This is a genomic window from Streptomyces sp. CA-179760 (assembly GCF_050937045.1).
In the GTDB taxonomy this organism is placed as follows: Bacteria; Actinomycetota; Actinomycetes; order Streptomycetales; family Streptomycetaceae; genus Streptomyces.
The window spans coordinates 4,555,193-4,612,863 of record NZ_JBNJLZ010000001.1 but is presented as its reverse complement, the minus strand read 5'-3'; the positions used below and the strand labels follow the sequence as shown (position 1 = coordinate 4,612,863).

Below are 57,671 nucleotides of genomic sequence, written 5' to 3'. Positions count from 1 at the left end.
CTCGGCGCCTTCCTTCACCAGGTGCTCCACCAGGTGGTGGCCGACCTTGCCGACGCCGGCGATGCCGATCCGCCTGGCGCGCAGTGTGGGGTCGCCCCACAGGTGCTGGGCGGAGGCGCGCATGCCCTGGTAGACGCCGTAGGCGGTGAGGACGGAGGAGTCCCCGGCGCCGCCGTTCTCGGGGGAGCGGCCGGTCGTCCAGCGGCACTCGCGGGCCACGACGTCCATGTCGGCGACATACGTACCGACGTCGCAGGCGGTGACGTAGCGGCCGCCGAGGGAGGCCACGAAGCGGCCGTAGGCGAGGAGCAGCTCCTCGCTCTTGATCCGCTCCGGATCGCCGATGATCACGGCCTTGCCGCCGCCGTGGTCGAGTCCGGCCATGGCGTTCTTGTACGACATCCCGCGCGCGAGGTTCAGCGCGTCGGCGACGGCCTCCGCCTCGCCGGCGTACGGGTAGAAGCGCGTACCGCCGAGCGCGGGGCCCAGGGCGGTGGAGTGGAGGGCGATGACGGCCTTGAGGCCGCTCGCGCGGTCCTGGCAGAGCACGACTTGCTCATGACCTCCCTGGTCCGAGTGGAACAGGGTGTGCAGTACATCAGCAGGCGCGCCGGCTACGTCGGTCACTGTGGTGACTCCTGAGTAAGTTGCGGCGGGTGGGGCTGGGCTCCCGTATGGGTGGCGGGAACCGCTGAGCATGAGATTAGGGCCTGGTGCGCCCGTCGGAGGCACCGCGCACAGGATCCCCTCCGTGCGGAGTACACCCGTGCGACGATTTCCATAGTCTTCCCGTGCGTTTGTGTGTGGGTTCCGCAGGTTTTCGCGACGGAGCGCGGGGGAGGGAGCAGGCGTGCCCAAGGTGTCCTCGGTGATCGTCCCCTACGCGACCTACCTGCGCGTGTACGAACCGCTGGCCGCCTTCCCCGAACCGGAGCGCGGCCACTGGGCCCGCTACGCGCGTCGTACGGACCGTCCCTCGTACCAGGACGAACTGCGTCGCGCCCTGGCCGACTTGGCGCCCACCCCGCCGGTCCCGGTGCCGGTGCACGAGAGCGAGGACGCCTTCGTGCTCGATGTCGAGGGTGTTGTCTGCGTCTGCCCCTGGCGCACCAGACTGCGTGGCTGGCAGGCCCTGGACGAGCTCTCCGAGGAGCTCCCGCCGCCCGTCCTGGACGCGGTCCTGCCGCCCTTCCTGCGGGACCAGGCCGCCCAGGACTACGAGCGCTGGCTGGCGATCAACCCGGACGCCCGGCCGTGGATCCGTACGGCGACCTGGCAGGTGCCGATCAACTGGTTCGTGCTGGTCTCCGACGAGGAGCGCGAGTACGACAAGGGCGACTCGGTCGACAGCCCGCCCGTGCTGCGCTATCGCACGCCGATGGTCCAGGCCCGGCGGCGCGTGGCGAGGGGCCTGCGGGCCCTGAAGGAGGCCATGGACGAGGGGCCGCTGATCGACGGCCTGGTGGACGTCGGACGCTGGCTGGAGGAGTTCCACCCGCGCTCGCTCGTGGAGCTGGACTACGGCGGTCTGGTGCACGCGGTGCCGGCCGGGACGCTGGAGGACGATCACTCGGCGGCGGACGTGGCCGAGGGGATCGCCGCGCTGCGCCGGGGCGACGGGACGGCCGCGGGGGCGGCGTACGCACGGCTGGTGGAGCGGTGGCGTTCCGTACGTGATCTGCGGTCGGCCAACTGACCTCTGACCTTGAGACCCTACGGACGGCTCGTGGTCGGTCACGAACTGACGTTTGACGAACCGCCCGATTTGAGGTTTTGTCCTCGCACCGAGTTCCTGAAGCGGACTGTGCGTTTCCTGAAACTTCGTCAACAAGGGACGTAGGGCCCGATCCGGGCGTACCTCCCAAGTTGGCCAAGCGTGACGGACTACACGTACGTGGCTCTTGCGCCCCTTGCCCCTCCTCATGCCAAAATAGGACAAGGAGTCCGGGGGGCTCCTTCCGTCCCGTAGTGCTGCACTATGGGCGGAATCTCAGCATTGCACGCTTTGGGGGGTCTCGTGACTCCTGATCGCCGCTGTGACTGATCGTCACAGCGGCGTGACTGTCCGCTATGGCATGGTCCATCGGCTTCCGTCGCTGATGAACACCTGGAGGGGCAATTCCATCGGTTTGGCCGACGCGGCTGGACAGATGGTGTAGTTGTAGTGCCGAGGACAAGCCGTTCGTCCTATAACCGACTCGACTCGCGTCCGCCATTTCGGGCAACGCGGGTCAAGGTGCAGAATTTAGAGGAAAGAACCGAGAAGGTTCGGTTCTCCCGAGGAGGCCGCTCATGACCGCTCGCACCCCTGATGCCGAGCCGCTGCTGACCCCGGCTGAGGTCGCCACCATGTTCCGCGTGGACCCGAAGACGGTCACGCGGTGGGCGAAGGCCGGCAAGCTCACGTCGATCCGCACGCTCGGCGGGCATCGGCGCTACCGCGAGGCTGAGGTCCGCGCACTGCTCGCGGGTATTCCGCAGCAGCGCAGCGAGGCCTGAACAATTGAATACCGGACAAACCGGCTGGTCCCCCACTGGCCGCGGCGTCCGGAACCCTAGCTCCAAGCGACGCGGGTCCTGCCCCAACAGGTCCCACGCCCAAGCCAGTCAGAGCTTCGCAGGCATGTAACAGGGTGCGTCGTAGATCGCGTTGGACTCCGCCGGGTCCAGCGCGATCTTTTTTGTGCGCCGACCACCGGCCCGCCCGAGCTGCGGTGAGTGGCCTTGTCGGAGTCTGGGGAGGGGTGTCGGATCTCCTGTGTGCGGCACCCCCGGGGTGGGGTGCAATTGCACATATTAAATTGACCTGTTGTAGGTGGGGTGTAAATACCGCACTTTCCAAAACTCATGCAGTGACACCCGTCACATACCGAGCGGCTTGTTAGCTCTGCCGCCGGTGCGGTAGAGGAGCCTCCGGCTCCAGCACCCCATGCTCGGACGGGTGTTGAGGCCGGCCCGGAGCGGACTCCATCACCAGCCGCAGCAGGCGGTGGCAGACCGGACAGTGGCGCGTGAGATGCCGGTACGACGACGCGGCCGACAGGTGCGCGCGGAGCAGGGCCCGCGTCTCGTGCCTAGCCGATGCCGCCATACGCCACCTCCAGAGGGCCGCACGGGGAACGGCCCTGGTTTCTGGGTAACCGAGCGAATGAGGGGCCGTCAAGACGGCGTGGGGGAGCTCTGGAGGCTCCTCGGAGGTCAGGACACACAAAGAAGCCCGGATCCGAAGATCCGGGCTTCTCCGCTGCGGACACGAGGAAGGGCCCGCGTCCCCTGCGGGATGCGGGCCCTGCTCACTTCAGTGCGGTCCTGACGGGATTCACTGCGTCTGATTGCGGCTGCGCCGCGGGCGCGGCCTCCACCTTGACAGGCTGGCGAGGGGGTGTGGCTGCCGGGCACGACGAAGGGCCCGCGTCCCCTGCGGGATGCGGGCCCTTCCTCACTGCGGTCCTGACGGGATTTGAACCCGCGGCCTCCACCTTGACAGGGTGGCGAGCACTCCAAACTGCTCCACAGGACCAGGTTTTCGCGGCGCTATTTGTGCGTTGCGCTGCGAGAAGAGACTGTACAGGAGGGGTGGGGCCGTGCGCGAACTCACCCAACGCGCACGGGCAATTACGGGACTTCCGCGTCGATCGCCTTGACGATCCGCTTGTCGGAGACGGGGTACGCCGTCCCCAGCGCGTGGGCGAAGTAGCTGACCCGGAGCTCCTCGATCATCCAGCGGATGTCCAGGACCGACGAGGGGACCGGCCGGCCTTGCGGCAGCTGCTCCAGCAGCCAGGTGTACTCGTCCCGCATCTCGTGGACCTTCTGCATCCGCGTCGTGTCCCGCTGGACGTTCGCCGGCATCTGCTGCAGCCGCCGGTCCGCCGCCACCAGATAGCGCATCAGGTCCGGCTGGCGCCGCAGCCCCGCCTCCGTCACGAAACCGGGCTTCACCAGGGCGTCCAGCTGCCCCCGCACGTCCTGGAGGTTCGGCAGCAGCGCGGGGCTGCGTACGCCCTTCAGACGACGCTCACAGGCCTGCCAGGCGGCCAGGACCTGCTGCACCTGGCCCACCGTACGGACCGTCGTGTCGACGATCTCCGCGCGGACCTTGTCGTACAGCTTCCGGTAGGACTCCTCGTCCCACGCCGGCCCGCCGAAGTCCCCGATCAGCTTGTCGGCCGCCGCCATCGCGCAGTCGTCGAACAGGGCCTGGATGGAGCCGTGCGGATTCGCCGACAGCGCCAGCTTCTGCGCGTTCGTCAGCTTCTCGGAGGCGAACTTCGCCGGGTTCACCGGGATGTTGCGCAGGATCAGGCGGCGCGTGCCCTTCCACATGGCCTGGGCCTGCTCCGCCTCCGTGTCGAAGAGGCGTACGGAGACCGTGTCGCCGTCGTCGACCAGCGCCGGGTACGCCTTCACCGGCTGGCCCGCCCGCCGCGTCTCGAAGACGCGGGTGAGCGAGCCGATCGTCCAGTCGGTGAGGCCCTCGCGCTCCAGGGACTCGCCGCCCTGGCGCTCGGCGGTGGCCGCCGCGGCCTGGGAGATGGCCTCGCGGGCCTTAGGCCGCAGCCGCAGCTTCAGCGCCTCCAGGTCCTTGTCCTCCGCGAGCTTGCGACGCCGCTCGTCGACGATCCGGAACGTGACCTTGAGGTGGTCGGGGACCTTGGACCAGTCGAAGTCGTCCGCCTCGAACGGGACGCCGACCTTGCGCCGCAGTTCGCGGGTCATCGTCGTCGTGAGGGGCTCTTGGAGCGGGACAGCGCTGTCCAGGAAGGCCTTCGCGTAGTTCGGCGCGGGGACGTAGTGGCGGCGGATCGGCTTGGGCAGGGACCGGATGAGCTCCACGACGACCTCTTCCCGCAGGCCCGGGATCTGCCAGTCGAAGCCCTCGTCAGTGACCTGGTTGAGGACCTGGAGCGGGATGTGGACGGTCACGCCGTCGGCGTCCGCGCCCGGCTCGAACTGGTACGTCACACGGAACTTGAGGTTCCCCTGGCGCCAGGAGTCCGGGTAGTCGGCCTTGCTGACCTCGCCCGCCTTCTCGTTGATGAGCATCTCGCGCTCGAAGTCGAGGAAGTCGGGCTGCTCGTGCCGCTTGCGCTTCCACCAGGAGTCGAAGTGGGCGCCGGAGACGACGTGTTCGGGGATCTTCTGGTCGTAGAAGTCGAACAGCGTCTCGTCGTCGACCAGGATGTCCCGGCGCCGGGCCCGGTGCTCCAGCTCCTCCACCTCGGTGAGGAGCCGGCGGTTGTCCGAGAAGAACTTGTGGTGCGTGCGCCAGTCGCCTTCGACGAGCGCGTTCCGGATGAACAGCTCGCGGCTGACCTCCGGGTCGATCCGGCCGTAGTTGACCTTCCGCTGCGCCACGATCGGCACGCCGTACAGCGTGACCTTCTCGTACGCCATCACCGCGGCCTGGTCCTTCTCCCAGTGCGGCTCGCTGTACGTGCGCTTGAGGAGGTGGGCGGCGAGGGGCTCGACCCACTCGGGCTCGATCTTCGCGTTGACGCGGGCCCAGAGGCGGGACGTCTCGACGAGTTCGGCGGACATGACGAAGCGCGGGGGCTTCTTGAAGAGGGCCGAGCCGGGGAAGACGGCGAACTTGGCGTTGCGGGCGCCCAGGTACTCGTTCTTCCCCGTGCTTCTCCCGCCCTCGCCGCCGGCCTCCTTCACGTCCTTCATGCCGACGTGGGAGAGCAGGCCCGCGAGGAGGGAGACGTGGATGCGGTCGTCCGGGGCGTCGTCCTCGTTGAGGTGGATGCCCATCTGCTTCGCGACCGTGCGCAACTGGCTGTAGATGTCCTGCCATTCGCGGATGCGAAGGAAGTTGAGGTACTCCTGCTTGCACATCCGGCGGAAGGAGGACGAACCCCGCTCCTTCTGCTGCTCGCGGACGTAGCGCCAGAGGTTGAGGTAGGCCAGGAAGTCGCTGGTCTCGTCCTTGAAACGGGCGTGCTGCTGGTCGGCCTGCGCCTGTTTGTCGGCGGGGCGCTCGCGCGGATCCTGGATGGACAGCGCGGCGGCTATGACCATGACCTCGCGGACACAGCCGTTCCGGTCGGCTTCCAGCACCATGCGGGCCAGCCGCGGGTCGACCGGCAGCTGGGCGAGCTTGCGGCCGGTCTGCGTGAGCCGCTTGCGGAGGTCCTTCTGGGCCGGGTCGAAGGCGCCGAGCTCCTGGAGGAGCTGCACGCCGTCACGGATGTTGCGGTGGTCCGGCGGGTCGATGAAGGGGAACTTCTCGATGTCGCCCAGGCCGGCCGCGGTCATCTGCAGGATGACGGAGGCGAGGTTCGTACGGAGGATCTCCGCGTCCGTGAACTCCGGGCGGGCCTCGAAGTCGTCCTCGCCGTAGAGGCGGATGCAGATGCCGTCGGACGTACGGCCGCAGCGGCCCTTGCGCTGGTTGGCGCTGGCCTGGGAGACCGGCTCGATGGGCAGGCGCTGGACCTTGGTGCGGTGGCTGTAGCGGGAGATCCGCGCGAAGCCCGGGTCGATGACGTACTTGATGCCCGGGACGGTGAGGGAGGTCTCGGCGACGTTGGTCGCCAGAACGATCCTGCGTCCGGTGTGCGGCTGGAAGACGCGGTGCTGCTCGGCGTGCGACAGCCGGGCGTAGAGGGGCAGGATCTCGGTGAATCTGTACTGCTTCTTTGTGAGCGCGTCGGCGGTGTCCCGGATCTCCCGCTCGCCGGAGAGGAAGACGAGGATGTCGCCCTTGCCCTCCTTCTGGAGCTCTTCCACGGCATCGGTGATCGCGGTGATCTGGTCGCGGTCGGCGTCGTCGGAGTCCTCTTCGAGGAGCGGCCGGTAGCGCACCTCCACCGGGTACGTACGGCCGCTGACCTCGACGATCGGGGCGTCGCCGAAGTGCCGGGAGAAACGCTCGGGGTCGATGGTGGCCGAGGTGATGACGACCTTGAGGTCGGGCCGCTTCGGCAGCAGCTGGGCGAGGTAGCCCAGCAGGAAGTCGATGTTGAGAGACCGCTCGTGGGCCTCGTCGATGATGATCGTGTCGTAGGCGCGCAGCTCGCGGTCCGTCTGGATCTCGGCGAGCAGGATGCCGTCCGTCATCAGCTTGACGAAGGTGGCCTCCGGGTCGACCTGGTCGGTGAAACGGACCTTCCAGCCGACGGCCTCGCCGAGCGGGGTGTCGAGCTCCTCCGCCACGCGCTCGGCGACGGTGCGGGCGGCGATACGACGGGGCTGTGTGTGCCCGATCATGCCGCGGACGCCTCGCCCGAGCTCCATGCAGATCTTCGGGATCTGCGTGGTCTTCCCGGAACCGGTCTCACCGGCGATGATCACGACCTGGTGGTCGCGGATGGCGTCGGCGATCGCGTCCTTCTTCTGGCTGACCGGCAGCTGCTCGGGGTACGTGACCCCGGGCACGCGGGCGCGCCGCGCGGCCATGCGCTCCTCGGCCCTGGCGACCTCCGCCTCGATCTCGGCGAGCACAGCGGCCTGGGCCTCCGGCTTACGGATCTTGCGCGCACCTTCGAGCCTGCGGCCGAGCCGGTGCGCGTCGCGCAGGGACAGCTCGGTCAGGCGGGGGGCGAGGGCGCCGAGGGCGGGGGCGGGGTGCGTAGACATACGGGATCCAGGATCTCATCCCCGGGAAATCCGTGGCGAACGGTTTTGTCCCCTGGCACGGAGTGAGGTTTGACCGTTTCTCGTTCGGGCGGCGATTGCATGGCGGTGAGGTGGTACGGCAGCCGCTCACGAGGAGGGCCTCCCGTCCCATGTCCGAAGCCACCGAAGTCCTGATCGTGGGTGCGGGTCCCACCGGTCTGATGCTCGCGGGAGACCTCGCCGCGGCGGGCGTCTCAGTCACCGTGCTCGAGTGCCGCACCGAGAGGTCGCGGCTGACCCGTGCCTTCGCGGTCCATGCCCGGACGCTCGAACTGCCGAGGTGGTGGCCGGCGCGGACGTCACCGGGGCCGAGCAGGACGCCGACGACTTGAGCGTGACCGTGCGCCGGCCCGACGGCACGGCTCACACTCGGCGTGCTGCTTAGATGCGGCTGGCGCTGATCCATTCGCCCGTGCTGAGTAACCGCCATGAACCTGCTCGCGCGCGGCGCCGCCGCCATCCCTCCGGTCGCCGACCGTCTGGCGGCCAAGGCGACGGGTATCGCCATCTTCCACCCGGCCTCCTCCGGCACCCACCCCCGCACCGGCATCGTCAGCCGGTGTTCCCCGAGGTGACGGGCTGGCTCGGGCCTCGGCAGGGCGTGGCATCGACATGAACCACGACACGACAGAGCCCCTCTCCACTGACGATGGAGAGGGGCTCATACCCTGAACGGGCTGCGGTGGCTGGGGCCGGGGTCGAACCGGCGACCTTCCGCTTTTCAGGCGGACGCTCGTACCAACTGAGCTACCCAGCCACGAGGTTTCACGTGAAACCTCAGCGGTCCTGACGGGATTTGAACCCGCGGCCTCCACCTTGACAGGGTGGCGAGCACTCCAAACTGCTCCACAGGACCAAGCGTGTCGTACGACAGTGTCGCACAGGGTGGTGCGTGCCCCCAACGGGATTCGAACCCGTGCTACCGCCTTGAAAGGGCGGCGTCCTAGGCCGCTAGACGATGAGGGCTATCGGCCCGCCTGCGCGCTTCTCAGCGCGTCGGGGACGTGAGAAGCATATGGGATGCCGGGACCTATCGCCAAAACGGTTTAGGGGGAGGCGGACGGAGTGCCCTCCGTGGGGGTGCTCGGGGAGCTCGGTGACGGGTCCGCGCCTGGCTGGTTCTCCTCCGGCAGGTGGCGGCTGACCTCGGCTGTCGTGAGGCCGAGGCCGCCCAGCTCGATCTCGTCCCAGGCCTGGAGGTGGCGGGTGTCCCGGTCGAAGTAGAGGATCGACGCCTCGATGGGGTCCGGGTGCTTGCCCTCGATGGCGCGCAGGCCGCTGCCGCCGGTGGAGCCCTCGATGCGGAGCCGGGTGCCGTACTTCAGGACCTCCGTCTCGTCGTGGTGCAGATGGCCGGCCAGTGCCAGGGGGACCTCGCCGTCGACCTCGCGGACCGCCGCCGGTTCGTGGGCGACGGCGACGTCCACCGGGGTGCCGGCCGCCCGCTGATCGCGCAGGGCCGTTGCCAGCCGGGCGCCCGCCAGCTCCTGTGACTGGGCGGCGCCGATCTGCTTGGAGCGGTCGGGGGTGTACTGCGGATCGCCGATGCCCGCGAAACGCAGGCCCTTGATCGTCGTCGCCCGGCCGTCGTCCAGGACGTGGACGTTCTTCAGGTCCTCCATATAGCGCTGGGTGAGCATCGAGTCGTGGTTGCCGCGGACCCAGACATAGGGGGCCCCGAGGTCCTCGATGGGGTCCAGGAAGCCGTTCTCGGCGGCCGTGCCGTGGTCCATCGTGTCGCCCGAGTCGACGATCACGTCCACCTTGTACTGCTCCACGAGCGAGGCGATGATCTTCCAGCTCGCCGGGTTGAGGTGGATGTCCGAGACGTGCAGGACCCGGAGCGTGGAGGGGTCGGGCGCGTAGGCCGGGAGCGTCGAGGTGGCGTCGTAGAGCTTGGTCACGTTGGTGACCAGGCGGGCCAATTCCTTCTGGTAGACGTCGAATTCGGTGACGATGCTGCGCGCGTTGCCGACCAGGGACGGGGCCGAGGTGAGCAGGCCGGAGAACTTGGGTTCCAGGACGGAGTCGGGGCGCCAGGTGGCGTAGGCCGTGCCGCCCGAGGCGGCGAGGAGGGTGAGGGCGAGGCCGCCGGCGGCCAGGGCGCGGCGGGGGCGGCGGTAGACCGCGAGGCCGAGGGCGGTGGCGCCGGCGACGACGGCGACGCTCGAGCGGACGGCCAGGTCCAGGGTGCCGCGGCCGACGTCCTCGGTGACCTCGTCCTGGAGGCCGGAGAGGCGTTCGGGGTGGTCGACCAGGGCCTGGGAGCGATCCGGGTCGAGCTGGTCGACGTTCACGTCCAGGCGGACCGGGGCGTGGTGGCTGTCCAGCGCCAGGGCGCCCAACGGTGAGATGTTGATCTTGGTGCCACCGGTGAAGGAGGGCCGCAGGGTCATGGTGGTGTTCATCGGGCCGACCGGGACCCGGACGTTGCCCACGACCAGCAGACCCAGCCATGCGCCGAAAAGGACGACGGCCACGAGTCCGGCCGCGCGGGCCCACGGGTGCGGCTGCCGTACGAGCTCGATCGTGGTGGGCGCCTGGCGGGAGCGATAGCGGCGGGCCAGGGCGCGCGGGGGCTTGCGGATCGGGTTCAGGACACTCAGGACTGCGGCGGGGACGCGGGCCATTGATCCCGTATGCCCAAGTCCCGGGCCGGATATGCGACGCCGGATGGCTCTCGTACGGCCGGGTCTTGGCTGACAATGGGCCTGTGCTGGAGATGACGCGCGAGGAGTTCGAGGAACTGGTCGCCGAGGCGCTCGACCGGATCCCGCCGGAGTTGACGCGACTGATGGACAACGTCGCGGTGTTCGTCGAGGACGAACCGCCGGCGGACGATCCCGAGCTGCTCGGGCTGTACGAGGGGACTCCGCTGACCGACCGGGGGAGTGGTACGCCGGTGTGCTGCCGGACCGGATCACGATCTACCGGAACCCGACGCTGCGGATGTGCGAGTCGCGGGAGGACGTCGTCGCGGAGACGGAGGTCACCGTGGTGCACGAGATCGCACACCACTTCGGCATCGACGACGAGCGCCTTCACGCCCTGGGCTACGGCTGAGCGTGATGTGAACGCGCGGCGCGTGTCCTCTTGTGGGCGGCGGGAGTTGGAGGTGTTGACTCCATCACCCTTCCCGGAGGTGGCCCCGTGCGCCCCTTGTACGTACCCGTCCGCCTGGCCGCCACGGTCGTGGCCGTCGCCGCTGCCGCCGGCTGCATGAGCGTCGGCGCCGACGGCGCGGGCGGGAGTGCCAAGCCGTCGCACTCCGCGGGGCAGCGCGGCGGGGAGGGGAGCGGCGGCGGGGCGGCCGTGTCGGGTGGCGGCGCCGGGGCCGGTGCGGCGGCGGCCGACGGCAAGCACGGGCGCGGCAAGGGGAAGAAGGGCCGGAAGGGCGAGCGCGGCAAGCCCGGGGAGTCGGCGTCTCCCGAGGCGTCGCCGTCCGCCGCGGTGAGCGCGCCCGCACCGGGAGGCGGCAGGCCGGGGAAGCCCGACCGGCCGACGCCGAAGCCGCCGGCGCCACCCACTCCCACCCGGACGGCCGAACCGGAGCCCACGCCGACACCGCCCGAGCCGACGGCATCGCCGGAGCCGACCCCGGAGCCGTCGTCGTCGGCGCACGAGCCGCCGGGGCCGCAACTGGAGCAGCGGGAGCCGGCTCCGGAGGCGGGGGCGCCGGCGTAGTAGCCCCCGCTGTGAGCCTCGTCGCGGCGGGAACATACTGTGGGGGTGGTCGGTTGACAGCCGACGGGAGGTTCTCCGGGCCACTGGCCTTCAGAGAGCGTCCCTGCTGTCTCCTACGGAGTCCGGTTTGCCTTGCGGGGCCCGGAGTGCGTATGGTGGCAGATCGTTTGATCCCATTCTTTGCCCGGCGCCACCGCAGAGTGCGCGTCGTGTGGCGCGTACTCTCCCTTGCCGTGGTGGACCGCATTGAGGCGGTCGTATTGCGAATCGCGAATCACGGAGTTGACGGGCGCGTGCCGATCGAGACTCCGGAAGGTTTCGCATTCGCATGTCCATCGCCAGTACTGATCACGTCGTCGTGCCCGAGAACGAGGCAGCCGACACCACCCCCGAAGTGACCTTCGCCGACCTCGGCCTGCCCGAGGGCGTCGTGCGCAAGCTCGCACAGAACGGCGTGACCACCCCCTTCCCCATCCAGGCCGCGACCATTCCGGACGCCCTGGCCGGCAAGGACATCCTCGGCCGTGGCCGCACCGGCTCCGGCAAGACCCTCTCCTTCGGTCTGCCGACCCTGGCGACGCTCGCCGGCGGCCGCACCGAGAAGCACAAGCCGCGCGCCGTCATCCTCACGCCGACGCGTGAGCTCGCCATGCAGGTCGCAGACGCGCTCCAGCCCTACGGCGACGTCATGGGGCTGAAGATGAAGGTCGTCTGCGGCGGTACGTCGATGGGCAACCAGATCTACGCCCTGGAGCGGGGCGTAGACATCCTGGTCGCCACCCCGGGCCGGCTGCGCGACATCATCAACCGCGGCGCCTGCTCGCTGGAGAACGTGCAGATCGCCGTTCTCGACGAGGCCGACCAGATGTCCGACCTGGGCTTCCTGCCCGAGGTCACCGAGCTGCTCGACCAGGTTCCGGCGGGCGGCCAGCGCATGCTCTTCTCGGCCACGATGGAGAACGAGATCTCCACGCTGGTCAAGCGCTACCTGACCGACCCGGTGACGCACGAGGTCGACAGCGCCCAGGGCAACGTCACGACCATGTCGCACCACATCCTCATCGTGAAGCCCAAGGACAAGGCGCCGGTCACCGCCGCGATCGCCGCCCGCAAGGGCCGCACGATCATCTTCGTCCGCACCCAGCTGGGCGCCGACCGTATCGCCGAGCAGCTCTGCGATTCCGGTGTGAAGGCCGACGCGCTGCACGGCGGTATGACGCAGGGCGCGCGTACCCGCGTGCTCGAGGACTTCAAGAAGGGCTACGTCAACGCGCTCGTCGCGACCGACGTCGCCGCCCGCGGCATCCACGTCGACGGCATCGACCTGGTGCTGAACGTGGACCCGGCCGGGGACCACAAGGACTACCTGCACCGGGCCGGCCGTACGGCGCGTGCCGGCCGCACGGGCACCGTCGTCTCCCTCTCGCTGCCGCACCAGCGGCGTCAGATCTTCCGGCTGATGGAGGACGCCGGCGTCGACGCCGGGCGCCACATCATCCAGGGCGGCGCGGCCTTCGACCCGGAGGTCGCCGAGATCACCGGCGCCCGGTCGATGACCGAGGTCCAGGCCGAGTCCGTGGGCAACTCCGCGCAGCAGGCCGAGCGTGAGGTCGCCCAGCTCACCAAGGAGCTGGAGCGGGCGCAGCGGCGTGCGACCGAGCTGCGTGAGGAGTCCGACCGGCTGCACGCGCGGGTCGCTCGTGAGCGGGGCGAGGAGCCCCCGGCCGTGGTGGCCGGCGAGACCGCGGACGCCCCGGCCGTCGCCGAGGTGTCGGTGCCGGAGCAGCCGACCGCGCAGGACATCGAGCGTACGGAGCGTACGGAGTCCTCCCCGTCGTACGAGAGCCGGGAGCGGCGCGACGAGCGCGGCGGGCGTGACCGCTACTCCGACCGGGACCGGTCCTTCGACCGTGACCGTGGTGGTGACCGCGGCGGGCGTTCCTTCGACCGTGACCGCGGTGGCGACCGTGGTGGCCGTTCGTTCGAGCGTCGTGACGACCGCGGTGGCTTCAACCGTGACCGCGACCGTGACCGTGGTGGTGACCGCGGTGGCCGTTCCTTCGACCGTGACCGCGGTGGCGACCGTGGTGGCCGTTCGTTCGAGCGTCGTGACGACCGCGGCGGCTTCAACCGTGACCGCGACCGTGACCGTGGTGGTGACCGCGGCGGGCGTTCCTTCGACCGTGACCGCGGTGGCGACCGTGGTGGCCGTTCGTTCGAGCGTCGTGACGACCGCGGCGGCTTCAACCGTGACCGCCGGGACGACCGTCCGGGCTTTCGCCGCGACGAGCGTGGCGGGCACCGCGGCAGCGACCGTCCCTTCAACCGGGACCGCCGTGACGACCGTCCGGGTTACCGCTCCGGCGGTCACGACCGCCCGAACGGCCGTCGTGACGACCACCGCGGCGGCGGCTCCTTCGGCCGCCGCGAGGACAAGCCGCGCTGGAAGCGCAACAGCTGACGCATAACCGCGTGGAGCGCCGTGGCCCCCGCCCCTGAGGGCGGACCACGGCGCTTCGCTTTCCGTCCCGTACGGTGGTGTGTGACCGTCACGAGCCGATACCCGATCGGAGACTCGCCGTCGTCCGGCTATGCTCGTGGGGGCAACATCACCTGGGCCCTTAGCTCAATTGGCAGAGCAGTGGACTTTTAATCCATTGGTTGTGGGTTCGAGTCCCACAGGGCCTACCGCAGCGCAGCGCCTGAGTCGGCTTCGGTCGGCTCGGGCGCTGCTTGGGTTTGCGACGCCGATCCCATGGCTACCGGGGAAGCATGGGTGAGCCGGGTCGGTTCACCCTCCGTCCGCTGTGACGGACGCTACACTCGCATTCCCTGGCTGGGGGGCTTCCAAGCCGGGGCCGAGTGCGGCTGGTGCGTGAACGACGGGGGCGCCGTGCACAACAGAGTCACTCCATTGGACATGGCCAGGCGGGTGTCCGGTCCGGAGAGGAGAACCCTCCCGAGCCGCAAGCCGGCAGCCGCCGTCGGGCCCGCGCCGTCCAAGCAGGTTCTGACCGACCTCCTGGAGCAGCACTACCCGGAGGTCGTCCAGTTACTGCGCTGGGTCGGTTGCGAGTCCCTGGACGATTTGATGAGCGAGTGGATCCAGCACCGTGGTGCGGCCTGGGTGCACGAGGTTCTCGACGCTGACAGAGATCCAGGATTTGTCTTCACCGCCTGGAAGGACGTCCTGAACGCCCGTGACCAGTCCATGCTGGTCCTTGAGTCGTTCGTCTTCGAGGGCAACCTGTGCCGGTTCGCGGCCTGCGCCGCGACGGGTATGCCTGCGTGGATGCGGTACGACAAGACGCTTCATGTGGTTCGGCAGCGACTGGCCCTCTCCCTGTGGGACCACGCCCTGTCCGTCAACTGGCGGCGCCCGGTGGTCTTCTGCCGGGCATTGCGCCTGGCCCGGACCTACCTGGAGCACGTGGTCGGGGACAGCGAGCTGACCGACGCCAGGAGCAAGCTCCAGTTCTCCGGCCGGCTGGGGCAGGCAGCGGTGATGCTGGCGCGGTTCGAACAGGTCGGAGTCGCTGAGCTGGAGGCGTCGGCGGAGCAGTTCCGGGTCTCGATCGCCGAGGGGAACCCTGCCGCTGACGCGGTCCCCTACCTTCTGGAGTGCTACCTGCGGCTGCACGACCACACGGGGAACCGGGAACATCTGGGCCAGGCCGTCCTTACCGACAAGGAGTTCCTCACCGAGTCGCGCAGCACCACGTGGCACCTGCTCATGGCCGAGATCTGGCTGCGGCTGGCTGACGGCACACGCAAGGACGGCAATTTCGACATCTACCTGACGCGGGCTGAGAATGCGCTCAGGCTCGCCAGGGAGCCGAGCGGTGGTGAGGCCGTACAGCACGCGCTGCTGGTGTGTGTGGCCGGCGCCGCCCGCAGGGCCCCGGTACTGGTCCCGCGGATACGACTCGGGCTGCGGCGGCTCAACAACCCCTTCGGACTCGGCGAGCATCTGCGCCGGTTCGCGGAGGCCGGCCATCCCGCGGTGGAGCTGCCGGCTGTGCTCGTCCACGACCTGCAGAGCCGCTTCTCGTCCTCCACGGAACCGCTGCATCGCCGCCTCCTGTCCGACTGCCTCAGGGCGTACGTCCAGCTCGAGGACCTCGGCGAGATGGAGCGGGACAAGGTGCTCCGCACGGCGCTCGGCCTGCAGGACGGCTCGATCGTCAAGGCGGGACCACTGACCGACGAGCTCAGCCGGATCCGCTACGCGGACGACCTGCTGGCCATGGCCGCGTTGCGGGACAACCGAGTGTTCTGGATCGAGGGGATCACCCGGCTGATCCGGGAAACGGGGACGAACACCACCTCCTGCGTTCCTCTCGTCAGGCTCGGCCGGGAGCTCGAGAAGGGCGGAGTGACCGTCAGCCAGGCCGAACGAGGCGCCATGCGGGGCCGGTTGGGCGACATCGCACAGGCCGACAAATGGATCCAGGCGGTCGCGGACGGCAACCCGGCCTATTTCTACGAGGAGGCCGCCGACCGGGCCATCAGCAGCCCCGACCTCGTACGCCGGAACCTCGGCGGCCGCAGCAACGTGGTGACCGTCGACGACTACCTCGGCTTCACCAACTCCACGCTCGTCTTCAAACCGACGACGCGGCTCTGCTTCGACCGGGACACCGAGAAGTCGGCCGCGGTGCAGCGAACGCTGAAACGCATGGAAGCCGAGGGCGAGTTCGGGATCATCGATCTGATCACCACCATCTCGGTCGCTGACCTGCCGCACGGTGAGGAGCAGTTCCCGGTCGGTACAGAGATCATTTCCGTACGCCGCTTCGAACACGGCACGGTACTCGCCGAGCGGCTGTCGCCCACCCAGCCGGAATCGTCCTGCGAACTGCTCAAACGCGCGGCGAAGTTCCTCGCCTACGTGCACGGATCCTGCGACACACCTCAGACCCCGGTCCCCGGCGTACGCAAGGAGGTGCGCAACGAGGTACGGATGTGGCTGCGGGCGATCCTGCCCGACGAGCCGCCCAGCGAGGTCAACGCGCTGTTCGAAGAGTGGTGGGCGCTGCTCGACGGCACCGGTCTGCCGCCACAGCCCCGACGGGATGCTCATGCCTTCAACTGGCTGGTGACCGACACCGACCGGATCATCGCGGTCGACCTGGAAGCGTCGCACTGGCGCCCCATGGGGTACGAACTCGCCCAGCTGACCGACGACGTGCCGGCTCTTCCGGTGGGCCGTTGGGACCTGCGCCGTGAGGTGGTCATGGCGTACCTGGAGGCGTTGTCGCACTGCCAGGGTGTCCTGGCCGTCGACGTGGAGAAGCTGTGGACTGCTTATCGGGGTTCCCTGCTGGTCCGCGCGGTGCGCTGTCTGAGTGACCGTACGGGGGGACAAGGCGTCCGCGAGCACGGCGAGGCACTTCTGGACGAGCTGTGCTCGCACCTCGCAGCCGATGACCCCCTGAGCAGCCCCGGGCTCGATTCCATGCGCGACGTCGCGATCAGGCTGCGTGACGCCTGGGCGGAGCGGCGCGGCACCCCGGGGGACGCTCCGCTGCGCCAGCTCAAGGACGGCCGAAGGCGCCGCATCAGCCGCACCTTGGCCTATCACCTTCGCCACGATTCCGGGATCGCGCGCGATGACCAGGGGTGGGTGTCGGTCGACACCCTGGTGGTGGCACTGGAACCCAAGCTCAGGGTCTCCGCCGACGAACTGATCAGCGTGGCGCGAGCGGTCACCGAGACCCGCTTCGAGGTCCGCGAAGGTTCCATCCGGGCTCGCTATGGCCACTCGCGACCGGCGGCCATCGAGTACAAGCTCCGACAGCCGGAGACCCCGCTCTACCACTGCACGCCCAGCGCCGCTCTCCGTAACGTCTTCGAGCGGGGCGAGGGACTACGGCCGATGACCCGGCAGTGGGTCCACCTGACGACGGACCGCGCCGCAGCCCTCAGTGCCGGGAAGCGGCACGGTCCCTGTGTGCTGCTGTGCGTGCCTGACCCTGCCGGCCTGCAGTGCCGGCATGCGGGAGGCAACACGTGGCTTGTCGCCCAGGTTCCGCCGGAGGCGCTCAGGGTGGTGCCGCTGCACCGGCTGTTCGCCACTCATGGGTGACGGCCTCGGGACCCGGGCCGGGGACAGTGCGCTGACTCTCCGGGCGGCTCAGCCCGTCGTCAGCATCCCCGTCCGCAGTCGGGCCACCGTCCGGGACAGCAGTCGGGAGACGTGCATCTGGGAGATGCCGAGGCGCGCGCCGATGTCGGCCTGGGTGAGTTCTTCCACGAAGCGGAGGTGGAGGATGAGGCGCTGGCGTTCGTCGAGTTCGGCGAGCAGGGGGCGAGGGCGTGGAAGTCCTCGACCAGTTCGAGGGCCGGATCCTCCTCGCCGATGAACTCCGAGAGTGTCGCGTCGCTTTCGTCCGCGTCGCCGCCGACCGTCGCGTCGAGGGACGAGGAGAGGTAGCCGTTCGCCGCGACCTGGGCCTCGACGACCTGCTCCTCGGTCATGTTCATCAGGGCGGCCAGTTCGGCGACCCGGGGAGCGCGGCCGAGGCGGGAGGCCAGTTCCTCGGTGGCCTTGGCGAGTTCCGTACGGGCCTCCTGGAGGCGGCGCGGCACGTGCACGGCCCAGGACGTGTCACGGAAGAACCGCTTGATCTCGCCGACGATGTAGGGCACCGCGAAGCTGGTGAACTGAACCTCGCGGGAGACCTCGAAGCGGTCGATCGCCTTGATCAGCCCGATGATGCCGACCTGGACGACGTCCTCCATCGCCTGGCCGCCGCCGCGGAACCGGCGGGCCGCGAACCGCACCAGGGACATGTTCATCTCGATGAGCGTGTTGCGCGCGTACTGGTATTCGGGAGTGCCCTCCTCCAGTACGGCGAGCCGCTCCAGGAACTGTCCGGTCAGTCCGCGCGCGTCCTGCGGGGCGAGCTTCTGGGGTTCGGCGATCCGGGGCAGCACCTCACTGGTCTCGGTACCGGCATCCGTCGTCGTGCCGATGCGCTTGGTCGCCGTCACGGGCCCTCCCTCTAGTCCCGGCCCGCTCCCGTCCCCCGACAGGCCACCTCCAGCGCCGCTACCCGCAGTCGCCCGGCTCATGCCCCGCATATGCCCCATCGAGACGTTGGCCACAGTCGGTGCAGGTCGGGGCGGTGCGGGGTACCCACAAGAGTCTGTGACCGTACGGGACGGGAGGGTGGGGCGGCATGGCGGGGAGGAGTTCAGGCAGTCCGGGTGCCGGGCGAGCGGGAGTCGCCGTCGTCGTCGGCGTCGTCGGAGGCATCGTGTATCCGGGCCGCCGCCGCGTCGCAGAACGCCTCGAGGCCCTGCAGCAGCGCGACGCGCTTGGCGGCCGGCATCTGGTCGAGGACCGCGCGCAGCGCCTGCTCCCTTCGTACGCGCAGATCGGCGAGGAACGTACGGCCCCGGCCGCTGAGGCGCAGGCGCACCTCGCGCCGGTCCACGGGGCTCACCACGCGCTCGACGAACCCGGTCGCCTGCAGCCGGTCGCACAGCCGGCTCGTCGAGGGCGGTGTGGAGGCCAGGGAGTCGGCGAGCGTGCGCAGGTTGATGCCCTCGTGGTGTTCGAGGATGAGCAGCACGCGCAATTGGGAGGCGGAGGCGGGTGCCGTCGAGGCCCGGCCCCAGAGGACTTCCAGCAACTCCGCGGCCGTGGAGGTCACACGTGCGACCTCTGCTGGCTCAGGGCGGGGTCGGAGGGAAGTCACAGTCACACTCTCGCAGGCACCGGGGTGGCCGTCAGCGTACTAGGCGCCCGGGGAGCCAGGGGTGACCCCGGTCGGGGCCGTTGTTCCCGCCCCGTGCCATGACTGTCCCGCCCGTGCTGTGAAGACCTGAGGACTGACCATCGTGACGACGATCGTGAACAGATTCGTGGCCGCCGAGCGCGCCCTGCGCACGGCGGCGCCCCATCAGCTGCTGGACGCGGTCCGTCGTGTACTGACCGATCAGTACGCGGCGGACTCCGTCGAGCTTTTCCTGGCCGACTACGGGCTGACGGTGCTTCAGCCGGTGTCCGTGCTGCCGCACACCCTCCAGCCGGTGTCCGTGCACAACAGCCCGGCGGGCCGGGCCTTCGGGGCTCAGGAGGCCTTCGTGGAGGCCCTCGCGGGTGACCGGGTGGACAAGGTCCGGGCGCATCTGCCCGTCACCGTGCGCGGCGACCGGCTCGGCGTACTGACCGTCGTCCTGCCGGGCGGCGAGCACGCCGACGGCTGCCTCGGCGAACTGGCGGAGATCGCCCAGGTGCTGGGGCACGAGGTCGTCGTCGCCGAGCGGGACACCGACCTGTACCTCCAGGCACGCCGCAGGGACCGCCTCACCCTGGCCGCCGAGATGCAGTGGCAGCTGCTGCCGGGCCGCTCCTGCGCCCGCCCCGAGTACGAACTCGGCGCCCAGCTGGAACCGGCGTACGCGATCTTCGGCGACAACTTCGACTGGTCCGCCACGGCCGACCGGCTCAGCCTCTACGTCACCAACGGCATGGGCGAGGGCATCGAGGCCTCGCTGCTGACGAACCTGGCGATCAACGCCCTGCGCAACGCGCGCCGGGCCGGTCTCCCTCTCGCCGACCAGGCCGCCCTGGCCGACCAGGCGGTGTACGCGCACTACCGGGGCCGCTGCTACCTGTCCGTGCTCATGCTCGACTTCGATCTGGCCACCGGGCGGGTCAGGGCGGTGGACGCCGGGTCCCCGCGACTGCTGCGGCTGCGCCGGGGTGTGGTGGAACGGGTCGACTTCGACGCGCAGTTGCCGCTGGGCATGTTCGAGGAGACCGACTATGTGGCCCAGGAGTTCGGGGCCGAGCCCGGCGACCGGCTCGTCTTCGTCAGTGACGGGGTGTACGGCGTCGCCTCGCCGGGCGGAGAGGCGTACGGCGACATCGCCCTGGCCCGGGCGATCCAGTCGACCCGGCTGCTCCCGGCCGCCGATGTGCCCCGGGCCGTCCTGCGCGAACTGAGCGGCCATCGCGGCAGGCCGGTCGCGGACGACGACGCCCTCGTGGTGTGTCTGGACTGGCGTGGTCGATGACGGGCGGGGAAGGCGCAGGCCAGGGGCGACGACGGGCAGTTGTTTGGTGAAGCCTACCGGCGGCACTAATGTTTGTCATACGGCAAGTAACGGCTGAGGTGCCGGAGCGCGGCCCTCGGGCCGGCCCGTGCAAGGGAGCGATGCAAGTGTCGGAATCGGAACGGAACGCGGAACAGGAGCCGGCCCATCACCAGGTGAGCGCCTTCCTCGAACGGCGCCGGGAGCAGGTCGCCCAACGATGGGCGGACGCCGCGCTGTTCCGCACGGTCTTCACCGTCTCACGGGACGAGGCCGTGGAGGCCGGCAGGTCCGTGGCCGCGGCGCTGGCGGCGGTGGCGGCCACCGGTCGGACGGAGGACATCCGGGCGCCCGGATTCGAGCCGGTGCGCGACCAGTTGGGCCGGATGGCGGCCTCCCGCGCCCGTACGGGGATGGACCCGGACGGCGTCGCCGACGAGGTCGCCGCTCTGCGCGAACCGGTGACCGAACTGCTGCGCGCCGAGTTCCCGGACCCGTACGCCCCCGAGGCCCAGGAGAGCGTGCTGGCCCTGACCGTGCTCATGGGCACGCTGCGCATGGTCGTGATGGAGACCCTGGTCAGCGCGGGCGAGGAACTGATCGCACGGCAGCGCGAGCAGCTCCTCGAAGCGGCCACCCCGGTGATCAAGCTCTGGGAGAGCACCGTCGCCGTGCCGCTGATCGGCACACTGGACAGCGCGCGCAGCCAGGTGGTCATGGAGAGCCTGCTGGACGCGATCGTCGCCGAGCGGGCCCGGTTCGCCATCCTCGACATCACCGGTGTCCCCACGGTCGACTCGCTGGTCGCCCAGCACCTGATGAAGACGGTGGCGGCGGCCCGGCTGATGGGCGCCGAGTGCATCGTCTCCGGGATCCGGCCCGCGATCGCGCAGACCATCGTCCACCTGGGCATCGACCTCGGCACGGTGCTCACCCGCTCGAGCCTGGAGGACGCGCTGGCCTACGCGCTCAGCCGGCAGGGCGTCGAGATCGCGCCGCTCCGGTCGGTGGGCCCGGCGGCCGACGCGGGCGTGCGGTGACCGGGTTCGGGCCGGGGGTGCCCGGACCCGCGGGGGGACACGCCTTCACGGTGCCGGTCCTCCAGCTGGGCGACACCCTGCTGGTCACCCTCCAGGGAGAGCTGCACGACGGGATGGCCGAGCAGCTCCAGCAGGACATCACGGCCCGGATCGCGCACACGCGCGTGACCGGGGTGGTCATCGACATCTCGGGCGTCGACATGGTCGACTCCTTCCTGGGGCGGGTCCTCGCCGAGATCGCCGCCGGAGCCGGACTGCTGGCCGCCCGTACGGTACTGGCCGGGATGCGCCCGGCGGTGGCGATCACCCTGGTCGAACTGGGGCTCACTCTGCCGGGGCTGCGTACGGCCCTGGACGTCGAACGCGCGATGGAGCTGCTCGCCGCCGGTGAGCCTCACAGTGAGGGGAGTCCCTGATGCAGGCCTCCCGCCATGCCGTGCCGACGAGCCTGCCGATCGGCTCGGACGCCGATCTGGCCTGGGTTCGGCAGCAGGTCCGGCAGGCGGCCGCCGAGCTGGGCTTCGGGCTGGTGCAGCAGACCAAGCTCGTCACGGCGGCCAGCGAACTGGCCCGCAACACCCTCGTCCACGGCGGGGGCGGGCATGTGGAGATCACACCGCTGGGCGTCGCGTCGTCGAGCGGACTGCGGCTGGCCTTCGTCGACACCGGGCCCGGCATCCGTGATCTGGAGCAGGCGATGACCGACGGCTACACCAGCGGGGGCGGGCTCGGTCTCGGCATGAGCGGGGCGAAGCGGCTGGTCCACGAGTTCGAGGTGGAGAGCAGGCCCGGTGAGGGGACCACCGTCACCGTCACTGCCTGGGCCACCGCCGTCCCGCCGTCCCGGCCGGGGGCCTGATGAGCAGGGTGTGGGACGTGCCGGTGGACGACTCGACCAGGGTGCGGGACGTCCGGGTGGCGGCCGAGGAGGCCAGCGCATGTGCCGGGCTTCCCGGCCCCCGTACCGCGACCGCCGCGCTCGTGGCGACGGAACTGGCGACCAACCTGCTGCGGCACGCGGACGGCGGGCGCGTCCTCATCAACCTCGTCGAGCCCGGCCGCGACGGCACCCCGGAGACGTCCGTGCAGATCGTCTCGCTCGACCACGGCCCGGGCATCCCGGACATCGCGGCGGCGATGCGCGACGGCTACACCACCGCGTCCTCCCTGGGCGCCGGCCTGGGCACGTGCCGGCGCATAGCGAACGACTTCGACCTGCACAGCGCCCCCGGGCGGGGCACCGTGGCCGTGGCCCGCGTCGGTCACGAGCGGGCCGCCAAGGGATCGCAGGGGTCGCGGCCCCTGCCGGGCCCGCGCGTGGGCGGCGTCAACGTCCCCCTCGGCCGGGCCGAGCACTCCGGCGACGCGTGGAGCCGGGTGTACGGCGGCGACCGCGTGACCCTGCTGCTCGCCGACGGGCTCGGCCACGGCCCCAAGGCAGCCGAGGCGTCCGGCGCCGCCGTGGCCGAACTGCGCGCGGTGGCCGATCTGCCGCCCGCCGAGATCCTGCGGCGCCTGGGCAGGACCCTGCGGCCCACCAGGGGTGCGGCCGTCTCCGTGGCCCAACTCGACCTCACATCGGGACAGTTGAGCTTCGCCGGGGTCGGCAATGTCGGCGGCCGGCTGCGCACCGACGGCATCTGGAAGCCGTTGCTGTCCCACCCCGGCATCGTGGGCGCGCAGGCTCCGGCGTCCGTGCCCGTGCAGCGCTTTCCCTGGCAGGAGGACAGCCTGCTCGTCCTGCACAGCGACGGGCTGCCCGGCCGCTGGACACCGCCCGACGACGGTGTGCTCCTCTCCTGCGACCCGGCGGTGGTGGCCGTGGCGGTGCTGCGGGACGCGGGGAGTGCGGCTCTGCCGGTGCGGGACGACACGTGTGTGGCCGTGCTGAGTGGTGGGCTCGGTTCAGGGGCCTGAACTCGCCTTCTGCCGCCCTCACTGGCCGTCGGTTCCACCCGCCCCGTCGGTTCCGCCCGTTCCGTCAGGGTGCGGCGCTACCCCGTCCCGTGCCGCCAGGAATCCCAGCAACCCCCGGCTCAGAGCCACCCGTTCCGCCGGTTCCATCGCCGTCAGCGCCATGGCCAGGGCCTCGGCCCGGCGGTCTGCGACGTCGCCGAGGACATGCCGGCCGTGCGAGGTGAGCCACAGCTGCACCTCGCGGCGGGCCCCCGGATTCGGGGCCCGTTCCAGCAGGCCGGCCGCCGCGAGCCGGTCGCAGAGCCGGCTGGCCGTGGGGAGGCCGATGTCCATCTCGTCCGCCAGGGCCGTGACGTTCAGTCCGGGCCCCGCCTCCACCGCGCGCAGCGCCCGCAACTGGTGCGGGGACAGACGCAGGGACGCCTCCTGCGCGGCGACCGACCACAGGGCCGTCAGACTGTCCACGGCATCGGCGATCCGAGACGCGACGGCCTCCGGGCCGTCGCCCGGTCCCCTCGCCCTGGGGTCGCCGGGGGCGCCGAGATCGGTCACGAAACGTCACTTTCCATAAGCTCCGGGTACTGCGGAGATCGCTCCCTTGCAAAGGCTGTACCCGATGAGCCGAGGAGCAAGCAGCCTCGTTCATCACCCGGCCGTGCCGGGCCCCGCTCAGCCCGCGCTGAGCTCCGTCAGCGCGGCCAGCGGCAGCGTGTGCTGGGTCTGCAGCACTTTCGCGCGCAGGTAGCGGACGTTGTGCGCGGTGGTGAAGACGCCCGTGGGGACGCGGTCGCGCACATCGACGCCCAGGGTGCGCAACTGGTCCGCCTTGTCGGGGTTGTTGGAGAGCAGGTCCAGCTCCCTGATGCCCAGGGCCGTCAGCATCTGGGCCGCCGCCGTGTAGTCGCGGGCGTCCTCCGGCAGCCCCAGGGCCGCGTTCGCCTCGTACGTGTCGAGGCCCTGGTCCTGGAGGGCGTACGCGTCGAGCTTGTTGTAGAGGCCGATGCCCCGGCCCTCCTGACGGAGGTAGAGGAGCACGCCGCCGCGGTCGGCTATGCGCTCGACGGCCTCGCGCAGCTGCGGACCGCAGTCGCAGCGGGCCGAGCCGAACACGTCCCCGGTCAGGCACTCTGAGTGCAGTCGCACCAGCGGGACCGGGCCGGGCTCGCCCAGGACGACGGCCACGTGTTCCTGGTGGTCGGCCAGTCCGTGGAAGGTGACGAGTTCGGTGTCGACCTGGTAGCCGTCGTGGAAGCGAAGCGGTACCCGGACGCGGGAGCGCGGGGTGGCGAGGGCGGCGGGGGTGTCGGGCATGCGGGGCCTCCGGGTTCCGTTCCTGTTCGGCTGCACAGCCGTCTGCTTCAGATTTGAAGCAGTTCCACGCTCCGGAACACTACCCTTGCTTTAAATTTGAAGCAACGAGGTCCGGTCGCGTGTGACGTGCCTCACTGAAGAGCCCTTTGGGGTCCCTGCGGGCCGCCTCGGCCGCCTCACGAACAGGCCGTGGAGGACCTCCGCCGCCATGGCACGTCGTCCGCCGTCGCCCGGGTGCCGTCCTCCTGGAGCCCCTGCGCGATCGCCGCGGAGATCTCCTCCAGCTGCGCCACCTGCTCCTCGCTGAGCCGGTCGAACACGAAACTCCGCACGGTCTCGACATGCCCGGGCGCCGCGCGCTCCAGCACCGCGAACCCCGCCTCGGTCAGCGCGGCGATGCTGCCCCGCTTGTCGTACCGGCAGGCCTCGCGCCGCAGCATGCCGTCCTTCTCCAGCCGCGTCACCGCGTACGTCAGGCGGCTGCGCGTGATCTTCAGCCGCTGGGCGAGATCGGTCATGCGCAGGCGCTGTTCGGGGGATTCCGACAGGACGGAGAGGATGGAGTAGTAAAGGTGCGGCATGCCGGCGTCCTGCTGGAGCTGCCGGTCGATCGCGTCCTCCAGGAGCAGTGAGGAGGCGATGTACGCGCGCCAGGCGCGTTGCTCCTCGGGGGTGAGCCAGCGAGTCGTCATACCGCCAGTGTAGGTTTGTTTCAAACTTGAACCAAGACCCGGCGGGATCCACCCGTCCCACCGGTCCGCCGTCCCACCCGACCGGGGAGCGTCGATGCCTCACCCGTACGTCCTGCTGTCCGCCGCCGTCTCCCTCGACGGCTACCTGGACGACACCGGGCCCGAACGCCTGCTGCTGTCCGGCCCGGCCGACTTCGACCGGGTCGACGAGGTCCGGGCGTCCGTCGACGCGATCCTGGTCGGCGCCGGCACCATCCGCGCCGACAACCCGCGTCTGCTGGTCAACTCGGAGGAGCGGCGGGCCGCCCGCACGGCGGCCGGCCGACCGGAATACCCCCTCAAGGTCACCGTCAGCGGCTCCGGCGACCTCGACCCCCAGGCGCGGTTCTGGCACACCGGCGGCGAGAAGGTCCTCTACACGACCGACCAGGGCGCCGAGCGTGCCCGGGCCCTCGGCCTCGCCACCGACGTGGCCGCCCTCGGCACCGACCTCGACTGGCGTCGGCTCCTCACCCACCTGCACGACGTCCGGGGCGTGCGACGGCTCATGGTCGAGGGCGGCGGCCTGATCCACACCCAGCTCCTCACCCAGGGTCTCGCCGACGAACTCCAGCTGGTCCTCGCCCCGCTCTTCGTGGGCGATCCGAAGGCGCCCCGCCTCTTCGGGCCCGGCGGCTACCAGGGCGGCCGGCTCCGGCTGCTGGAGACGCGGCGGATCGAGGACGTCGTCCTCATGCGCTACGAACCCACCGCCCCGGGCACCGGCCCCCTCGCCACCGCGGCCGACCACCACTGGCTGGCCCTCGCCTGCGAACTGGCGGATCTCTGCCCGCCGTCGGACACGGCGTTCAGCGTGGGCGCGGTGGTGGTCGCGGCCGACGGCACGGAACTGGCCCGCGGTCACTCCCGCGAGGGCGGCGACCCTCTCGCGCACGCCGAGGAGGCGGCCCTGGCGAAGCTCGGCCCCTCCGACCCTCGCCTCGCCACCGCCACCGTCTACAGCAGCCTGGAGCCCTGCGCCCGCCGCGCCTCCCGCCCCGCGCCCTGCGCCCGGCTGCTCCTCGACGCGGGCGTACGCCGCGTGGTCACGGCCTGGCGCGAGCCGGACACCTTCGTCCGGGGCGCCGACGGCAGTGGGGTCCTGGCGGCCGGCGGCGCGGAGGTCGTGGTCCTTCCGGAACGCGAGCAGCAGGCGAAGGCCCCGAACCGTCACCTGCTCTAGCGGGCGGATTCCGCCGCTGAGCATGAGGTGGTCACGAGTGGTCCCGCGGATGGCGTACACTGGAATCACAACGACGCGGGGTGGAGCAGCTCGGTAGCTCGCTGGGCTCATAACCCAGAGGTCGCAGGTTCAAATCCTGTCCCCGCTACTGAAGGCCGAGGGCCGGAATCCGAAAGGGTTCCGGCCCTCGGTGTTTTCCGGTTTTCCACCCCCCGGTTACCGACCGTGAGTGAAGCGCACCGTTCCGCTCAGCAGCTGACACGCCGTCAATACCCGGCAGTCACTTACGGAGCGGTCAACTCGCCCGATTTAAGCCTGTCGTGGCAGGTAAGTCCGCACGAAAAAGGTTAATGATCAAGTGGAACCGCTGGAATCCGCTCCCCGGGTCTATTAACGTTCGATAACGCAGCGCGGTCGTCCCAGCCGTCACAGAAGGCGGCTCCGTGCGCACGCGCCGAATCCCGAAAGGGAACCGGGGAACCACCACTTGGGGTGAATCGGGCGTAAACCGCCGTGGAAGCACGGTCGGTATACGCGCGTAGGAGACCTTCCTGCTCCGAACCCGTCAGCTAACCCGGTAGGCGAGAAGGAAGGAAAGGAGTACGCCCACGTGGCGTCCAACCGGCCTGCCCCCGCGGCCCCGTTCGCGCGAGACCAGCGCGACACCGAGACTTTCGGCTACGGCGGTCAGCGCACCGACGAGGGCCCGTTCCAGGAGTGGAACCCCACCGAGGAATCCATCCGTCCCGTCCGTGGCCGGCATCGCGTCAGCAAGCAGCGCGGCGGGGGTCTCGCCCGCAGCTCCACCGTCCTGGGCGTCGGCGTCATAGCCGCCGTGGGCGCGGGTGGCATGGCCAGCGCCCAGACCGGCAAGCCGCCGGTGTCCATCTCCGTGCCGGACCTTCCCTCGGTGGGTTCCCTCATCTCGGACGACGACACTCCCGAGGGTTCCTCGACTCCGCTGAGCGGTCTCGGCAGCACGGCCACGGCGAAGGCCGAGAAGGGCTCCTCCGGCGCCGGCGAGGCGCTGCGCGCCCGGATCATGGCCCAGGTCGAGCACCAGCAGGACCAGATCGACACCAAGGCCGCGCAGGACGCCGCCGACGCCGCCGAGAAGGCGGCCTCGGAAGCCGTGGCCAAGGCCGAAGAAGAAGCCAAGGCCAAGGCCGCCGAGGCCAAGCGGAAGGCGGAGGAGGAGGCCAAGAAGAAGGCCGAGGCCGAGCGGCTCGCCGCCCTCGCCAAGCAGTTCACGCTGCCGACCTCCTCGTACACCATCACCTCCAGCTTCGGTCAGGCCGGCGCCTACTGGTCCTCCGGCTACCACACGGGTCTCGACTTCGCCGCCCCCACGGGCACGCCGATCAAGGCGGTGCACAGCGGCACCATCACCGAGGCGGGCTGGAACGGCTCGTACGGCTACAAGACGGTCCTCACCCTCGATGACGGCACGGAGCTCTGGTACGCGCACCAGTCCTCCATCGGCGTCAGTGTCGGCCAGAAGGTCAGCACGGGCGATGTCATCGGCCGCGTCGGTGCCACCGGCAACGTCACCGGCGCCCATCTGCACCTCGAGGTGCACTCCGGTGGCTCCAGCAGCGGGATCGACCCGATGGCGTGGCTGCGGGGCAAGGGCCTGAACCCGTAGGCGCCACAAGCCAGTCGAAGCACCGACGGCCCTGACGACGCCCCCCCGACGTCAGGGCCGCCGGTTTCCGGCGGGTGTGCTTCCCCTGTGCGCGAGGGCGTTTACAGGACCTTTGCGTCTGACCTGGAATGAGCCGATCCGGCACGGCCGTTGACGAGAGGCATGACTTCTCTTCGCAAGCTCGGCTCCTCCGACCTCGAGATCTTCCCGCTCGCCCTCGGCGGCAACGTCTTCGGCTGGACCGCCGACGAGGCACAGTCCTTCGCCGTCCGTCCTCGACGCCTACACCGCCGTCGGCGGCAACTTCGTCGACACCGCCGACGTCTACTCGGCGTGGGTCGACGGCAACCAGGGCGGCGAGTCCGAGACCGTCCTCGGCAAGTGGCTGCAGGCGCGCGGCAACCGCGCCGATGTGGTCGTCGCCACGAAGGTCAGTCAGCACCCCGAGTTCCAGGGCCTGTCCGCCGCCAACATCAAGGCCGCCGCCGACGCCTCGCTGCGCCGCCTGCGCACCGACTACATCGACCTCTACTACACCCACTTCGACCAGCCCGACGTGCCGGTGGAGGAGATCATCGGGGCGCTCGACGAGCTGGTGAAGGCCGGGAAGGTACGGCACATCGCCGCCTCCAACATCTCGGCGGAGCGGCTGCGGGCCTCCCTGGAGTTCTCCGACCGCGAGGGCCTCGCCCGCTATGTGGCGCTCCAGCCCCACTACAACCTGGTCTCCCGCGACACCTACGAGGGCGAGCTCCAGGACCTCGCCGAGCGCTCCGGCCTGGCGGCCGTCCCCTACTACGCGCTCGCGTCCGGCTTCCTCACCGGCAAGTACCGGCCCGGTACCACCGTCGACAGCGCGCGGGCCGGCGGCGCCGCCAAGCACCTGGAGACCGAGCGGGGCCTGAGGGTCCTCCACGTCCTCGACGAGATCGCCGCGGTCCACGACGTCCCCGTCGCCACGGTCGCCCTGGCCTGGCTCGCGGCCCAGCCGACGGTGGCGGCCCCGATCGCGTCCGCACGCACGGTGGAGCAGCTGCCGGCACTGGTCGGGGTCGGGGAGCTCACACTGACGGAGCCGGAGGTCGACCGTCTCACAGCGGCTTCGGCCTGAGCGGTCGCTGCGGCGGGGTCTCGTCCTGCCAGGTGAGCATGCTCGCCGTCTGAACAGCCCGGGGCACAGCGCCACGGCCGGGGCGCCCGGCCCCGGGCCGGCAGACGGCCGACCTGGTTGGCCGGCGGTTGCCGTCGGCGCCTCGGCCTACGAGCGGTACGGGTTGTACGCGGGGTACGGCGTCGTCGGGGCGGGGTGCGGCGTGGCCGGATGGCCGTACCCGTACGCCCCCGTCGGATGGCCGGACCCGTACGCCTCCGTCGGATGGCCGTACCCGTACGCCCCGTGCACCGGCCACGGCGGTGCCGACACCGGTACGGGCGGGGCCGTGATCCGGGCCGCGTGGTCCAGTGCGGGGCGGGCGGCCTCGCGGCGACGCCACAGTTCCTCCAGGAGCTCCCGCTCCCGGACGACGAAGTCCGCACCGGCGCGGCCGCGGCGGCCCCGGTGGCGCAGGAACGCCAGAGACGTCGCGTAGGACTCGTACTGCGCCACCGTCAGCGCCGCGGTCTTCCCCGCGTGGCGGCGGGCGTACTGGCGGGCGATCCGCCGGGCCCGCATCGAGCCGAGCGCGTACGGCTCGGCCGGGGTCAGCCAGCCGGCGACGGCGTACGCGGGCAGCTCCGCCCGTACGGTCCTCAGCTCCCGCTGCCGGGTCCAGATCACCAGCCACGTCAGCAGCCCGAAGACGGGCACCATGAACGCCGCGTACACGGCGAGGAACCCGTACTCGCCGAACGCCGACGAGCCGTTCCACATCGCGTGCATGCCCATCGCGAGCAGCAGCCCGGAGAGCGGGAAGGCGACGCGGCGGATACGCCTGCGGTCCGCCGAGAGCGCGGCGATGCCGAAGCCGATGCCCGTGAGGACCGTGAAGAGCGGGTGCGCGAACGGCGACATGACGATCCGCACGAAGAAGGTCGCCGCCGTGACGGAGGCGATGCCGCTGTGCCCGGCGAGCTGGTCGGTGCCGAAGGCGATGCCCAGATAGAGGATGTTCTCCGTGAACGCGAAGCCGGTGGCCGTGACGCCGGCTATGACGACTCCGTCGACGATGCCGGTGAAGTCACGCCGCCGGAAGAGGAAGACCAGTAAAACGGCCGCGGCCTTGGCCGACTCCTCGACCACTGGTGCGATGACGGTCGTGCCGAGTGTGTCCGCGCTCGTCGGGTCCGCGGTCGCCGTCGCGATCCACTGGGTCGCGAAGCTGTTGGCGACGATCGCTATCAGGGCGGCCGCGCAGGCGCCCCAGGCGAAGGCGAAGAGCAGGTTCCGCCAGGGGCCCGGTTCGACCCGGTCCAGCCAGCGGAACGCGGCTATGAGGAGAGGGACCGGGAGAACGGCCAGCCCGAGCCCGACCAGGAACCCCTCCGTGCCGGTCTCCTCGCGGACCAGGGCGAGGATGACCAGGCCGGAGATCACGAGGAGCGTGGACAGCGCGCCGTAGCGCACCCAGGCGCGCTGCCACCAGTGGGCGTGCCGCAGGGGGCCGGCGGCTGCGCCGGCGAAGGGCACACCGTCGGGGGGACCGATGGGGTACGACGGATATGGGGGGCAGGTGGCCACGGCATTGACCCTAACGACGGATGGGCGCTGTCCGCAGGCGGGAGAGATCCGGAGGCGGTCAGGAGCCGGCGGGGGCTTGCTCCACGTGCTGTACGCGACGGAAGAGGAGGTCGTTCACGACATGTCCCTTGTCCAGTCCCTGGCCCTCGAAACGGGTCAGGGGACGGAAGTCGGGACGGGGCGCGAAACCGCCGTCCGCCTGCGTGTTCTCGAAGTCGGGGTGTGCGGTGAGGACCTCGAGCATCTGCTCGGCGTACGGTTCCCAGTCGGTGGCGCAGTGCACGGTCCCGCCGGGCCTGATGCGGGTCGCGGCCAGGGTCAGGAAGTCGGGCTGGATGAGCCTGCGCTTGTGGTGCCGCTTCTTGGGCCAGGGGTCGGGGAAGTAGACGCGCAGGCCGTCGAGGGAGTCCGGGGCGAGCATCTCGCGGAGCAGGATGATCGCGTCGCCGTTCGCCACCCGGATGTTGGACATGCCGTCCCGGTCGGCGAGATTGAGCAGATTGCCCTGGCCGGGGGTGTGGACGTCGACGGCGAGGATGTTGGTGCGGGGGTCGGCGGCGGCCATCCGGGCGGTCGCCTCGCCCATGCCGAAGCCGATCTCCAGGACGACGGGGTTGTCGTTGCCGAACAGGTCGGCGAGGTCGAGCCCCCGGTGCCCGTCGATGTCCAGTCCCCACTTGGGCCACAACCGCTGCAGCGCGTCCGCCTGCCCTGCCGTCACCCGGCTCCGCCGCGGCTGAAAACTCCGGATCCGCCGCTCGAAGTGCGACCCGGCGGGATCGGCCTTCGGCCCGTCGGGAAAGCGCGGCTCACCCTTGGCCCGCGTATGCCGGATGGACACACCGGGCGCGTGGTCGGGGTGCTCGCCGTCGGGGATGCTGGGCGGCTGGGTGCTTTCGGGGGTATTCAAGTCAGACACAGTGAGGCCGATTTTACGGCGGCAGATGAAGAGGGTGCGGTGGGGCAAGGCCGTGGCACCCCGTCGCCGGGGCGCGGGGCCCACCCGGAGCGGCGTCACAGCCCGCTCAGCGCCCTCCGGGCCACCTCCCGCCCGATCGGCAGGGACGCCGTGGCCGCGGGAGACGGGGCGTTCAGCACATGCACCGTGCGTGCGCCCTCGCGGATCAGGAAGTCGTCCACCAGCGTGCCGTCCCGCAGGACGGCCTGGGCCCGCACCCCCGCGGCCGTCGGCACCAGGTCCTCCTCGGACACCCCGGGCAGCAGCCTCCCCACCGCGTCCGTGAACGCCGCCTTGGACAGCGACCGGCGCAGCTCACCCGCCCCGTACCGCCAGTGCCGGCGGGCGATCCGCCAGGATCCAGGCCAGGCCAGGGTCGATCCCAGCTCGCGCCAGCGGACCGTGCCCCAGCCGTACCCTTCGCGGGCCAGGGCCGGCACCGCGTTGGGCCCGACGTGGACACCGCCGTCGATGCCGCGGGTGAGATGCACCCCGAGGAACGGGAACGCCGGGTCGGGGACGGGGTAGACCAGGCCCCGTACGAGCTCCGGCCGGGCGAGCTCGTAGTACTCGCCCCGGAACGGCACGATCTGGACGTCCGGGTCGTCCCCGGTCAGCCGGGCGATCTCGTCGCTGTACAGGCCCGCGCAGTTCACCAGGACCCGGCCGCGCACCACGTCCCCGGCCGAGGTGAGCGCGGCGACGCCCAGCTCGGGGCGGCGGTCGATACGGACGACCCGGGTGCCGTAGCGGATCTCCGCGCCCGAGCCGTGGGCCAGCTGACGGGCGACCGCGACGAAGTCGCAGATGCCGGTCGTGCCGACGTGTATGGCGGCGAGGCCCCGGACCTCCGGCTCGTACTCCGTGATCTGGGACGCGCACAGCTCCCGCACCGGGATCCCGTTCTCCCGGCCGCGCTGCACGAGCGCGTGCAGGCGGGGCAGCTCGGAGCGGTCGGTCGCGACGATCAGCTTGCCGGTGACGGAGTGCGCGATGCCGTACTCGGCGCAGAACTTGACCATCTCCGCGGCGCCCCGCACCGCGTAGCGCGCCTTGAGGGAGCCGGGGCGGTAGTAGACGCCGCTGTGGATGACGCCGCTGTTGCGGCCGGTCTGATGCCGGGCGGGGCCCGGTTCCTTCTCCAGCACCGTGACACGTGTGCCTGGTGCGGCGCGGGTGATCGCGTACGCCGTCGACAGACCGACGATCCCGCCGCCGATCACCAGCACGTCACAGTCGTAGGCGAACCGCACGAGCACCACCTCCCACCTCGATAGTGCACTGCGCCACTGACATCGCCTTCAAACGCGCAGGACGGCGGCAGGTCCGGCTCTCACGCGGGAGCCACCAGCAACGGCCGGGCCCGCTCACGGAGCTCGACCACCTGCGGCTCGTCCCCGTACGGCTCCAGCCGGTGCAGAAGATCCTTCACGTACTCCGTGGTCCGGGCGGACGAGATGCGCCCGGCGACCTCCACCGCCCGCACCCCCTGCTCGCACGCCGCGTCCAGGTTCCCCGACTCCAGTTCGGCCACCGCCGAGACGACGAGGCGCAGACCGTGCGAGCGGACGAACTCCTCCGTCGGCTTCGAGAGCGCCTGCTCGGTGAAGCGGCGGACCTGGCGGGGCGCCTTGAGGTCGCGGTAGCACTCGGCCGCGTCGGCGGCGAACCGGTCGTAGGAGTAGAAGCCGAGCCAGCTCGGGTCGTTGTCGCCGGGGCGGGCGCGCTCCAGCCAGCTCTCGGCCGCCTTCAGGGCGCCGCCGGCCGCCGGGGCGTCACTCGCGCGGGCGTGCGCGCGCGCCTCGACGAGGCGGAAGAAGCTCATGGTGCGGGCGGTCGCCAGGCCGCGGTTGCGCTCCAGGGCGGCCTGGGCGAGGTCCACGCCTTCGTCACCGAAGCCGCGGTAGGTGGCCTGGAGGGACATGGAGGCCAGGACGTACCCCCCGAGGGGGACGTCCGCCGCCGCCCGGGCCAGGCGCAGGGCCTGGATGTAGTAGCGCTGGGCCGCTTCCTGCTGGCCCGTGTCGAAGGCCATCCAGCCCGCGAGCCGGGTGAGTTCCGCGGAGGCGCCGAAGAGGGCCCGGCCGACCTCGTCGGAGTAGGAACCGAGCAGCAGGGGGGCGGCCTCCACCCTTAAGCACTCGGGGACCATCGACGAACGCCAGTCGCCGCCACCGTACTTGGAGTCCCAGCGCCGGGCGTCCTCGGCGGCCTCCCGCAGCTTCTGCACATCGCTGTGGCCGACTTTGAGCGGTGCGCCGGAGCCCTCGCCGGGGCCCACGTCACGCGCGACCGAACTGTCGGCCGGGGTTATCAGCCATCGTGAGGCGGGTGTCGCGTACGCGCTCACCGCGAACGATCCGGCCAGCGACTGCCAGATGCCGCCGGTTCCGGCCCGGCGGCCCGCGAGGTCGAGGCGGTACAGCTCCGTCGCGGACCGAACCGCCTGGCCGACGTCCCGCGGGAAGGCGAGGCCGACTTCGGGCGCGGGGTCCGCGTCCGCCAGACCGATCTCGTGGAGCGGCACCGGGCGGCCGAGCTTCTGGCCGATGGCGGCGGCGATGAGGTGCGGCGCCGCACCCTGCGGCACCATGCCCTTCGACACCCAGCGCGCCACCGACGTCTTGTCGTAGCGAAGCGTCAGACCACGCTGGGCGCCGAGGTCGTTGACGCGCCGGGCGAGGCCGGCGTTGCTGATTCCCGCGAGGGCGAGAACGGCGCCGAGTTTTTCGTTCGGCCCGCGTTGCTCCCTGGACATGAGCCACCCCTCGACACAGACGGCTGCCGGGACTGGCATAACCACCCGGCATTCGTAAACCCAGCGTAGTTCGCCGCATCCCAAGCGTTAAGGGGCATTGTTCCGGTTGGCGGGATTGTGGTCCGTACTGAAGTGCGGTTCAGATACGGGCTGTTGTGGCGTGCTCCCGCTGTGTGGCCGTGCGCCCGCCCGTGCGCTCTTCTCCAGCCATCGCGGGAGCGGTTCCATGGTCATCGCGTGGGTCGGCCCGCTGTACTGGATCCAGTGGGCTGGGGGACACCGCCGCCTACATCCCCGCGGGCGGCGGAACGGTCCGGGAGGCGTGCTCCGTCTCCCGGACTGCGCGAGCGGGCGGTAGTACGCCGAGCCTGTACGGAGCGTGTTCGACGCTGCGCGCGTAACGGCGATTTGGCCGAAAGTCGACCCCTCCGGTCGTGGGGTATCAGGGCTCCGACCATGGCAGTTGAGGGCGCATCGGGCGTATTTGGGGCGCATATCGGGGGCGCATTCGCGCCGCAATCGTGTGTGAGATGTGTCGTCGGTGTGCCTTGCGCACTGCCAGTCTTTTCTGCGTTCAGGGCGCTCGGGGCGGTGCGGGTGTCGCCGCCGGGGCGCATTCAACGGAGTGCAAGCGGCGTCGGGGCCCTCTGGAGTGCTTCCTTCATGGCAGCATGGTGAACCGGTTCGTACGGTGCACTGGTTGTCCACAGCCTGTGGAGGCGGCGATGCGGTGGTTGGTGGGATGGAGCAGCACCGCCGCGGGAGCACTTGCCGCCGGTTCGGCGGGGGCCACGGGGCAGGACGGCGAGACCGTGCACCCGGTGGGATCCCAACTCCTGTGGGGCGACCCCGATCCGCTGTGGGCGGTCGGCGACTGGCGCCCCGACGAGGTGCGGGTCGTGAAGGCCGACGACCGGACCCGTATCGCCGTCCTCGGCATCTGCGGTGCCACCGACGAGCAGCTGCGCGTCGCGCTGTTCGCCGCGCGCGGCGGGGCACTTCGGCATCTGACCGCCTGGCCGGGGAGCTACACCGCGATCGTGCAGGTCGGCAGAAGGCTCACCGTCTGCGGCGATCTCGCGGGCGCGCGGCCGGTGTTCCACACGCCCTGGGCCGGCGGTACGGCGTACGCGACGGCCGCCCTGCCGCTGGCCGACCTCATCGAGGCCAACCTCGACTTCGGGCACCTCGCCGCGCTGCTGGCCGCCCCCGACGTACCCGCCGCGCTGCACGACTCCACGCCGTACGACGGCGTGAAGCGCATTCCGCCCGGGCATGCGCTGATCCTGCGCGCCGGTGCGCGGGAGATCGCCGGGTACGAGCCCGTCGCCTCGCTGGCGGTGGCGGCACCTCCGGCCGACCCCGAGAGCGCGGTCGACGCCGTGCGCGACGCGCTCGTCGAGGCCGTACGGACCCGGCTGTCCGCGCCGCGCCACGTCCCCGGGGCGGACATAGACCCCGGCCCCGTGCCCGGCATGGGACCCGCCGAGCGGCGTGCCGCGCGCGGGATGCCCGTCCCGGGCATCGGAGCGGACCTGTCCGGCGGGCCCGCCTCCGGGACGCTGGCGCTGCTGGCCTCGGGGCTGCCCGGCATGCCGGGCACGGTGCTGGGCCACGGCACGGGTGCGGGGGAGCGGCTGCTGGCGGTCACGTTCAACGACCTCGCCGTCGCGGGGCAGGAGGCCGAGCTGGAGCGGGCGGGCGCGCTGGCGGCGAACCCGCGGCTGCACCACGTGGTCGTGGCGGGTGGCGAGGAGACCCTCCCGTACGCCGACCTGGACGGCCCGCTGACCGACGAACCCGGGTCGTGCCTGGTGTCGGCGGCCCGGCACCGCGCGCGGCTGGCGTCCGGCAGCGCGGACCACTTCACGGGCTACGGAGCACGTCAGGTCCTCGACGCCCATCCGGCCCGGCTGGCCGACCTGCTGATGGACCGCCGGCGGCGTCATCTCGTGCGGCCGGTCGCCGCGCTGGCCAAGGCCGACGGTTCGGTGCTGGTCCCCGCGCGCGTGTACGCGGCGGCGCGACGGCTGTCCCGTACGCCGTACCGCTCGGGTATCGAGTCCCTGGCCGAGCGTCTGCTCGACCACCGGCCGGACGACGGCCTCGACGCGCCCGGTGGCGCGGTGGAGGCCTCGCTCGCCGCGCTGACCTGGGGCAGACCCGGTCCGGCCGCGCGCTGGCTGACCGGTGAGGCACTCGCTGAAGTATCGGTTCGCCTTCAGGCGTCCACACACCGGTCGGAACTGGTGGGACCGGGACAGCGGCCGGGTGACTTCCGGGCGCGTGCGGCGCTGGCACGGCACGCGGCGGACCTGCGGGTACTGGAGCAGGCCGCGGAGATCCGCTTCCAGCGGCTGCACGCGCCCTTCCTCGACAACCAGGTCGTGCGCGCGGCCCGCGCACTGCCCGAGGCGCTGCGGGTTCGCCCCGGGGCGCGGGCGGCGATCCTGCGTACGGTGCTGGAGGGCGCCGGCGTACGGGAGCTGCCGCCCGGGTGGGGCGTACCGACCCAGGCGACCGAGGCGGCCGCGGCCCGAACGGGCCTGAGAGTGGCGGCGGACACCCTGGTGACGCTGTTCGACACGCCCCTCCTCGCGGAAGCGGGCCTGGTCGAGGCCCGCGTGGTCCGCAAGGCCCTGCGCTCTGCGGCGGCCGGCGAACCCCTCCCCCTGGACGGCCTCGCCGACCTGGTCTCCCTGGAACTCTGGCTCCGCCGTCTCCTGGCCCGCCGAGGCACGTGCTGGACGGGCACGCCCGCTCGCCAGCGGGCAGTACCGGCGGGGATCGCACCGCAGCGGGGGCGCTGGGGCGGGGGCCGGAGGGCGGGGCTAGCGCATAGCTGCGGGCATGCGTGCCGCTCCGCTGCGGGCATGCGTGCCGCTAGGGGCGGCACGGGTGGGCGGTGGGGGTCCCCCCGCTCATGGGGTCCCCCGCTCATGGGGGTCCCCCCCCGGCTCGAGCGAAGCCGAGAGTGGGGGAGAAGCCGAGAGTGGGGGAGGCACCCCGCACCGCCGGGCTGCGGACCCACCCGACTCCAGCACCGACGCCGAGCACCCGAAAACCCACCCCGCAGCAACACCCCGGCCTCGAAAACCCCGTAGCCCCCACCCCCACCCCAGCGACAATGACCCCGTGCGGTACAGAATCCTGGGCACCACCACGGCAGAGGACCCCCACGGGACAGCCATCCCCCTCGGCGGCCCCCGCATCCGCGCCCTGCTCACGGCCCTGGCCCTGCGCCCCTCCCACCCCACACCACCCCACACGCTGATCGACGAGGTATGGGCGGACGACCCACCCCAGGACGCCCCCGCCGCCCTCCAGGCCCTCATCGCCCGCCTCCGCCGCGCCCTCGGCAAGGACGCCGTGACGACCTCCCCGTCCGGCGGCTACCGACTCACGGCCACGCACGACGACATCGACCTCTTCGTCTTCGAACGGCTCGTCCAGCAGGGCACCGACGCCCTCGCCGCCGACGCCCCCGCCCTCGCGGAACGGCACCTCGACGATGCGCTCGCCCTCTGGCGCGGCCCCGCCCTCGCCGACCTGACCGACCGCTCCGCCGCCACCCGCCCGGAGGCCACGCGCCTGGAGGCGGCCCGGGCCCGGGCCGAGGCCCGCCTACGGCTCGGCCGCGCGCCGGACGTCGTACCGGAACTGCGGGAACTGACCGCCGTACACCCGTACGACGAGCACCTGCACGCGCTCCTCATACGTGCCCTGCGCGACACCGGCCGGCAAGCCGACGCCCTCGCCGCGTACGAGTCGGCCCGCCGAGCCCTCGCCGAAGGCCTGGGCACCGACCCGGGCCCGCAGTTGCGCGCCCTGCACGCCGAACTGCTCGGCGCACGGCCCGCGCAGGACAGCAAGCCCTCGTCAACGCCCCCCGCCCGGCCCGAGCGCACCGGCAACATCCGCCCCCGTCTGACCTCTTTCGTCGGCCGGGAACCCGAGATCAGCGCCATCCGTTCGGATGTGCACAGGGCCCGGCTCGTCACCCTCACCGGGCCGGGCGGCTCCGGCAAGACCCGTCTCGCCGAGGAGGCCGCCGCCGGGCTGCCGCAGGCCTGGCTGGCCGAGCTCGCCCCGCTCGACCGGCCGGAGGCGGTGCCCGGAGCGGTGGTCAGTGCGCTCGGACTGCGCGAGACCGTGCTGCTGACCAGCGAGCTGACGGCTGGGCCGGTCGACCCGGTCGCCCTGCTCGTGGAGTACTGCGCCCCGCGCAGCCAGGTCCTGATCCTCGACAACTGCGAGCATGTCATCGGCGCCGCCGCCCACCTCGCCGAAACCCTGCTGACCCGCTGCCCCGGACTCACGATCCTCACCACCAGCCGGGAACCCCTGGGCGTGCCGGGCGAGTTGGTCCGTCCGGTCGAGCCGCTGCGCCCGGACCAGGCCCGCCGGCTGTTCGCGGAGCGCGCCGCCGCCGTCCGTCCCGACTCGGACGCCGCGCTCCGTGACGAGCGGGCGGTGGCGGAGATCTGCCGGCGGCTGGACGGTCTGCCGCTCGCCATCGAGCTGGCGGCGGCCCGGCTCCGGCTGCTCACACCCCGGCAGATCGCCGACCGGCTCGACGACCGCTTCCGCCTCCTCACCTCCGGGAGCCGTACGGTGCTGCCCCGCCAGCAGACCCTGCGTGCCGTCGTCGACTGGTCGTGGGACCTGCTCGACGAGGCCGAGCGGACGATGCTGTGCGAGGTGTCCGTGTTCGCGGGCGGCTGGGACCTCGCCGCGGCCGAGGCGGTGTGCACCGGGCCCGCCGCCGAGCTGATCGGGGCGCTCGTCGACAAGTCCCTCGTCGTGGCCGCCCCGGGGACGGCGATGGCTCAGCCGGCATGCGGTACCGCCTGCTGGAGACCATCCACGAGTACGCGGTCGAGCGAGCCGCCGAGGTTCCTCGGCTGCGGACAGCGGCCGAGCTCAGGCACCACGAGTGGGTGCGCGCGCTCGTCGAGCGGGCCGACCCGCTGCTGCGCTCCACCGGGCAACTTCCCTGGATCTCCCTCCTGGAGACCGAGCTGGACAACATCCGCGCGGCCCTCGACCGGACCCTCACCGCCGGGGACGAGGCCGAGGCCGGGGCCCTCGCCCTGGCCATGGGCTGGTTCTGGTGGCTGCGCACCTACCGGCACGAGGGCCTGGCGTGGCTCGACCGCATCCTGCGACTGGGGGCGGCGATGGATGCCACGGGGCGTGTGCCGTCCGGCGGCGCGCCGGGCGTGCCCGACCCCGTCGACCACTTCCTCACCGCCCCGGAGGGGGAAGCGGAACATCCGCTGCACGCCCTGCGGATGCAACTGCGCATGCTGCATCTGTTCTTCATGGCCGAGGACACGCCCATGGACGCGTTCGCGGGCGGGCGGCGCCAGTATGTGACGCGGGTGTGGGCCTACTTCGAGTCCGGCGGACCGCAGGCGGCCCGGGTCCCGGGGCTCGTCTGGCCGATGATCGCCTCCTTCATGGGGGAGCTGGGGGACGTCCGCGCCGCCATGGACTCCGCCGTCGCCAACTGCCGTGCCCATGGCGGCGACTGGGAGACCGCCGTCGCTCTGATGTTCCGTACGCACATGGTGGTCGACGCCCCCGGCGACCTGGACGGCGTCGACGACGACCTCGCGGAACTGCGCACCCTCAGCCGCCGTGCCGGAGACCGCTGGCTGCGGGCTCAGGTGTGCAGCGCGGCCGGCGAGGCCGCCATGGCACGCGGCCGTTTCGAGGAGGCCAAGGGGGAGTACGGGGAGGCTCTGCGGCTCGCCTACGAGGTGGGCGCGTACGCCGAGTCACCGTTCCTCATCGCCCGGCTCGCCGAGATCGCCTACCGCGCGGGGGACCGCCCGGCCGCGCTGGCGGCCCTGGACGAGGCGAGCGCCGCCGCCGACCGATACGTCGTGCCCGACTCCAAGGCGTTCGTCCTGCTGCTGCGGGCCCAGCTGGCTCACGAGGAGGGGCACACAGCGCGGGCGCGCGAGTGCTGCGAGGCGGCGCGCGGGGAGGCCGCGCGTGGCACACCGCCGCCCCAGTTCATGGTGATGCTGGATCTGATCGACGCCGTGATCACGGCGAGCGAGACCGCTCCGGAGCCCGCCCTGGCCAAACTGGCCGGAGCCCTGCGCGATGCGGTGGACCGGCGGTGCTCCGACGTGATCCGGGCGACGGTCGTGGACAGCGCGGCTGGAGTGCTTGCCGACCTCGGCGACTTCCCGCGGGCGGCACGGCTGCTCGGCGCCGGCGACCACTGGCGGGCCGGCCGCCCCCGCCCGATGCCGGAACACGCCCACGTGGAACGGACCGCATCCGCCGCTCGGGCCGCCCTGGGCAGTGCCCGGTGCGACTCGGAGCGCGCCTTGGGCGCGGGTCTCACCGCTGACGACGTCCTGCGCGAGCTGGCAGAGGCGAGCGGTTCGTACACCGCCGAACCACGCTAGGCGCAGGTGAACTTCGACTCAGCCCAGTCGGCCAGGGCCACGTTGTCGAGGGCGCCGCGCGGTTCCACGACCAGCCGTACGGTGCTGCGGCCGGTCAGGTTCACATGGACGGGGACGGCCGGGTCCCCGGCCTCGATCAGCCCGGACCGCCACAGCCGGACCCCGTCGGCGTAGACGGAGAAGCGCACCTTGCCGAGCCTCAGCGTCAGGTCGTCCACCCCGACGAGCGCGTCGTAAGAGGAGCAGGAGCGGTTGAGGTCGATGTTGACGGAGGAGCGGCCGTGCACGGTGACGCCGTGCGCGTACCGCTGGTCGCCGACCGACATGCCGTACCGCTTCCAGACCCAGCTGCTCGCCCCGATCCGCATCTCGGGCTCGGTGCCGTCGCCGCTGATGTCGTACGAGAGTTCGCTCCACTGGTAGACGACCGGGGCGGGCGGCGCCTCGGTCGGGGGCGCTGTGGGTGTGGGTGCCGGGGGCGGTGTCGGCTTCGGGGACGCGGGCGGCGGCGGGGTGGGCTTGGGCGCCGGTGCCGGCGTTGTGGCCGAGGACCGGGTGGGAAGCGGGCCGGTCCCCGGCGCGGCCGGCGTCGGCGCGGGCGTCTCGGCGCGCGCGGGCACGATCCCCGGGGGCCGCGGCCCGGGCTCCCTCTCCGAGGGTGAGGGCGTGGGCGTGGGCTCACCGGGCCGCACGACCGGCGACGTCGGGGAAGCCGGGGAAGGGGGAGGTGTCCTCGCCTCCTCCTTCGGCTTCTCGTTGCCGGCCAGGGCCATCACCACGGCGGCCACGACTCCCACGGCGACCACACCGGCCGCGATACCGGCCTTCACCGGCGCGCCGACCCCCTCGGAAGCCGCCGCACCACCGCTTCCGGCCCCACCGGACGAACCGGCACCTGTTCCCGCTCCTGCCCCGGCGCCCGCTGCCGCGCCGGACGATCCTCCGCCCGCCGTCGCGGCCGCCCCCGCGGCACCGGCCGCCCCCGCGCTTCCGGCGAGGAGCCCGGCCACCTTGGCGTACCCGGCGGCACCGAACCAGCCGAGGACGGCGACCGGTACGACCGCGGGGATGCCACCGGCCACTTCCGCGATCTGGATCGCGGCCAGCCGGCACTTCGCGCACTCGTCCAGGTGCTCGCGAAGCCCTCGCTCGGCACGGGTACGCAGCCGCCCGCGGGCGTAGGTACCGAGCTGGTCGGCGTAGCGCGCGCACTCCTCGTCGCCGGTGAGCGTGGCGCTGACGTGGGCCTGGAGGTAGGCCTGCTTGAGGCCCTCACGGGCCCGGCTGGCGAGCACCCGTGTGCCGTTGGCGTCCAGGCCGAAGAGCGTGGCGACCTCGCTGGGCGACTCGTCCTCGACCTCGGTGTGCCACAGCACGGCCTGCCACCGCTCGGGCAGCGACCGGAAGGCCTGCATGGCCATGGACCGCTCGGCCTGGTGCATCGCCCGGACGTCCGCGCCCAGTTCGATCGTGTCGCCGTCGGACACGTCGGGCCCGTGCGCGGACTGGGCGGCGAAGACCGCGAAGTCGTCGACGAGCTGTTCCCGCCGTGCCGACCTGGTCCAGGAGGCGGCGACACGCCGCATGGAGGTGAGCAGGTACGCGCGCACGGCGTGCTGAGGGCCGGAGCCGCCGCGCACCGCCTGGAGCATGCGGGCGAAGACCTCGGCGGTCAGGTCGTCCGCGGTGTGCGCGTCACGGCAGCAGGTCCGGGCGTACCGGCGCACGGCCTGCGCATGGCGCCGGTACAGCTCCTCGTACGCCGTGTCGTCGCCCGAACGCATCCTGTCGATGAGTTCGGCGTCGGCCGGCGGGACCTCGCGGGGCGGTGGCAGGACGCTGTCCTCGTGCCGGTCGCGCTGTGCCGGGACCGAGCCGTCGGCGGGGTGCCCGCCCGGCGGGACGCTCGCGCGGCCGCCCTGGCTCGGTACCTGCTCGTCCCGCCCGTCAACGCTCATCGCGGAAAGCCCCCGCCAGCCGCCCAACCCGTCCAGACCACCGGGTCAGAGTGCCACAAGGGCTCCGGGGCGGGACCCCGGAGCTCGGACGATCACTCATCCGTGGGGATTTATCGCACATCGGTACTAGCCATCACCCATTCGGGGAAGGCTCCCCTGTTACTCCGGGTCCCTCCGGGCCCATCCACTTCATGGCCGATCACGGCCGCGAGCGCAGCCCCTCCAGCAGGATGTCCAGCAGCCGGGCCGAGGCGGCCGCCTGCTGCGCCGCGTCCGGCAGCGAGGGTGCGGCGGTCGCGATCACCAGCAGCACGTCCGACACCGACACGTCCGGCCGCAGCTCACCCGCCGCCCGAGCCCGCTCCACGAGCTGGCCCACGACCTCGAGCAGCGCCGACGCCCCGGCGTCGTCCTCCCCGGCGACCGCCGGTACCGCGGCGACCGCCACCGGCTCCTCCGGAACCAGCCGCAGCTCCGTCGTGCCCGGCTGCGTCCGCTGCTGCGGCACCCGCGCCTGAACGGCACGGTCCTCCTCGACCGAGACCCGCAGCACCTGCGGCGGCAGCAGCCGCCCGGCGCCGGAGGCCACCGACGTACGCAGGAAGCGCGAAAGAGCCGACCACGGCTCGTCCTCCTGCCCGAGCGCCGCACGCGCCTGGTCGGTCAGCCGGGAGGTCTCCTCCTCGGCTATCCGCCGCACCAGGACGTCCTTGCTCGGGAAGCGCCGGTACACCGTGCCCACACCGACCCGCGCGCGGCGCGCCACGTCCTCCATCGGCGCGCCGTACCCCAGCTCGCCGAAGACCTCGCGCGCCGCACGCAGCACGTGCTCCAGATTGCGCTGTGCGTCCACGCGCAGCGGTGTCGTGCGCGGGCCGTCCCCGCGTCCGCCGCCCACCGCCGCGCTCAGCGTCGCGCCACCCGCCGCAAGAGCGGATGCGGACGACCAATGAGAATCCTGAACATGCATACGTATTCCCCCGGTGATGACGTCTCCCCCCGGAGACTCCCCGCCATTCGATCCGGGACGAGGGAACAGGCCCGGGTCCGCGGGTCCGCCCGTCGCGGACCCGGTGAGCACATCCCCCTACACCCCGTCGACACACGAACATAGTTGAGAGGGAGTCAATTCAGAAGGGGCACGTTCCGCACGGAGCGCCCACCGATCGGAGTACGGGCCGCATACGTCCTGAATGTGCCCCTGCGCGCCCCCCGCACCACCCCAGCTGACCTGCGCGTTTCCATCACAGCTCGATAATCCGGCCAACTCCGTGCGCTCTTCCGCTCCGGTCACACAATTGGTCGAGGCTGTGGACAAACGCAAGCGGCGGGTGCGTCATGGGATGGTGAAGGAACGTGCGCGCATTCTCGTTGTCGGTGGTGGCTACGTCGGGATGTACACGGCCCTGCGCCTGCAGCGCAGACTGAAACGGGAACTGGACCGGGGCGAGGTGGAGATCACGGTCGTCACCCCCGACCCGTACATGACGTACCAGCCCTTCCTCCCCGAGGCCGCCGCCGGCGCCATCTCGCCCCGCCACGTCGTGGTACCGCTGCGCCGCGTCCTCGACCGGTGCCGCGTCGTCATCGGCGAGGCGACCGCCGTCGACCACGCGAAACGCACCGCCACCATCAGCACCCTCGCCACCGCGGAGGAGGGCACGGGCGGAGAGCGGCTCCCCTACGACGAACTCGTCCTCGCCCCCGGCTCCGTCTCGCGCACCCTGCCGGTCCCCGGCCTCGCCGACCACGGCATCGGCTTCAAGACCGTCGAGGAGGCCATCGGCCTGCGCAACCACGTCATCGAGCAGATGGACATCGCCTCCTCCACCCGCGACCCCGCGATCCGCGACGCGGCCCTCACCTTCGTCTTCGTCGGCGGCGGCTTCGCCGGTGTGGAGGCGCTCGGCGAACTCGAGGACATGGCCCGCTACGCCGCGCGCTACTACCACAACATCCGGCCCGAGGACATGAAGTGGATCCTCGTCGAGGCCTCGGACCGCATCCTGCCCGAGGTCGGCGAGGAGATGGGCCGCTACACCGTCACCGAACTGCGCCGCCGCAACATCGACGTACGCCTGCGGACCCGCCTGGACTCCTGCGCGGACCGGGTGGCGGCCCTCAGCGACGGCGCCCGCTTCCCCACCCGTACGGTCGTCTGGACGGCCGGCGTGAAACCCCACCCGGTCCTCGCCGCCTCCGACCTGCCCCGCAACGACCGCGGCCGGCTCAGGTGCACCCCGGAGCTGACGATCGAGGGCACCACGCACGCGTGGGCGGCGGGAGACGCCGCGGCCGTCCCCGACGTCACCGCGGAGAAGGCGGGCGCCGAATGCGCCCCCAACGCCCAGCACGCCGTCCGCCAGGCCCGGGTCCTCGGCGACAACATAGTGCACGCCCTGCGCGGCGAACCCCTCACCACCTACACCCACAAGTACGTCGGCTCGGTCGCCTCCCTGGGCCTGCACAAGGGCGTCGCCCACGTCTACGGACGCAAGCTCAAGGGCTACCCCGCCTGGTTCATGCACCGCGCCTACCACCTCAGCCGCGTGCCCACCTTCAACCGCAAGGCGCGCGTGCTCGCCGAATGGTCCCTGGCCGGCCTGTTCAAACGGGAGATCGTCTCCCTGGGTTCACTCGAACACCCCCGGGCGGAGTTCGAACTCGCGGCCGGTGGAAAGCCTTCTCAAGACCCCCCGCACAACCCGAAGGGGTCGTCCTGACCGGACCCAGGAACTCCACCGGCCGGCCCGGCGTCTGACGGATGCCGGTCCGGTCCGCACACTGCCAGACTGGTCCACCACCGCGGGCGTGCCACCGCTCGCCCCGGTGCGGGCCCCCGGGGCCCCGGCCGGTTCCGGTGCCGGCCGCCGACGACTACACGAGGCAAGGATTCGTGAACTTCACGCGCTGGAGCGCCCGGCTCCCCGGAACGCAGCGCCGCGCCGCAGCGCGGACCGAGCAGACGGCCTCCCCGGACCGGCGGGGGGACGGCTCCGTACCCGCCGCCCGCGCCGAACAACTGACTGACGAGACACCGTCCGTACCCGCCGTCGACGAACTGCGGGTGCGCGAGGTCCTCGACCGCGTCCCGTCCCTCGTCGCCCTGGTCCACGGTCCCGACCACCGCATCGCCTACGTCAACGACGCCTACACGACCGCCTTCGGCGCACGCCCCCTGGGCGAACCCGCCAGCGAGGTCCTCCCGGAGCTGGACGCCCTCGGCCTGTTCCCCCTCCTGGACCAGGTCCAGCGCAGCGGCAAGCCCCGCACGGTGAAGTCCCGCAAGGCCCCCGACGGCCGCTCCTACACCTTCACCTGCACCCCGGTCGCCCAGGGCGACGGCGGCAGCGAAGGCCGCGGCGTCCTCGTCTTCGCCACTGACGTCACCGACCACGCCGAAGCCGCCGAACGCCTGCGCGCCAGCGAACGCCGCCAGCGCGAAACAGCGGTGACCCTGCAGAGATCCCTGCTCCCCCAGGAACTCGAAGAACCCGACGACCTGCGCATCGCCGCCACCTACCACCCCGGCGGCACGGAGGCCGCGGTCGGCGGCGACTGGTACGACGTCATCACCCTGGGCGGCGGCCGCACGGCCCTGGTCATCGGCGACGTCATGGGCCGCGGCGTCCGGGCGGCGGCGGTGATGGGCCAGCTCCGCACGGCGGTCCGCGCCTACGCCCGCCTCGATCTGCCCCCGCACGAGGTCCTGCAGCTCCTCGACGGCCTGGCAGCCGAGATCGACGCCAACCAGATCGCCACCTGCGCATACGCGGTCCACGACCCGAACGAGGGCAAGCTGGTCTACGCCTCGGCCGGCCACCTCCCCATCCTGGTCCGCGACGAGAACGGCACGGTCCTGCGCGCCGAGGAACCCACCGGCCCCCCGCTCGGCACCGGGGGCTGGATGCACTCCTCCGGCTCGATCCCCCTCAGCCCCGGCTCCACGGCCGTCCTCTACACGGACGGCCTGGTCGAGCGCCGGGACGCCGACCTGGACGAGGGCATCGCCGCCCTGGAACGCGCCCTGGCAGGCGCCACCGGCACACCCCAGGTCGTCTGCGACCGCCTGGTCCGCTCGGCGGGCGTGACCCCCGACCATGACGACGACGTGGCCGTCCTGGTCCTCCAGCACCCCGCCCGCAAAGGTGCGGAGGGCGAGCTCTTCCGCAACGCCGCCCTGGAACTCCTGGGCGGCGTGGAAGCGGCCCCACGCGCGCGTGCCTTCGCCTCCGGCGTCCTGACCAGCTGGCGCTTCCCCACCGACCTGCACGACCTGGGCGTCCTGGCCACCAGCGAACTGGTCGCCAACTCCCTCCAGCACGGCACCCCGCCGATGCGCCTGCGTCTGCGCCGCACCGACCGCCGCCTGATCATCGAGGTCACCGACGGCGACGACCACCTCCCCCGGCGCCGCCGCGCGGAACCGGGCGACGAGTCGGGCCGCGGCATCGCCATCGTCGCCACGATCGCGTCGAACTGGGGCTGCAGACGCACCCCGGGCGGCGGCAAGGCGGTGTGGTGCGAATTCGCCCTGCCGCGCACCGGGCCGTCGTAGCCGGGCAGGATCAGACGTCAGCGGAAACGGGCGCCCCACCCCGCGCCACGACCCTGCTCTTCGCGAGCCACGGCTGATCCTGCGCGTCGGTCAGCTGCCGCCCCAACCGCACGGCCAGGACGGTGATCCCGAGGGAGAACACCAGGAACGCCACGATGTACGGCGCGTGCAGCGAGGCCCCCAGCGGCCCGCCCACCGCCGGCCCGACCGCCAGCGCGAGCTGCTTGACCAGGGCGAACGCCGAGTTGTACTGCCCGGCCATCCCCTCCGGCGCGAGATCCGCGACGAGCGGGGCCACGGTCGGAGACAGCATTGCCTCGCCCAGCCCGAACAAGGCGTACGTCGAGACGAACGCGGCCGTCGCCATCTCCTGGCTTCCGTGCCCGAGCCCCGCGTACCCGGCGACGGCCCATGCCACGGCCCAGATCAGCCCCACGGCCGCGATCACCCGCGACCGCCTCCGCCGCTCCACGAACCGCAGTACCGCGAACTGCGCGATGACGATCACCAGCGTGTTCGCCGCGAGCGCGGTCCCCAGCGCCGACGTCGATATCCCGGCCGCCTCGACCCCGTACGCGCTCAGCCCCGACTCGAACTGCCCGTAGCAGGCGAAGAACAACACGAAGCCCAGCACACACAGCTGCACCATGGCCCGATTGCCCAGCAGCTGCTTCCAGCTGCCCCGCCCCGAAGCCACGGGCGCGTCTTCGATCCGCGGAGCATGCGGCATCCGCACGGTCACCATCACCACGACCAGCAGCAGGAACATCGCCGCCTCGATCGCGAAGAGGAGGGTGAAGGAGGCGGCACTGGTCGTGTCGACCAGATGACCACCGATGAGGCCACCGACACCGAGCCCGAGGTTCTGCAGGAAGAACTGCGTGGCGAACGCGCGCGACCGGGTCTCCGCCGTCGAGCAGTCCACGATCATCGTGGCCAGCGCCGGCTGCATCACGGCCTGCCCGGCCCCCAACAGGGCAGCCGACACCAGCACGGCCGCCGCACTGCTCGCCATCCCCAGGCTCAGGGCACCTATGGCTGCGGTGATCAGGGCGGTGAGCAGCACCGGCAGCGGGCCACGCCGGACGATGGCCCGCCCGGCGAACGGCAGCACGACCAGCGCGGCCACAGCGAAGACGGCGAGCACGAGCCCCGCCGTCATGGCTCCCAGCCCCCGCACCTGCGCCACATAGACGTACAGGTACGGGACCGTGAAGCCGAGCCCGAACGCGCTGAGTGCGTTACCCACGTGAATCCGGCGCATCGCTGCGCCCATCGCCCTGGTCACGTTCACCTCTTCCAAGAGTTAGGAGTGAAGACTTCGAAGCTAAAGTTCGAAGCTAAAGAGTACATACCCAAGGACTTCAAGGCAAAGAACGGCCGTGCCATACTGCCGCCATGGGCGACACCCCCGGCCCCAGCGAGCCGACCCTCGAAGAACAGATCGCCGCGTACCAGCGCGAGTTCCAGGACCTCGACCCCCAGGTGGAGCAGATCGTCTCGGCCCTCTCCCGCCTGAACCGCCGCATGAACGTCGCCTACGGCCGTCAGACCTCGACCCTCGGCATCAGCAACACGGAGTGGGAGGTTCTCAAAGCCCTCGTCCTCTCCGGCGCTCCCTACCGTCTGGGCCCCAGCGACCTCGCCAAGCGCCTCGGCCTCACCCCGGCCGCCATGACCCATCGCATCGACCGCATGGTCGGCGAAGGGCTGGTTACCCGGGAGCGAGACGAGACCAACCGCGTACGAGTCATCGTGGAGCTGACATCCGAGGGGCGTGAGAAGTGGCTGGAGGCAATGCGCCTGGCGACGGTCTTCGAGGAGGACCTGCTCCAGGATCTGACCCCCGTCGAGCGCACCGCGCTCGGCGGCGTCCTCACCCGCCTGTTGCGCAGGGTGGAAGACGCCCAGCCGGACGCCGGCGGCCGCCTCTCGGATCTGGACTGATGGCCTGACGGCCACACAAAAGATCTTGACAAGGGCCGCTTGACACCCCCCTGCCTGATCCGTAAAGTTCTTCGGGTTGCCGCGGAGCCGTAACGGTTCTGCGACGGCACTTTCGCCGCTCAAGCGGCACCCAACCACCAGCAAGATCGCTCCCAGCGGGGTTGATTTGGGCGTGCCCGAATTCAATTCGAATTGGGACTCGACGGCCTGATCGACTCGACACTGGCTCGATTTGGGAAACGGCGAGAGACCGCGCTAAGGTTGGACACGTCGGAACGGCCCAACAGCCGCAAAGACAACTCCCGCTGACTGGGAATCAGGCCCGAAAGGATCTGATAGAGTCGGAACCGCCGGAAAGGGAAACGCGGAAGCGGGAACCTGGAAAGCACCGAGGAAATCGGATCGGAAAGATCTGATAGAGTCGGAAACGCAAGACCGAAGGGAAGCGCCCGGAGGAAAGCCCGAGAGGGTGAGTACAAAGGAAGCAACCGTTCCTTGAGAACTCAACAGCGTGCCAAAAGTCAACGCCAGATATGTTGATACCCCGTCTCCAGCATTCGCTGGGACGAGGTTCCTTTGAAAAAACACAGCGAGGACGCTGTGAACGGTCGGGCCTATTCCGCCTGACTGTTCCGCTCTCGTGCTGTGGCACCGGATTACCGGTACACATTCACGGAGAGTTTGATCCTGGCTCAGGACGAACGCTGGCGGCGTGCTTAACACATGCAAGTCGAACGATGAAGCCCTTCGGGGTGGATTAGTGGCGAACGGGTGAGTAACACGTGGGCAATCTGCCCTTCACTCTGGGACAAGCCCTGGAAACGGGGTCTAATACCGGATAACACTTCCACTCTCCTGAGTGGAAGTTAAAAGCTCCGGCGGTGAAGGATGAGCCCGCGGCCTATCAGCTTGTTGGTGAGGTAATGGCTCACCAAGGCGACGACGGGTAGCCGGCCTGAGAGGGCGACCGGCCACACTGGGACTGAGACACGGCCCAGACTCCTACGGGAGGCAGCAGTGGGGAATATTGCACAATGGGCGAAAGCCTGATGCAGCGACGCCGCGTGAGGGATGACGGCCTTCGGGTTGTAAACCTCTTTCAGCAGGGAAGAAGCGAAAGTGACGGTACCTGCAGAAGAAGCGCCGGCTAACTACGTGCCAGCAGCCGCGGTAATACGTAGGGCGCGAGCGTTGTCCGGAATTATTGGGCGTAAAGAGCTCGTAGGCGGCTTGTCACGTCGGTTGTGAAAGCCCGGGGCTTAACCCCGGGTCTGCAGTCGATACGGGCAGGCTAGAGTTCGGTAGGGGAGATCGGAATTCCTGGTGTAGCGGTGAAATGCGCAGATATCAGGAGGAACACCGGTGGCGAAGGCGGATCTCTGGGCCGATACTGACGCTGAGGAGCGAAAGCGTGGGGAGCGAACAGGATTAGATACCCTGGTAGTCCACGCCGTAAACGGTGGGCACTAGGTGTGGGCAACATTCCACGTTGTCCGTGCCGCAGCTAACGCATTAAGTGCCCCGCCTGGGGAGTACGGCCGCAAGGCTAAAACTCAAAGGAATTGACGGGGGCCCGCACAAGCGGCGGAGCATGTGGCTTAATTCGACGCAACGCGAAGAACCTTACCAAGGCTTGACATACACCGGAAACGTCTGGAGACAGGCGCCCCCTTGTGGTCGGTGTACAGGTGGTGCATGGCTGTCGTCAGCTCGTGTCGTGAGATGTTGGGTTAAGTCCCGCAACGAGCGCAACCCTTGTCCCGTGTTGCCAGCAAGCCCCTTCGGGGGTGTTGGGGACTCACGGGAGACCGCCGGGGTCAACTCGGAGGAAGGTGGGGACGACGTCAAGTCATCATGCCCCTTATGTCTTGGGCTGCACACGTGCTACAATGGCCGGTACAATGAGCTGCGATACCGCGAGGTGGAGCGAATCTCAAAAAGCCGGTCTCAGTTCGGATTGGGGTCTGCAACTCGACCCCATGAAGTCGGAGTCGCTAGTAATCGCAGATCAGCATTGCTGCGGTGAATACGTTCCCGGGCCTTGTACACACCGCCCGTCACGTCACGAAAGTCGGTAACACCCGAAGCCGGTGGCCCAACCCCTTGTGGGAGGGAGCTGTCGAAGGTGGGACTGGCGATTGGGACGAAGTCGTAACAAGGTAGCCGTACCGGAAGGTGCGGCTGGATCACCTCCTTTCTAAGGAGCACTTCTAGGCAGCCGCAAGGTTGTCCAGAGGCCAGTACATCAGCGAATGTCTGATGCTGGTTGCTCATGGGTGGAACGTTGACTATTCGGCACACTTGATCGTCTTCTCCTTCTAGTACTGCTCTTCTGAGTGTGGAACGTTGAGGGGAGCGGGGAGTGTGTCGGGCACGCTGTTGGGTGTCTGAGGGAACGAATTTTTCCTCAGTCGCCGGCCCCAGTGCACTCACCTGGTAAGGGTGGGGTGATGGGTGGCTGGTCGTTGTTTGAGAACTGCACAGTGGACGCGAGCATCTGTGGCCAAGTTTTTAAGGGCGCACGGTGGATGCCTTGGCACCAGGAACCGATGAAGGACGTGGGAGGCCACGATAGTCCCCGGGGAGTCGTCAACCAGGCTTTGATCCGGGGGTTTCCGAATGGGGAAACCCGGCAGTCGTCATGGGCTGTCACCCTTGCCTGAACACATAGGGCAAGTGGAGGGAACGCGGGGAAGTGAAACATCTCAGTACCCGCAGGAAGAGAAAACAACCGTGATTCCGGGAGTAGTGGCGAGCGAAACCGGATGAGGCCAAACCGTATGCGTGTGAGACCCGGCAGGGGTTGCGTATACGGGGTTGTGGGATCTCTCTTTTACGGTCTGCCGGCCGTGAGACGAGTCAGAAACCGTTGATGTAGGCGAAGGACATGCGAAAGGTCCGGCGTAGAGGGTAAGACCCCCGTAGTCGAAACGTCAACGGCTCGTTTGAGAGACACCCAAGTAGCACGGGGCCCGAGAAATCCCGTGTGAATCTGGCGGGACCACCCGCTAAGCCTAAATATTCCCTGGTGACCGATAGCGGATAGTACCGTGAGGGAATGGTGAAAAGTACCGCGGGAGCGGAGTGAAATAGTACCTGAAACCGTGTGCCTACAAGCCGTGGGAGCGTCGGATGGAAGCTTGCTTCCATCTCGTGACTGCGTGCCTTTTGAAGAATGAGCCTGCGAGTTTGCGGTGTGTTGCGAGGTTAACCCGGGTGGGGAAGCCGTAGCGAAAGCGAGTCCGAACAGGGCGTTTCAGTAGCACGCTCAAGACCCGAAGCGGAGTGATCTAGCCATGGGCAGGTTGAAGCGGAGGTAAGACTTCGTGGAGGACCGAACCCACCAGGGTTGAAAACCTGGGGGATGACCTGTGGTTAGGGGTGAAAGGCCAATCAAACTCCGTGATAGCTGGTTCTCCCCGAAATGCATTTAGGTGCAGCGTCGTGTGTTTCTTGCCGGAGGTAGAGCACTGGATAGGCGATGGGCCCTACCGGGTTACTGACCTTAGCCAAACTCCGAATGCCGGTAAGTGAGAGCGCGGCAGTGAGACTGTGGGGGATAAGCTCCATGGTCGAGAGGGAAACAGCCCAGAGCATCGACTAAGGCCCCTAAGCGTACGCTAAGTGGGAAAGGATGTGGAGTCGCAGAGACAACCAGGAGGTTGGCTTAGAAGCAGCCACCCTTGAAAGAGTGCGTAATAGCTCACTGGTCTAGTGATTCCGCGCCGACAATGTAGCGGGGCTCAAGCGTACCGCCGAAGTCGTGTCATTGCGATAGATACCCCCAACGGGGATCGTGATGGGTAGGGGAGCGTCGTCTGCCGGGTGAAGCAGCCGCGTAAGCGAGTTGTGGACGGTTGACGAGTGAGAATGCAGGCATGAGTAGCGATTCACACGTGAGAAACGTGTGCGCCGATTGACTAAGGGTTCCTGGGTCAAGCTGATCTGCCCAGGGTAAGTCGGGACCTAAGGCGAGGCCGACAGGCGTAGTCGATGGATAACCGGTTGATATTCCGGTACCCGCTGTGAAGCGTCAAACATCGAGCATCGTGATGCTAAGGCCGTGAAGCCGTTCCGGACCCTTCGGGGAAAGGAAAGTGGTGGAGCCGCCGAACCAAGCGGTTAGTAGGTGAGTGATGGGGTGACGCAGGAAGGTAGTCCATCCCGGGCGGTGGTTGTCCCGGGGTAAGGGTGTAGGCCGTGGTCTAGGTAAATCCGGATCACTTGTGGCTGAGACCTGATGCCGAGCCGATTGTGGTGAAGTGGATGATCCTATGCTGTCGAGAAAAGCCTCTAGCGAGTTTCATGGCGGCCCGTACCCTAAACCGACTCAGGTGGTCAGGTAGAGAATACCGAGGCGTTCGGGTGAACTATGGTTAAGGAACTCGGCAAAATGCCCCGTAACTTCGGGAGAAGGGGGCCACATCCGGTGATCCGATTTACTCGGTGAGCTGGGGGTGGCCGCAGAGACCAGCGAGAAGCGACTGTTTACTAAAAACACAGGTCCGTGCGAAGCCGTAAGGCGATGTATACGGACTGACGCCTGCCCGGTGCTGGAACGTTAAGGGGACCGGTTAGTCAAGATTCGTCTTGGCGAAGCTGAGAACTTAAGCGCCAGTAAACGGCGGTGGTAACTATAACCATCCTAAGGTAGCGAAATTCCTTGTCGGGTAAGTTCCGACCTGCACGAATGGCGTAACGACTTCTCGACTGTCTCAACCATAGGCCCGGTGAAATTGCACTACGAGTAAAGATGCTCGTTTCGCGCAGCAGGACGGAAAGACCCCGGGACCTTTACTACAGTTTGATATTGGTGTTCGGTTCGGCTTGTGTAGGATAGCTGGGAGACTTTGAAACTCGCACGCCAGTGTGGGTGGAGTCGTCGTTGAAATACCAGTCTGGTCGTGCTGGATGTCTAACCTGGGTCCGTGATCCGGATCAGGGACAGTGTCTGATGGGTAGTTTAACTGGGGCGGTTGCCTCCTAAAGAGTAACGGAGGCGCCCAAAGGTTCCCTCAGCCTGGTTGGCAATCAGGTGTTGAGTGTAAGTGCACAAGGGAGCTTGACTGTGAGACCGACGGGTCGAGCAGGGACGAAAGTCGGGACTAGTGATCCGGCGGTGGCTTGTGGAAGCGCCGTCGCTCAACGGATAAAAGGTACCCCGGGGATAACAGGCTGATCTTCCCCAAGAGTCCATATCGACGGGATGGTTTGGCACCTCGATGTCGGCTCGTCGCATCCTGGGGCTGGAGTCGGTCCCAAGGGTTGGGCTGTTCGCCCATTAAAGCGGTACGCGAGCTGGGTTTAGAACGTCGTGAGACAGTTCGGTCCCTATCCGCTGTGCGCGTAGGAATATTGAGAAGGGCTGTCCCTAGTACGAGAGGACCGGGACGGACGAACCTCTGGTGTGCCAGTTGTTCTGCCAAGGGCATGGCTGGTTGGCTACGTTCGGGAGGGATAACCGCTGAAAGCATCTAAGCGGGAAGCCTGCTTCGAGATGAGTATTCCCACCTCCTTGAGAGGGTAAGGCTCCCAGTAGACGACTGGGTTGATAGGCCGGATATGGAAGCACGGTAACGTGTGGAGTTGACCGGTACTAATAGGCCGAGGGCTTGTCCTCAGTTGCTCGCGTCCACTGTGTTGGTTCTGAAACCACGAACAGCCCCATGCCAGGTGATGGTGTGGTGCGGCAGTTCAACAGTTTCATAGTGTTTCGGTGGTTTTAGCGTTAGGGAAACGCCCGGTTACATTCCGAACCCGGAAGCTAAGCCTTTCAGCGCCGATGGTACTGCAGGGGGGACCCTGTGGGAGAGTAGGACGCCGCCGAACAATTTTTATAGGAAACCCCCGTATCTTCGGATACGGGGGTTTTCTGCGTTTCAGGCCTTGTTTTACGACGGCTCCACCAGCTTCGTGTCGTACGCCAGGATGACCGCCTGGATGCGGTCTCGGGAGCTCGTTTTCGCGAGGATGCGGCCCACGTGGGTTTTCACCGTGGACTCGGCCAGGTGGAGGCGGGTGGCTATCTCCGTGTTCGTCCAGCCCTTGCCGATGACCGTGAGGATTTCCCGTTCCCGGTCGGTGAGGGCGGCGAGACGCGAGTCCTCCTGTGTCATGTCGTCGGCCGAGGGATCGGTCGGCAGGTGGTGGACGTAGGCGTCCAGGAGGCGGCGGGTCAGGCTGGGGGCGACGACGGCGTCGCCGGTGGCCACCGCGCGGATGCCGGAGAGGAGTTCCTCGGGCTGGGCGTCCTTGACCAGGAAGCCGGAGGCGCCGGCACGGAGGCCGGCGTAGGCGTATTCGTCCAGGTCGAAGGTGGTGACGATCAGGATGCGGGTGCGGTCGCCGGCGGCGGCGATGCGGCGGGTCGCCTCGATGCCGTCCAGGCCGGGCATGCGGATGTCCATGAGGACGACGTCGGGGTGGAGCTCCGCTGTCATGCGGACCGCTTCGCTGCCGTTCGCGGCCTCGCCGACGACCGTCATGTCGTCCTGGCTCTCCAGGAGCATGCGGGAGCCGAAGCGCTGAAGGGGCTGGTCGTCGGCGATGAGGACCGTGGTCACTGCGGGGTTTCCTCCGGGAGATGGAGACGGACGCGCCATCCCTGTTCAGGGTGGGGGCGGGGGCCGGCCTCAAGTGTGCCGTCGTACAGGGCGGTTCGCTCACGCATTCCGGGTAGGCCACGACCGGCTCGGGGAGGGTCGTCCGTCCTGCGGCCGTCGCCTGTGTCCGATATGTCGACGGTGACGGCTGCCTTCTCCTCGTAGGACAGCTCTATTTCCGCGGTGGCGCCGGGGCCGGCGTGTTTGAGGGTGTTGGTGAGGGCTTCCTGGATGACGCGGTAGACCGTGAGCTGGCGGCCCGGGGGAGTGTGGGGGTGCCGTGGGTGGTGGTGCGGACGGGGAGGCCTGCGGAGCGTACGCCGTCGAGGAGTTGGTCGAGGTCGGTGAGGCCGGGTTGGGGTGTCAGTTCTGCCTGGTTCTTCTCCTCCTCTCGTAGGACGTCGAGGAGGCGGCGGAGTTCGGTCAGGGCTTGGCGGCTGGTGGTGGCGATGGCGTCGAGGGCCTGGGAAGCGCGTTCGGGGGACTTGGCGGCCGCGTATCTGCCGCCGTCGGCAAGGCCCGTGATGACCGACAGGTTGTGGCCGATGATGTCGTGCATCTCGCGGGCGATGCGGGCGCGTTCGGCGGCTGTGGCGAGTTGAGCCTGCTGGTCGCGTTCGGTCTCCAGACGGTGGGCGCGGTCTTCCAGGGCCTCGGTGTAGTTGCGGCGGGTGCGGACCGTGATGCCGATGAGGGCGGCCACGGTGATGGACATCAGCTGGGAGCCGATCTGCTGGTCCCAGCTGCCCTCGCCGTGGCGGACGACCGATACGAGGACCGGGGCCATCACCAGGGCCGTGGCCCACCACAGGTCGCGCAGGGTACGGCGCAGGGCGATGTGGTAGATCACGGCCAGCTGGAGCAGGGCTGCTTGGAGTGCGGCGCCGGTCCATGCGTTGACGAGGGCGAAGGGCACCGTCGCTGCCAGGACGGTGCCGGGGTGGGTGCGGCGCCGGAGCAGGGGGGCCGAGAGGCCGAGGCTCAGAGTGAGCAGGAGCCAGCCGGGGACGTCCAGGTTGTGCGCGTTGTGGCGCCAGCCTCCGCCGCCGTAGTCGATCAGGGCCGCTGTCACCCAGAAGCCGGTGAAGTGCAGGTCCCACAGCAGCGGGTGGCGTTGGTCGAAGGCGCGCACCTTGCGGGTGATGCGGTGGGCGTAGTCGGTGAGGGGCTCCGGCGCCCTGTCTTCCGTCACGGGGTCCATCGTGAAGGCTCCGATGCCGCGTGTCAGACGTCTCGGTGGCGCAGGACTATGGCCGCTGTCGCGAGGGTCGCCGCCGTCCACAGGAGCATGGCCAGCAGGGCCGAGGTCGGGGAGGTCGCGCCGGGCATGGGCTGGGCGGTGGTGAGGGCTTCCAGGGCCTTGCCGGGGAAGTGGCGGACGACGTCGTCGACGAAGTCGTACGGAAGCATCGCCAGGATCTCCGGGAGGATCATGACGAGGCCGATGAAGGCGCCGATGGCCATCGGGACCGAGCGGAGCAGGGCGCCGATGCCGAGGGCGAGGACGGCGAGCAGGGTGAGGCCGGCCGCGTTGCCGGTAAGGGCGCGCAGGACGCCCGGGTCGCCGAGGGCGGCGGACTGGTCGGTGCCGGAGAGGAAGGAC

Annotated in this window: 33 protein-coding genes, 6 tRNA genes, 3 rRNA genes, 7 pseudogenes and 1 riboswitch (2 of these 50 running past the window's edge); of the genes and pseudogenes, 26 read left to right on the top strand and 23 right to left on the bottom strand. The window is 70.0% G+C overall.

What is annotated here, in order from left to right:
- Window positions 1-627, bottom strand: the 5' portion of a protein-coding gene (locus ACQEV8_RS20720) for a Leu/Phe/Val dehydrogenase (protein WP_432962325.1). It extends 477 nt beyond the left edge of the window; only the first 627 of its 1,104 coding nucleotides appear in the window; its start codon is at window positions 625-627; its stop codon lies beyond the left edge, outside the window.
- A gap of 223 nt (window positions 628-850) precedes the next feature.
- Here ACQEV8_RS20720 and ACQEV8_RS20715 point away from each other — a divergent pair, with 223 nt between their 5' ends.
- Window positions 851-1,696: a hypothetical protein gene (locus ACQEV8_RS20715; RefSeq protein ID WP_432962323.1), complete on the top strand. Its 846-nt coding sequence runs from the start codon at window positions 851-853 to the stop codon at window positions 1,694-1,696.
- Window positions 1,697-2,292: 596 nt separating this feature from the next.
- On the top strand, window positions 2,293-2,499 hold the full coding sequence (gene bldC, locus ACQEV8_RS20710) for a developmental transcriptional regulator BldC (protein ID WP_003949541.1): 207 nt from the start codon (window positions 2,293-2,295) through the stop codon (window positions 2,497-2,499).
- A 382-nt stretch (window positions 2,500-2,881) separates the two neighbouring features.
- Here bldC and ACQEV8_RS20705 read toward each other — a convergent pair whose 3' ends face one another.
- The 3 genes from ACQEV8_RS20705 to hrpA form a co-directional block, all read right to left on the bottom strand.
- Window positions 2,882-3,091: a DUF6274 family protein gene (locus tag ACQEV8_RS20705; protein ID WP_432962321.1), complete on the bottom strand. Its 210-nt coding sequence runs from the start codon at window positions 3,089-3,091 to the stop codon at window positions 2,882-2,884.
- Between the two features lie 354 nt (window positions 3,092-3,445).
- A tRNA-Asp gene (locus ACQEV8_RS20700) sits at window positions 3,446-3,520 on the bottom strand.
- Between the two features lie 95 nt (window positions 3,521-3,615).
- Window positions 3,616-7,584, bottom strand: coding sequence for an ATP-dependent RNA helicase HrpA (gene hrpA, locus ACQEV8_RS20695; RefSeq protein WP_432962319.1), 3,969 nt, complete (start codon window positions 7,582-7,584; stop codon window positions 3,616-3,618).
- Between the two features lie 149 nt (window positions 7,585-7,733).
- Here hrpA and ACQEV8_RS20690 point away from each other — a divergent pair.
- Window positions 7,734-7,898, top strand: a pseudogene (locus ACQEV8_RS20690) (FAD-dependent monooxygenase); the annotation flags it as partial.
- Window positions 7,899-8,051: 153 nt separating this feature from the next.
- Window positions 8,052-8,198: a hypothetical protein gene (locus ACQEV8_RS20685; protein ID WP_432962317.1), complete on the top strand. Its 147-nt coding sequence runs from the start codon at window positions 8,052-8,054 to the stop codon at window positions 8,196-8,198.
- A 108-nt stretch (window positions 8,199-8,306) separates the two neighbouring features.
- On the opposite strand, the gene ACQEV8_RS20680 is transcribed toward ACQEV8_RS20685, so the two are convergent.
- The 4 genes from ACQEV8_RS20680 to ACQEV8_RS20665 all read right to left on the bottom strand — a co-directional run bounded on the left by ACQEV8_RS20680 (window position 8,307) and on the right by ACQEV8_RS20665 (window position 10,253).
- Window positions 8,307-8,380 (bottom strand) — tRNA-Phe (locus ACQEV8_RS20680).
- 24 nt (window positions 8,381-8,404) lie between these two features.
- Window positions 8,405-8,479: transfer RNA gene (locus ACQEV8_RS20675), tRNA-Asp, on the bottom strand.
- Between the two features lie 37 nt (window positions 8,480-8,516).
- A tRNA-Glu gene (locus ACQEV8_RS20670) sits at window positions 8,517-8,589 on the bottom strand.
- A gap of 80 nt (window positions 8,590-8,669) precedes the next feature.
- Window positions 8,670-10,253 carry a metallophosphoesterase family protein gene (locus ACQEV8_RS20665; RefSeq protein WP_432962315.1) on the bottom strand — a complete coding sequence of 528 codons (1,584 nt, stop codon included), beginning with the start codon at window positions 10,251-10,253 and terminating at the stop codon, window positions 8,670-8,672.
- Between the two features lie 83 nt (window positions 10,254-10,336).
- On the opposite strand from ACQEV8_RS20665, the pseudogene ACQEV8_RS20660 reads away from it, so the two are divergent.
- From ACQEV8_RS20660 to ACQEV8_RS20640, 5 genes and pseudogenes are all read left to right on the top strand, one after another.
- Window positions 10,337-10,686: pseudogene (locus ACQEV8_RS20660) on the top strand (metallopeptidase family protein).
- Window positions 10,687-10,773: 87 nt separating this feature from the next.
- On the top strand, window positions 10,774-11,307 hold the full coding sequence (locus tag ACQEV8_RS20655) for a hypothetical protein (protein WP_432962313.1): 534 nt from the start codon (window positions 10,774-10,776) through the stop codon (window positions 11,305-11,307).
- Between the two features lie 328 nt (window positions 11,308-11,635).
- The gene (locus tag ACQEV8_RS20650) at window positions 11,636-13,768 is read left to right on the top strand and encodes a DEAD/DEAH box helicase (protein WP_432962311.1); all 2,133 of its coding nucleotides are present in this window, start codon (window positions 11,636-11,638) and stop codon (window positions 13,766-13,768) included.
- 154 nt (window positions 13,769-13,922) lie between these two features.
- Window positions 13,923-13,995 (top strand) — tRNA-Lys (locus tag ACQEV8_RS20645).
- 232 nt (window positions 13,996-14,227) lie between these two features.
- Window positions 14,228-17,395: an RNA 2'-phosphotransferase gene (locus tag ACQEV8_RS20640; protein ID WP_432962309.1), complete on the top strand. Its 3,168-nt coding sequence runs from the start codon at window positions 14,228-14,230 to the stop codon at window positions 17,393-17,395.
- Between the two features lie 48 nt (window positions 17,396-17,443).
- On the opposite strand, the pseudogene ACQEV8_RS20635 reads toward ACQEV8_RS20640, so the two are convergent.
- Both ACQEV8_RS20635 and ACQEV8_RS20630 read right to left on the bottom strand, forming a co-directional pair.
- Window positions 17,444-18,303: pseudogene (locus ACQEV8_RS20635) on the bottom strand (RNA polymerase sigma factor SigF).
- A 203-nt stretch (window positions 18,304-18,506) separates the two neighbouring features.
- Complete coding sequence (locus ACQEV8_RS20630; protein ID WP_432962307.1) at window positions 18,507-19,019, bottom strand: MarR family transcriptional regulator; 513 nt, start codon at window positions 19,017-19,019, stop codon at window positions 18,507-18,509.
- Between the two features lie 148 nt (window positions 19,020-19,167).
- On the opposite strand from ACQEV8_RS20630, the gene ACQEV8_RS20625 reads away from it, so the two are divergent.
- The 5 genes from ACQEV8_RS20625 to ACQEV8_RS20605 all read left to right on the top strand — a co-directional run bounded on the left by ACQEV8_RS20625 (window position 19,168) and on the right by ACQEV8_RS20605 (window position 23,312).
- Window positions 19,168-20,337, top strand: coding sequence for a PP2C family protein-serine/threonine phosphatase (locus ACQEV8_RS20625; protein WP_432972845.1), 1,170 nt, complete (start codon window positions 19,168-19,170; stop codon window positions 20,335-20,337).
- Window positions 20,338-20,477: 140 nt separating this feature from the next.
- A complete protein-coding gene (locus tag ACQEV8_RS20620) occupies window positions 20,478-21,395 on the top strand; it encodes an STAS domain-containing protein (RefSeq protein WP_432962305.1) in 918 nt (305 codons plus the stop codon).
- Between the two features lie 17 nt (window positions 21,396-21,412).
- Window positions 21,413-21,811 (top strand): STAS domain-containing protein, encoded by a 399-nt coding sequence (locus ACQEV8_RS20615; protein ID WP_432962303.1) that lies wholly within the window; start codon window positions 21,413-21,415, stop codon window positions 21,809-21,811.
- A complete protein-coding gene (locus ACQEV8_RS20610; protein ID WP_432962301.1) occupies window positions 21,811-22,254 on the top strand; it encodes an anti-sigma regulatory factor in 444 nt (147 codons plus the stop codon). The genes ACQEV8_RS20615 and ACQEV8_RS20610 overlap by 1 nt, the downstream gene beginning before the upstream one ends.
- Window positions 22,254-23,312 (top strand): SpoIIE family protein phosphatase, encoded by a 1,059-nt coding sequence (locus ACQEV8_RS20605; RefSeq protein ID WP_432962299.1) that lies wholly within the window; start codon window positions 22,254-22,256, stop codon window positions 23,310-23,312. The genes ACQEV8_RS20610 and ACQEV8_RS20605 overlap by 1 nt, the downstream gene beginning before the upstream one ends.
- Before the next feature lie 18 nt (window positions 23,313-23,330).
- On the opposite strand, the gene ACQEV8_RS20600 is transcribed toward ACQEV8_RS20605, so the two are convergent.
- The 3 genes from ACQEV8_RS20600 to ACQEV8_RS20590 all read right to left on the bottom strand — a co-directional run bounded on the left by ACQEV8_RS20600 (window position 23,331) and on the right by ACQEV8_RS20590 (window position 25,315).
- Window positions 23,331-23,864 (bottom strand): MarR family winged helix-turn-helix transcriptional regulator, encoded by a 534-nt coding sequence (locus tag ACQEV8_RS20600; RefSeq protein WP_432962297.1) that lies wholly within the window; start codon window positions 23,862-23,864, stop codon window positions 23,331-23,333.
- Between the two features lie 117 nt (window positions 23,865-23,981).
- The gene (locus ACQEV8_RS20595; RefSeq protein WP_432962295.1) at window positions 23,982-24,623 is read right to left on the bottom strand and encodes a GTP cyclohydrolase II; all 642 of its coding nucleotides are present in this window, start codon (window positions 24,621-24,623) and stop codon (window positions 23,982-23,984) included.
- Between the two features lie 176 nt (window positions 24,624-24,799).
- On the bottom strand, window positions 24,800-25,315 hold the full coding sequence (locus ACQEV8_RS20590) for a MarR family winged helix-turn-helix transcriptional regulator (protein ID WP_432962293.1): 516 nt from the start codon (window positions 25,313-25,315) through the stop codon (window positions 24,800-24,802).
- A gap of 94 nt (window positions 25,316-25,409) precedes the next feature.
- Between ACQEV8_RS20590 and ACQEV8_RS20585 the strand changes: the two genes are divergently transcribed.
- The 4 genes and pseudogenes from ACQEV8_RS20585 (at window position 25,410) to ACQEV8_RS20570 (ending at window position 29,293) form a co-directional block, all read left to right on the top strand.
- Complete coding sequence (locus ACQEV8_RS20585; RefSeq protein WP_432962291.1) at window positions 25,410-26,537, top strand: dihydrofolate reductase family protein; 1,128 nt, start codon at window positions 25,410-25,412, stop codon at window positions 26,535-26,537.
- Between the two features lie 74 nt (window positions 26,538-26,611).
- Window positions 26,612-26,685, top strand: a tRNA-Met gene (locus tag ACQEV8_RS20580).
- Window positions 26,686-26,979: 294 nt separating this feature from the next.
- Window positions 26,980-27,136: riboswitch (cyclic di-AMP (ydaO/yuaA leader) on the top strand.
- 11 nt (window positions 27,137-27,147) lie between these two features.
- Window positions 27,148-28,182 (top strand): M23 family metallopeptidase, encoded by a 1,035-nt coding sequence (locus tag ACQEV8_RS20575; protein ID WP_432962289.1) that lies wholly within the window; start codon window positions 27,148-27,150, stop codon window positions 28,180-28,182.
- A gap of 162 nt (window positions 28,183-28,344) precedes the next feature.
- A pseudogene (locus ACQEV8_RS20570) lies at window positions 28,345-29,293 on the top strand (aldo/keto reductase).
- A 147-nt stretch (window positions 29,294-29,440) separates the two neighbouring features.
- Here the strand turns inward: ACQEV8_RS20570 and ACQEV8_RS20565 are convergent.
- From ACQEV8_RS20565 to ACQEV8_RS20550, 4 genes are all read right to left on the bottom strand, one after another.
- Window positions 29,441-30,859, bottom strand: a complete 1,419-nt coding sequence (locus ACQEV8_RS20565) for a PrsW family intramembrane metalloprotease (RefSeq protein ID WP_432962287.1) — start codon at window positions 30,857-30,859, stop codon at window positions 29,441-29,443.
- A gap of 58 nt (window positions 30,860-30,917) precedes the next feature.
- Window positions 30,918-31,778, bottom strand: coding sequence for a tRNA (guanosine(46)-N7)-methyltransferase TrmB (gene trmB, locus ACQEV8_RS20560; RefSeq protein WP_432962285.1), 861 nt, complete (start codon window positions 31,776-31,778; stop codon window positions 30,918-30,920).
- Window positions 31,779-31,873: 95 nt separating this feature from the next.
- Window positions 31,874-33,079, bottom strand: a complete 1,206-nt coding sequence (lhgO, locus tag ACQEV8_RS20555) for an L-2-hydroxyglutarate oxidase (protein WP_432962283.1) — start codon at window positions 33,077-33,079, stop codon at window positions 31,874-31,876.
- Window positions 33,080-33,150: 71 nt separating this feature from the next.
- Window positions 33,151-34,575: an MFS transporter gene (locus tag ACQEV8_RS20550; RefSeq protein ID WP_432962281.1), complete on the bottom strand. Its 1,425-nt coding sequence runs from the start codon at window positions 34,573-34,575 to the stop codon at window positions 33,151-33,153.
- Between the two features lie 725 nt (window positions 34,576-35,300).
- Here ACQEV8_RS20550 and ACQEV8_RS20545 point away from each other — a divergent pair.
- Window positions 35,301-37,679, top strand: a complete 2,379-nt coding sequence (locus tag ACQEV8_RS20545; protein ID WP_432962279.1) for an asparagine synthase-related protein — start codon at window positions 35,301-35,303, stop codon at window positions 37,677-37,679.
- Window positions 37,680-37,710: 31 nt separating this feature from the next.
- Window positions 37,711-41,003 (top strand): annotated as a pseudogene (locus ACQEV8_RS20540) (BTAD domain-containing putative transcriptional regulator).
- Here ACQEV8_RS20540 and ACQEV8_RS20535 read toward each other — a convergent pair.
- Both ACQEV8_RS20535 and ACQEV8_RS20530 read right to left on the bottom strand, forming a co-directional pair.
- Window positions 41,000-42,961, bottom strand: coding sequence for a sigma-70 family RNA polymerase sigma factor (locus tag ACQEV8_RS20535; RefSeq protein WP_432962277.1), 1,962 nt, complete (start codon window positions 42,959-42,961; stop codon window positions 41,000-41,002). The pseudogene ACQEV8_RS20540 and the gene ACQEV8_RS20535 sit on opposite strands and share 4 nt — an antisense overlap.
- A gap of 199 nt (window positions 42,962-43,160) precedes the next feature.
- A complete protein-coding gene (locus ACQEV8_RS20530) occupies window positions 43,161-43,931 on the bottom strand; it encodes a TetR/AcrR family transcriptional regulator (RefSeq protein ID WP_432962275.1) in 771 nt (256 codons plus the stop codon).
- Between the two features lie 373 nt (window positions 43,932-44,304).
- Between ACQEV8_RS20530 and ACQEV8_RS20525 the strand changes: the two genes are divergently transcribed.
- The gene (locus ACQEV8_RS20525) at window positions 44,305-45,684 is read left to right on the top strand and encodes an NAD(P)/FAD-dependent oxidoreductase (RefSeq protein WP_432962273.1); all 1,380 of its coding nucleotides are present in this window, start codon (window positions 44,305-44,307) and stop codon (window positions 45,682-45,684) included.
- Window positions 45,685-45,857: 173 nt separating this feature from the next.
- Window positions 45,858-47,519, top strand: a complete 1,662-nt coding sequence (locus ACQEV8_RS20520; protein ID WP_432962271.1) for an ATP-binding SpoIIE family protein phosphatase — start codon at window positions 45,858-45,860, stop codon at window positions 47,517-47,519.
- A gap of 10 nt (window positions 47,520-47,529) precedes the next feature.
- On the opposite strand, the gene ACQEV8_RS20515 is transcribed toward ACQEV8_RS20520, so the two are convergent.
- Window positions 47,530-48,795, bottom strand: coding sequence for an MFS transporter (locus tag ACQEV8_RS20515; RefSeq protein ID WP_432972842.1), 1,266 nt, complete (start codon window positions 48,793-48,795; stop codon window positions 47,530-47,532).
- A 122-nt stretch (window positions 48,796-48,917) separates the two neighbouring features.
- On the opposite strand from ACQEV8_RS20515, the gene ACQEV8_RS20510 reads away from it, so the two are divergent.
- The 4 genes from ACQEV8_RS20510 (at window position 48,918) to rrf (ending at window position 55,295) form a co-directional block, all read left to right on the top strand.
- Window positions 48,918-49,466 carry a MarR family winged helix-turn-helix transcriptional regulator gene (locus tag ACQEV8_RS20510; protein ID WP_432962269.1) on the top strand — a complete coding sequence of 183 codons (549 nt, stop codon included), beginning with the start codon at window positions 48,918-48,920 and terminating at the stop codon, window positions 49,464-49,466.
- A 669-nt stretch (window positions 49,467-50,135) separates the two neighbouring features.
- Window positions 50,136-51,663: ribosomal RNA gene (locus ACQEV8_RS20505) — 16S ribosomal RNA — on the top strand.
- A gap of 304 nt (window positions 51,664-51,967) precedes the next feature.
- A 23S ribosomal RNA gene (locus ACQEV8_RS20500) occupies window positions 51,968-55,086 on the top strand.
- Between the two features lie 92 nt (window positions 55,087-55,178).
- A 5S ribosomal RNA gene (gene rrf / locus ACQEV8_RS20495) occupies window positions 55,179-55,295 on the top strand.
- The 16S, 23S and 5S rRNA genes sit together here, the layout of an rRNA operon.
- Window positions 55,296-55,357: 62 nt before the next feature.
- Here rrf and ACQEV8_RS20490 read toward each other — a convergent pair.
- From ACQEV8_RS20490 to ACQEV8_RS20480, 3 genes and pseudogenes are all read right to left on the bottom strand, one after another.
- The gene (locus ACQEV8_RS20490; protein WP_432962267.1) at window positions 55,358-56,029 is read right to left on the bottom strand and encodes a response regulator; all 672 of its coding nucleotides are present in this window, start codon (window positions 56,027-56,029) and stop codon (window positions 55,358-55,360) included.
- Window positions 56,026-57,269 (bottom strand): annotated as a pseudogene (locus tag ACQEV8_RS20485) (sensor histidine kinase). Before ACQEV8_RS20485 ends, ACQEV8_RS20490 begins: the two are co-directional and overlap by 4 nt.
- 23 nt (window positions 57,270-57,292) lie before the next feature.
- Window positions 57,293-57,671: pseudogene (locus ACQEV8_RS20480) on the bottom strand (ABC transporter permease) (it continues 400 nt past the right edge of the window).

What these genes read in the sequence shown, in the direction of transcription:
- bldC (WP_003949541.1), top strand. Translation starts at nt 2,293, where the DNA reads ATGACCGCTCGCACCCCTGATGCCGAGCCGCTGCTGACCCCGGCTGAG.
- ACQEV8_RS20705 (WP_432962321.1), bottom strand. Translation starts at nt 3,091, where the DNA reads ATGGCGGCATCGGCTAGGCACGAGACGCGGGCCCTGCTCCGCGCGCAC.
- hrpA (WP_432962319.1), bottom strand. Translation starts at nt 7,584, where the DNA reads ATGTCTACGCACCCCGCCCCCGCCCTCGGCGCCCTCGCCCCCCGCCTG.
- ACQEV8_RS20685 (WP_432962317.1), top strand. Translation starts at nt 8,052, where the DNA reads ATGAACCTGCTCGCGCGCGGCGCCGCCGCCATCCCTCCGGTCGCCGAC.
- ACQEV8_RS20665 (WP_432962315.1), bottom strand. Translation starts at nt 10,253, where the DNA reads ATGGCCCGCGTCCCCGCCGCAGTCCTGAGTGTCCTGAACCCGATCCGC.
- ACQEV8_RS20650 (WP_432962311.1), top strand. Translation starts at nt 11,636, where the DNA reads ATGTCCATCGCCAGTACTGATCACGTCGTCGTGCCCGAGAACGAGGCA.
- ACQEV8_RS20640 (WP_432962309.1), top strand. Translation starts at nt 14,228, where the DNA reads ATGGCCAGGCGGGTGTCCGGTCCGGAGAGGAGAACCCTCCCGAGCCGC.
- ACQEV8_RS20620 (WP_432962305.1), top strand. Translation starts at nt 20,478, where the DNA reads ATGCAAGTGTCGGAATCGGAACGGAACGCGGAACAGGAGCCGGCCCAT.
- ACQEV8_RS20610 (WP_432962301.1), top strand. Translation starts at nt 21,811, where the DNA reads ATGCAGGCCTCCCGCCATGCCGTGCCGACGAGCCTGCCGATCGGCTCG.
- ACQEV8_RS20605 (WP_432962299.1), top strand. Translation starts at nt 22,254, where the DNA reads ATGAGCAGGGTGTGGGACGTGCCGGTGGACGACTCGACCAGGGTGCGG.
- ACQEV8_RS20595 (WP_432962295.1), bottom strand. Translation starts at nt 24,623, where the DNA reads ATGCCCGACACCCCCGCCGCCCTCGCCACCCCGCGCTCCCGCGTCCGG.
- ACQEV8_RS20590 (WP_432962293.1), bottom strand. Translation starts at nt 25,315, where the DNA reads ATGACGACTCGCTGGCTCACCCCCGAGGAGCAACGCGCCTGGCGCGCG.
- ACQEV8_RS20585 (WP_432962291.1), top strand. Translation starts at nt 25,410, where the DNA reads ATGCCTCACCCGTACGTCCTGCTGTCCGCCGCCGTCTCCCTCGACGGC.
- ACQEV8_RS20550 (WP_432962281.1), bottom strand. Translation starts at nt 34,575, where the DNA reads ATGTCCAGGGAGCAACGCGGGCCGAACGAAAAACTCGGCGCCGTTCTC.
- ACQEV8_RS20545 (WP_432962279.1), top strand. Translation starts at nt 35,301, where the DNA reads ATGCGGTGGTTGGTGGGATGGAGCAGCACCGCCGCGGGAGCACTTGCC.
- ACQEV8_RS20535 (WP_432962277.1), bottom strand. Translation starts at nt 42,961, where the DNA reads ATGAGCGTTGACGGGCGGGACGAGCAGGTACCGAGCCAGGGCGGCCGC.
- ACQEV8_RS20530 (WP_432962275.1), bottom strand. Translation starts at nt 43,931, where the DNA reads ATGCATGTTCAGGATTCTCATTGGTCGTCCGCATCCGCTCTTGCGGCG.
- ACQEV8_RS20525 (WP_432962273.1), top strand. Translation starts at nt 44,305, where the DNA reads ATGGTGAAGGAACGTGCGCGCATTCTCGTTGTCGGTGGTGGCTACGTC.
- ACQEV8_RS20515 (WP_432972842.1), bottom strand. Translation starts at nt 48,795, where the DNA reads ATGGGCGCAGCGATGCGCCGGATTCACGTGGGTAACGCACTCAGCGCG.
- ACQEV8_RS20510 (WP_432962269.1), top strand. Translation starts at nt 48,918, where the DNA reads ATGGGCGACACCCCCGGCCCCAGCGAGCCGACCCTCGAAGAACAGATC.